This window comes from Campylobacteraceae bacterium, assembly GCA_013215945.1.
Lineage (GTDB): Bacteria > Campylobacterota > Campylobacteria > Campylobacterales > Arcobacteraceae > NORP36.
The window spans coordinates 1-57,671 of the sequence record JABSOM010000014.1 but is presented as its reverse complement, the minus strand read 5'-3'; the positions used below and the strand labels follow the sequence as shown (position 1 = coordinate 57,671).

General features: G+C 28.6%; 59 protein-coding genes (1 of these 59 running past the window's edge). 36 read left to right on the top strand and 23 right to left on the bottom strand.

All coding sequences use genetic code 11. The annotated features are described in order from the left end of the window. Together tdh and HRT41_13550 are read right to left on the bottom strand one after the other, a co-directional pair. Positions 1–405 carry the 5' end (the start) of an L-threonine 3-dehydrogenase gene (gene tdh, locus HRT41_13555; protein ID NQY25049.1) on the bottom strand. The gene continues 624 nt to the left of window position 1, outside the view, so 405 of the gene's 1,029 nt are visible here — the first part of the coding sequence; its start codon is at positions 403–405; the stop codon falls past the left edge of the window. Further along, positions 405–1,595 (bottom strand): glycine C-acetyltransferase, encoded by a 1,191-nt coding sequence (locus tag HRT41_13550; protein NQY25048.1) that lies wholly within the window; start codon positions 1,593–1,595, stop codon positions 405–407. Before HRT41_13550 ends, tdh begins: the two co-directional genes overlap by 1 nt. Positions 1,596–1,870: 275 nt before the next feature. Here HRT41_13550 and HRT41_13545 point away from each other — a divergent pair, with 275 nt between their 5' ends. The 8 genes from HRT41_13545 to HRT41_13510 all read left to right on the top strand — a co-directional run bounded on the left by HRT41_13545 (position 1,871) and on the right by HRT41_13510 (position 7,228). Beyond that, a complete protein-coding gene (locus HRT41_13545) occupies positions 1,871–2,308 on the top strand; it encodes a hypothetical protein (protein ID NQY25047.1) in 438 nt (145 codons plus the stop codon). Positions 2,309–2,459: 151 nt separating this feature from the next. Next, a complete protein-coding gene (locus HRT41_13540; GenBank protein ID NQY25046.1) occupies positions 2,460–2,873 on the top strand; it encodes a GNAT family N-acetyltransferase in 414 nt (137 codons plus the stop codon). Between the two features lie 9 nt (positions 2,874–2,882). Beyond that, a complete protein-coding gene (locus tag HRT41_13535; GenBank protein ID NQY25045.1) occupies positions 2,883–3,227 on the top strand; it encodes a 5-carboxymethyl-2-hydroxymuconate Delta-isomerase in 345 nt (114 codons plus the stop codon). 62 nt (positions 3,228–3,289) lie between these two features. Continuing rightward, positions 3,290–4,354 (top strand): ADP-ribosylglycohydrolase family protein, encoded by a 1,065-nt coding sequence (locus HRT41_13530; GenBank protein ID NQY25044.1) that lies wholly within the window; start codon positions 3,290–3,292, stop codon positions 4,352–4,354. Between the two features lie 45 nt (positions 4,355–4,399). Beyond that, positions 4,400–5,014, top strand: coding sequence for a LysE family transporter (locus HRT41_13525; protein ID NQY25043.1), 615 nt, complete (start codon positions 4,400–4,402; stop codon positions 5,012–5,014). Positions 5,015–5,488: 474 nt separating this feature from the next. Further along, positions 5,489–5,941, top strand: a complete 453-nt coding sequence (locus tag HRT41_13520) for a hypothetical protein (protein NQY25042.1) — start codon at positions 5,489–5,491, stop codon at positions 5,939–5,941. Positions 5,942–5,951: 10 nt separating this feature from the next. Beyond that, positions 5,952–6,329 (top strand): DUF1987 domain-containing protein, encoded by a 378-nt coding sequence (locus HRT41_13515; GenBank protein NQY25041.1) that lies wholly within the window; start codon positions 5,952–5,954, stop codon positions 6,327–6,329. A gap of 41 nt (positions 6,330–6,370) precedes the next feature. Further along, positions 6,371–7,228 carry an HD domain-containing protein gene (locus HRT41_13510; GenBank protein ID NQY25040.1) on the top strand — a complete coding sequence of 286 codons (858 nt, stop codon included), beginning with the start codon at positions 6,371–6,373 and terminating at the stop codon, positions 7,226–7,228. Positions 7,229–7,275: 47 nt separating this feature from the next. Here the strand turns inward: HRT41_13510 and HRT41_13505 are convergent, their stop codons facing one another. Next, the gene (locus HRT41_13505) at positions 7,276–8,160 is read right to left on the bottom strand and encodes an AraC family transcriptional regulator (protein ID NQY25039.1); all 885 of its coding nucleotides are present in this window, start codon (positions 8,158–8,160) and stop codon (positions 7,276–7,278) included. A 131-nt stretch (positions 8,161–8,291) separates the two neighbouring features. On the opposite strand from HRT41_13505, the gene HRT41_13500 reads away from it, so the two are divergent. The 7 genes from HRT41_13500 (at position 8,292) to HRT41_13470 (ending at position 13,937) form a co-directional block, all read left to right on the top strand. Beyond that, entirely contained in the window at positions 8,292–8,909 is a 618-nt protein-coding gene (locus tag HRT41_13500) for a LysE family translocator (protein ID NQY25038.1), read from the top strand. 80 nt (positions 8,910–8,989) lie between these two features. After that, a complete protein-coding gene (locus HRT41_13495) occupies positions 8,990–10,009 on the top strand; it encodes a hypothetical protein (GenBank protein ID NQY25037.1) in 1,020 nt (339 codons plus the stop codon). A 105-nt stretch (positions 10,010–10,114) separates the two neighbouring features. Beyond that, positions 10,115–11,053, top strand: coding sequence for a DUF2860 family protein (locus HRT41_13490; protein ID NQY25036.1), 939 nt, complete (start codon positions 10,115–10,117; stop codon positions 11,051–11,053). A gap of 52 nt (positions 11,054–11,105) precedes the next feature. Continuing rightward, positions 11,106–11,411: an NIPSNAP family protein gene (locus HRT41_13485; protein ID NQY25035.1), complete on the top strand. Its 306-nt coding sequence runs from the start codon at positions 11,106–11,108 to the stop codon at positions 11,409–11,411. Positions 11,412–11,514: 103 nt separating this feature from the next. Then, on the top strand, positions 11,515–12,078 hold the full coding sequence (locus HRT41_13480) for a DJ-1/PfpI family protein (GenBank protein ID NQY25034.1): 564 nt from the start codon (positions 11,515–11,517) through the stop codon (positions 12,076–12,078). Between the two features lie 56 nt (positions 12,079–12,134). After that, entirely contained in the window at positions 12,135–12,869 is a 735-nt protein-coding gene (locus tag HRT41_13475; protein NQY25033.1) for a hypothetical protein, read from the top strand. A 54-nt stretch (positions 12,870–12,923) separates the two neighbouring features. Further along, positions 12,924–13,937 carry a chorismate mutase gene (locus HRT41_13470; GenBank protein NQY25032.1) on the top strand — a complete coding sequence of 338 codons (1,014 nt, stop codon included), beginning with the start codon at positions 12,924–12,926 and terminating at the stop codon, positions 13,935–13,937. A gap of 80 nt (positions 13,938–14,017) precedes the next feature. Here the strand turns inward: HRT41_13470 and HRT41_13465 are convergent, their stop codons facing one another. The 13 genes from HRT41_13465 to soxC all read right to left on the bottom strand — a co-directional run bounded on the left by HRT41_13465 (position 14,018) and on the right by soxC (position 23,945). Beyond that, complete coding sequence (locus HRT41_13465) at positions 14,018–14,785, bottom strand: alpha/beta hydrolase (protein ID NQY25031.1); 768 nt, start codon at positions 14,783–14,785, stop codon at positions 14,018–14,020. 21 nt (positions 14,786–14,806) lie between these two features. Continuing rightward, positions 14,807–15,247: a DsrE family protein gene (locus HRT41_13460; GenBank protein ID NQY25030.1), complete on the bottom strand. Its 441-nt coding sequence runs from the start codon at positions 15,245–15,247 to the stop codon at positions 14,807–14,809. Next, positions 15,241–15,693 carry an MOSC domain-containing protein gene (locus HRT41_13455; GenBank protein ID NQY25029.1) on the bottom strand — a complete coding sequence of 151 codons (453 nt, stop codon included), beginning with the start codon at positions 15,691–15,693 and terminating at the stop codon, positions 15,241–15,243. The genes HRT41_13460 and HRT41_13455 overlap by 7 nt, the downstream gene beginning before the upstream one ends. 1 nt (position 15,694) lies before the next feature. After that, positions 15,695–16,366: a thioredoxin family protein gene (locus tag HRT41_13450; protein ID NQY25028.1), complete on the bottom strand. Its 672-nt coding sequence runs from the start codon at positions 16,364–16,366 to the stop codon at positions 15,695–15,697. Positions 16,367–16,485: 119 nt separating this feature from the next. Then, positions 16,486–18,252 (bottom strand): thiosulfohydrolase SoxB, encoded by a 1,767-nt coding sequence (gene soxB / locus HRT41_13445; protein ID NQY25027.1) that lies wholly within the window; start codon positions 18,250–18,252, stop codon positions 16,486–16,488. 35 nt (positions 18,253–18,287) lie between these two features. Beyond that, complete coding sequence (locus tag HRT41_13440; GenBank protein ID NQY25026.1) at positions 18,288–18,926, bottom strand: rhodanese-like domain-containing protein; 639 nt, start codon at positions 18,924–18,926, stop codon at positions 18,288–18,290. Positions 18,927–18,984: 58 nt separating this feature from the next. Then, positions 18,985–19,437, bottom strand: a complete 453-nt coding sequence (locus HRT41_13435) for a hypothetical protein (protein NQY25025.1) — start codon at positions 19,435–19,437, stop codon at positions 18,985–18,987. 9 nt (positions 19,438–19,446) lie between these two features. Next, positions 19,447–20,361: a sulfur oxidation c-type cytochrome SoxA gene (gene soxA, locus HRT41_13430; protein ID NQY25024.1), complete on the bottom strand. Its 915-nt coding sequence runs from the start codon at positions 20,359–20,361 to the stop codon at positions 19,447–19,449. Between the two features lie 27 nt (positions 20,362–20,388). After that, positions 20,389–20,694, bottom strand: a complete 306-nt coding sequence (soxZ, locus tag HRT41_13425) for a thiosulfate oxidation carrier complex protein SoxZ (protein NQY25023.1) — start codon at positions 20,692–20,694, stop codon at positions 20,389–20,391. 44 nt (positions 20,695–20,738) lie between these two features. Next, positions 20,739–21,188 carry a thiosulfate oxidation carrier protein SoxY gene (gene soxY / locus HRT41_13420; GenBank protein ID NQY25022.1) on the bottom strand — a complete coding sequence of 150 codons (450 nt, stop codon included), beginning with the start codon at positions 21,186–21,188 and terminating at the stop codon, positions 20,739–20,741. A gap of 10 nt (positions 21,189–21,198) precedes the next feature. Then, positions 21,199–21,552, bottom strand: a complete 354-nt coding sequence (soxX, locus tag HRT41_13415; protein ID NQY25021.1) for a sulfur oxidation c-type cytochrome SoxX — start codon at positions 21,550–21,552, stop codon at positions 21,199–21,201. Between the two features lie 19 nt (positions 21,553–21,571). Continuing rightward, positions 21,572–22,651 (bottom strand): c-type cytochrome, encoded by a 1,080-nt coding sequence (locus tag HRT41_13410; protein ID NQY25020.1) that lies wholly within the window; start codon positions 22,649–22,651, stop codon positions 21,572–21,574. Then, on the bottom strand, positions 22,632–23,945 hold the full coding sequence (soxC, locus tag HRT41_13405; protein NQY25019.1) for a sulfite dehydrogenase: 1,314 nt from the start codon (positions 23,943–23,945) through the stop codon (positions 22,632–22,634). Before soxC ends, HRT41_13410 begins: the two co-directional genes overlap by 20 nt. Before the next feature lie 540 nt (positions 23,946–24,485). Here soxC and HRT41_13400 point away from each other — a divergent pair. After that, on the top strand, positions 24,486–26,315 hold the full coding sequence (locus HRT41_13400; GenBank protein NQY25018.1) for an ABC-F family ATP-binding cassette domain-containing protein: 1,830 nt from the start codon (positions 24,486–24,488) through the stop codon (positions 26,313–26,315). Between the two features lie 22 nt (positions 26,316–26,337). On the opposite strand, the gene HRT41_13395 is transcribed toward HRT41_13400, so the two are convergent. Next, positions 26,338–27,372, bottom strand: coding sequence for a coproporphyrinogen III oxidase (locus HRT41_13395; GenBank protein NQY25017.1), 1,035 nt, complete (start codon positions 27,370–27,372; stop codon positions 26,338–26,340). A 91-nt stretch (positions 27,373–27,463) separates the two neighbouring features. Beyond that, on the bottom strand, positions 27,464–27,907 hold the full coding sequence (locus HRT41_13390; GenBank protein NQY25016.1) for an MOSC domain-containing protein: 444 nt from the start codon (positions 27,905–27,907) through the stop codon (positions 27,464–27,466). A 133-nt stretch (positions 27,908–28,040) separates the two neighbouring features. Between HRT41_13390 and HRT41_13385 the strand changes: the two genes are divergently transcribed. Next, positions 28,041–29,282, top strand: coding sequence for a DEAD/DEAH box helicase (locus HRT41_13385; GenBank protein NQY25015.1), 1,242 nt, complete (start codon positions 28,041–28,043; stop codon positions 29,280–29,282). On the opposite strand, the gene HRT41_13380 is transcribed toward HRT41_13385, so the two are convergent. Beyond that, entirely contained in the window at positions 29,279–30,115 is an 837-nt protein-coding gene (locus tag HRT41_13380; GenBank protein ID NQY25014.1) for a DUF1853 family protein, read from the bottom strand. The two genes, HRT41_13385 and HRT41_13380, sit on opposite strands and share 4 nt — an antisense overlap. Before the next feature lie 112 nt (positions 30,116–30,227). Between HRT41_13380 and HRT41_13375 the strand changes: the two genes are divergently transcribed. Further along, a complete protein-coding gene (locus tag HRT41_13375; protein NQY25013.1) occupies positions 30,228–31,544 on the top strand; it encodes an MATE family efflux transporter in 1,317 nt (438 codons plus the stop codon). A 97-nt stretch (positions 31,545–31,641) separates the two neighbouring features. Beyond that, positions 31,642–32,802 carry a winged helix-turn-helix domain-containing protein gene (locus HRT41_13370; protein NQY25012.1) on the top strand — a complete coding sequence of 387 codons (1,161 nt, stop codon included), beginning with the start codon at positions 31,642–31,644 and terminating at the stop codon, positions 32,800–32,802. Between the two features lie 141 nt (positions 32,803–32,943). Here HRT41_13370 and HRT41_13365 read toward each other — a convergent pair whose 3' ends face one another. Continuing rightward, positions 32,944–35,505 (bottom strand): cache domain-containing protein, encoded by a 2,562-nt coding sequence (locus HRT41_13365; protein ID NQY25011.1) that lies wholly within the window; start codon positions 35,503–35,505, stop codon positions 32,944–32,946. A 721-nt stretch (positions 35,506–36,226) separates the two neighbouring features. Then, the gene (locus tag HRT41_13360; protein ID NQY25010.1) at positions 36,227–37,858 is read right to left on the bottom strand and encodes a diguanylate cyclase; all 1,632 of its coding nucleotides are present in this window, start codon (positions 37,856–37,858) and stop codon (positions 36,227–36,229) included. A gap of 393 nt (positions 37,859–38,251) precedes the next feature. Between HRT41_13360 and HRT41_13355 the strand changes: the two genes are divergently transcribed. The 8 genes from HRT41_13355 to HRT41_13320 all read left to right on the top strand — a co-directional run bounded on the left by HRT41_13355 (position 38,252) and on the right by HRT41_13320 (position 44,156). After that, on the top strand, positions 38,252–38,854 hold the full coding sequence (locus HRT41_13355; protein ID NQY25009.1) for a transglutaminase family protein: 603 nt from the start codon (positions 38,252–38,254) through the stop codon (positions 38,852–38,854). Between the two features lie 67 nt (positions 38,855–38,921). Beyond that, positions 38,922–39,713, top strand: coding sequence for a phytanoyl-CoA dioxygenase family protein (locus HRT41_13350; protein NQY25008.1), 792 nt, complete (start codon positions 38,922–38,924; stop codon positions 39,711–39,713). Then, positions 39,710–40,708, top strand: a complete 999-nt coding sequence (locus tag HRT41_13345; protein ID NQY25007.1) for an alpha/beta hydrolase — start codon at positions 39,710–39,712, stop codon at positions 40,706–40,708. Before HRT41_13350 ends, HRT41_13345 begins: the two co-directional genes overlap by 4 nt. Before the next feature lie 23 nt (positions 40,709–40,731). Further along, positions 40,732–41,220 carry an ATP-binding protein gene (locus HRT41_13340; GenBank protein NQY25006.1) on the top strand — a complete coding sequence of 163 codons (489 nt, stop codon included), beginning with the start codon at positions 40,732–40,734 and terminating at the stop codon, positions 41,218–41,220. 19 nt (positions 41,221–41,239) lie between these two features. Further along, positions 41,240–42,025 (top strand): RNA polymerase sigma factor, encoded by a 786-nt coding sequence (locus HRT41_13335; GenBank protein ID NQY25005.1) that lies wholly within the window; start codon positions 41,240–41,242, stop codon positions 42,023–42,025. Between the two features lie 72 nt (positions 42,026–42,097). Further along, positions 42,098–42,418 carry a hypothetical protein gene (locus HRT41_13330; GenBank protein ID NQY25004.1) on the top strand — a complete coding sequence of 107 codons (321 nt, stop codon included), beginning with the start codon at positions 42,098–42,100 and terminating at the stop codon, positions 42,416–42,418. Positions 42,419–42,647: 229 nt separating this feature from the next. Continuing rightward, positions 42,648–43,406, top strand: a complete 759-nt coding sequence (locus HRT41_13325; protein ID NQY25003.1) for an SDR family oxidoreductase — start codon at positions 42,648–42,650, stop codon at positions 43,404–43,406. A 12-nt stretch (positions 43,407–43,418) separates the two neighbouring features. Further along, the gene (locus tag HRT41_13320; protein NQY25002.1) at positions 43,419–44,156 is read left to right on the top strand and encodes a helix-turn-helix domain-containing protein; all 738 of its coding nucleotides are present in this window, start codon (positions 43,419–43,421) and stop codon (positions 44,154–44,156) included. Positions 44,157–44,472: 316 nt separating this feature from the next. On the opposite strand, the gene HRT41_13315 is transcribed toward HRT41_13320, so the two are convergent. Continuing rightward, positions 44,473–45,531: a hypothetical protein gene (locus tag HRT41_13315; protein ID NQY25001.1), complete on the bottom strand. Its 1,059-nt coding sequence runs from the start codon at positions 45,529–45,531 to the stop codon at positions 44,473–44,475. Between the two features lie 133 nt (positions 45,532–45,664). Here HRT41_13315 and HRT41_13310 point away from each other — a divergent pair, with 133 nt between their 5' ends. Continuing rightward, a complete protein-coding gene (locus tag HRT41_13310) occupies positions 45,665–46,618 on the top strand; it encodes a hypothetical protein (protein NQY25000.1) in 954 nt (317 codons plus the stop codon). Positions 46,619–46,630: 12 nt separating this feature from the next. Here HRT41_13310 and HRT41_13305 read toward each other — a convergent pair whose 3' ends face one another. After that, positions 46,631–47,347 carry an SDR family NAD(P)-dependent oxidoreductase gene (locus HRT41_13305; GenBank protein NQY24999.1) on the bottom strand — a complete coding sequence of 239 codons (717 nt, stop codon included), beginning with the start codon at positions 47,345–47,347 and terminating at the stop codon, positions 46,631–46,633. A 309-nt stretch (positions 47,348–47,656) separates the two neighbouring features. Here HRT41_13305 and HRT41_13300 point away from each other — a divergent pair, with 309 nt between their 5' ends. From HRT41_13300 to HRT41_13265, 8 genes are all read left to right on the top strand, one after another. Continuing rightward, positions 47,657–48,766, top strand: a complete 1,110-nt coding sequence (locus HRT41_13300) for a homoserine O-acetyltransferase (protein ID NQY24998.1) — start codon at positions 47,657–47,659, stop codon at positions 48,764–48,766. Beyond that, positions 48,763–48,954, top strand: a complete 192-nt coding sequence (gene xseB / locus HRT41_13295; GenBank protein ID NQY24997.1) for an exodeoxyribonuclease VII small subunit — start codon at positions 48,763–48,765, stop codon at positions 48,952–48,954. The genes HRT41_13300 and xseB overlap by 4 nt, the downstream gene beginning before the upstream one ends. A 9-nt stretch (positions 48,955–48,963) precedes the next feature. Then, on the top strand, positions 48,964–49,644 hold the full coding sequence (locus HRT41_13290) for a ThiF family adenylyltransferase (GenBank protein ID NQY24996.1): 681 nt from the start codon (positions 48,964–48,966) through the stop codon (positions 49,642–49,644). Between the two features lie 120 nt (positions 49,645–49,764). After that, the gene (gene carB, locus HRT41_13285; GenBank protein NQY24995.1) at positions 49,765–53,004 is read left to right on the top strand and encodes a carbamoyl-phosphate synthase large subunit; all 3,240 of its coding nucleotides are present in this window, start codon (positions 49,765–49,767) and stop codon (positions 53,002–53,004) included. A gap of 1 nt (position 53,005) precedes the next feature. Then, complete coding sequence (locus HRT41_13280) at positions 53,006–53,449, top strand: Sua5 YciO YrdC YwlC family protein (GenBank protein NQY24994.1); 444 nt, start codon at positions 53,006–53,008, stop codon at positions 53,447–53,449. A gap of 82 nt (positions 53,450–53,531) precedes the next feature. Then, the gene (locus HRT41_13275) at positions 53,532–54,815 is read left to right on the top strand and encodes an ATP-binding protein (protein NQY24993.1); all 1,284 of its coding nucleotides are present in this window, start codon (positions 53,532–53,534) and stop codon (positions 54,813–54,815) included. A 120-nt stretch (positions 54,816–54,935) separates the two neighbouring features. After that, positions 54,936–55,310: a hypothetical protein gene (locus tag HRT41_13270; GenBank protein ID NQY24992.1), complete on the top strand. Its 375-nt coding sequence runs from the start codon at positions 54,936–54,938 to the stop codon at positions 55,308–55,310. A gap of 205 nt (positions 55,311–55,515) precedes the next feature. After that, a partial coding sequence (locus tag HRT41_13265; protein ID NQY24991.1) for an Ig-like domain-containing protein occupies positions 55,516–57,671 on the top strand: 2,156 nt, incomplete at its 3' end.

The window sequence follows — 57,671 nt, the reverse complement described above, 5'->3', positions numbered from 1 at the left end:
TAGTTTAAATGCATTAAAAGCAGGTAAACATAAATATTGTGCAAAACATCCTTGAATATTAACCCCTACACCTTTTGTATTTCTACATAAATGCAAGCGTCCGGCTCTACAGTTTCTACAATGTCCACAGGTTAAATGGCCTTCGCCAGAAACTCTGTCTCCAATTTTAAAACCACGTACTTCTTCTCCAATAGCTTCTACGACACCTACAAATTCATGACCTACAATCATAGGAGTAGGTATAGTTCTTTGTGCCCATTCATCCCAATTGTAAATATGCATATCTGTACCACAAATGGCTGTTTTTTTTATTTTAATTAATAAATCATTGTGCCCAGGTGTAGGAATTGGCGCTTCAACTTGCCAAATTCCTTTTTTATTGTGTAATTTTGATAATGCTTTCATCATGAAATTACTCCTAATTCTTTACCAATGCTAGTAAAAGCTGAAATAGCTTTATTCAACTGATCCTTAGTGTGCGTTGCACTAAGTTGTATTCTTATACGCGCTTGTCCTTTTGCAACAACGGGAAAAGAAAATGCAATCACATAAATGCCTTTTTCTAAAAGTTTTGAAGCCATTAAACTTGCTAGTTTTGCTTCTTTTAATAACACAGGCACAATAGCATGATCGGCACCTTTTAAAATAAAACCAGCTTTACTCATTTCATCTCTGAAATATTTGCTGTTATTTTTTAATGTAAGCAATAATTCTTTTGAATCTTGCAAAATACTAAGGGCTTCAATCGAAGCAGCTGCTACCATAGGTGCAATAGAATTTGAAAATAAGTAAGGACGTGAACGTTGTCTTAAATATTCAATGATGTTAGCACGTCCTGAAGTATAACCTCCACTAGCACCTCCCAGCGCTTTTCCAAGCGTTCCTGTATAAATATCAATTTGATCTTCAATACCATAATGAGAAGGTGTTCCTCTGCCTTGTTCTCCTAATACTCCAATACTATGAGAATCATCTACCATCAAAATAGCATCGTATTTTTTTGCTAAAATGCAAATTTCTGGTAAATTAGCCAAGGAACCATCCATAGAAAACACACCATCTGTTACAATGAGTTTAAATTTTGAATCTTTTGCAAGAATCAATTGTTCTTCCAAAGATTGCATATTGGAATTTTTATATCGGTATCTGCTTGCTTTACATAAACGAACACCATCAATAATACTTGCATGATTTAATTCATCGCTTATTATTGCATCGTTTGCATCTAAAAGTGTTTCAAATAAACCCGTATTTGCATCAAAACAAGAAGAATATAAAATAGTATCTTCTGTACGTAAAAAAGAAGAAATATTTTTTTCTAATTTTTTATGAATGCTTTGTGTTCCACAAATAAATCGTACCGATGCAACTCCATATCCAAATTCTTCTAGCGCGTTTGCTGCAGCTGTTTTCATTTTTGCATTACTTGCTAGTCCTAAATAATTGTTGGCACAAAAGTTGATTACTTCTGAACCGTCACTTAACGTAATATTCGACGCTTGAGGAGAATTTATTATTCTCTCTTTTTTGTATAAACCTTGCTCATGTATTGAGTCAAGTTTAGTTTTCAAGCTATCTAAAAATATTTTACTCATATTTTTATCCTTAAATTTACGCATTTTGCGCATTGATAGTCTTGAGTCATAAACATATTATTTAATGTTCATGAAAAAAATATATCATAACATATAATCCTATATTATTTTTATAAAATACTATGTATTTTAAATTAATAAATTTTATTTTAAACAGATTAAATTATAGAGCTGTTTTATTTTTTAAATTTTGTTTTAATTCCCCCATAAATCCACATAATATTCTTTTATACTAAAGCATCCTAAACAATAAGAAATGTAAAAAAAGGAAAAATATGAGAAAAACAATATATTCAAAAGTGTTATTTCTACTGATGAGCGCCGCATTAGTATTAATAATGAGTGCATGTTCAATTAAACAAGAAATGAACCAGCCCAAACAAAAGGATTTGTCTGTGTTGGAACTTGGGTCTAAAAGAGCAGATGTCATTAAAGAAATAGGAAAAGCAATTAGCAGTAAGTTTGAAAAAGACAATAGCTTAAGTGAAACCTATTCTTTTGTTCAAAGTTACAGTACAAATATAAAAACAAGCAGAATATTTGGGCATGCTTTTATGAATTTGGCTACTTTTGGTTTATACGAAATTTTAGCTACTCAAGATGAAAATCAAAGTCTTGGACAAAAAGTAGTTCTAATTATAAATTATGATAAAAACAATAAAATTAAAGAAATAAACACTCTTGTAGGAAAAGGTATTTTAGTGAATAAATAAGTGATTTTTCTCAAACACTCTGTATTTTAATACGTATGTCTGTTCATTGTAGATATATTTAAATATTAAGTATAAATTCAAGACTCTTTTATACTCTTCTAGATATGGTATGTTACAAGGAGATATTATCAACCTCATTTTAAGAAGCTTAATGCACAAAGATATTCCTATATTAAAAGAATTAAGTCCAAAAATATTAAAAAAAGACGAAATTTCTCTTATACATTATATTATAAACGATAAAAACATTGCAAATAACTATCAAGTAATTGTATTAAATACTACTATTATAGGCTTTTTTAATCTTTTTAATCTTGATGAAAAAAAACTTTCTTTAAGAGGTTTTTTTATTGATAGAAAATATCAAAATAATGGTTATGCCAGCGAAACACTTAAGTATTTAAAAACATATGTTAATAATTTTTTTCCCACTTTTATAGAAATAGAACTGAATGTTGATTTCAATAATAAAAAAGCCTATCACTCTTATATAAAAGTGGGATTTAAAGAAGAATATAAAAAAGACAAAAACAATGAAATTAAAATGCAATTAGCATTATTTTAAAGGATTCTTATGCCACACTGTATTATTGAATACTCAAAAGACTTAAGTCAAAACTTAGATAAAAAAATATTAATGAAAAATGTTTTTGATGCTTGTATGCAAATAAATTTATTTAATAAAAAAGACATAAAAGTAAGAATGAAAAGTTATGAATATTTTTTAAGCGGTGGTTTAGAAAAAAACTTTATTCATATTAATATTAAAATATTATCAGGACGTAGTATTGATGAGAAAAAACTTTTGGCACAAAATGTTTTAAAAGAAGTAAACAATGATAGTTTTTCTGATATCTCAATTTCGGTAGAAGTAAACGATATGAATAAAGAAATTTATTCAAAAATTGTAAAAAGCTAAAAATAAATTCTAGTTATTAGACTAGTAAAAACTTATTAAGAATAAGATATCAAGGATAATAGATGAATAATATCACAAAAGAAGAAGCCATAAAGGGATGTTTTTTTGCAAGTATTGCAGGAGATGCTTTATGTTTGTCTACTCATTATGAGTATGATGCCCCAAAAATATATGAAATATATGGAAAAGATAATATTACAAAATTTATGTCTCCTGGTGAGTTAACTGGTGGACAAACACATGGTATTGGCTGGGGGGCTCAAAATTATCATCCAGGTAAAAGTGCTGGTGGCACAACTGATTATGGAGATTATAATATTCTTATTTTGGAACATCTTTCTAGTACTGCAAAAGATAAAAAGATGTTTAAGGTAGAAGATTTATTACCTCATTGGATGAATCGTTTGGAAAATTCTTGGGGCTCATGGATATGTACTATGACCAAAGAAACCTATGCACAAGTAAAACGTGGGGTAGAGGTTCAATATTTAGGTGGACATTCTAATGCTATGGCTATACGACATGTAGCTGCTCATGCCTATTTTGATGAAGAAGAGACTTTAGTAGAAGTGGCCAGAAAAACAATGTTCACACATAGAGATGAACATGCATTAGGCGGAGGTGAATTTTTTGCAAGAGTAACACACCGCGTCATTAATGGAGCTCATCCTAAAAAAGCAATTTTAGATGTGGCTACTTTAATGGGTGGTTTTTTTGAAGATAAAGTGAATCAAGCCTATAATAAATATCAAGAAGCAAACGATCCATCCTCTTCTTTGTTTAAAGAACAATATTGTGATGATTTAGCGCTTACTTCAATGGCAAAACTTTGGGATGTAGGAAGAAGTGAACCTATTAAAGTAGGAAAAGCAAGTCCAACAGAAGGTACTTTACCAGGGGCTATTTATTTTATTTTAAAATATTGTGATGAAAAAGAAGGTCTTAAAGATGCTTTAATTGCCAATGCTATGGTTGGAGGGGATAATGCTTCTCGTTCAATTGCAATTGGAATGGTATTAGGAGCTTTTAAAGGAATCAATGCAATTCCCAGTGAATGGAAAAATAAAATACAGCAGTGGAAGTATTGTGAAGATTTATTAAATACTTTGCCTTTATTAAAAGCTTAAGTAAAACAGATTTTATTAAATAAAATATAAAGAAGAAGGTTTTTTATGATCGAATACGCTTTTTTATTGCCCATACTACTTTTTTTAGGTTTGGGTGTTATGAGTCCTGGCGCTAGTTTTGTTTTAGTAGCCAAAACAGCACTTTCTTCATCAAAAAAAGAAGCAATTAGTGTAAGCCTTGGGTTGGGACTAGGCGCTTGTATCTTTGCTCTTATTGCCGGGTTGGGCTTATTTGTTGTTTTGCAAAAAATTCCTGTTCTTTACTTTGTTTTAAAAGTACTAGGCGGTTTGTATTTATGTTTTATTGCTTATAAAATGTGGATATCTTCTTCTTCTTTGTTTATAACAGAAGAAAAAATTGTTTCAAAACAGCTTCGTAAAATGTTTTTATTGGGTTTATTCACTCAGCTTTCTAATCCAAAAACTGCCATTGTTTTTGCAAGCGCATTTGCTGCTTTTTTACCACTTAATCCACCTTCAAATACTTTATATATTTTATGTTTTTTAGCATTGATTATTGATAGTGCTTGGTATATATTTGTAGCCCTTGTTTTATCAAGTAAAAAAGCCCAAAACTCTTATTCTAAATTTAAGAAACTTATTTCAAGGATTTTTGCGGGTATGATGGGACTTATGGGATTAAAACTTATTATTGATTAAGTTAATATTGAAAAATAAATAAAACTTTTTTTCTCTCTTTATAGATTTTAACATTTCAAATACTTTTCTTTTTTTATACATTTTTTTTAAATAAATAATAACTTATAAAAATGAATAAGATTATTTAATAAAATATTCTTTAATTTAAATAAGATAATATTGTATGAGTACCATTTTTTTAAGAATAAACATATTTAAATAATAATTATATTATTATTTAAAATACTATTAATAAGCTATTAAAAACATATTTATTATAAAATAATAATAAATATTTTTTAAATTAACTATGATATACTAATATAAATAAAAATTCATTAAGTTATTTTTACTTATATTGTTGGCTTGTTTACGTGTAGATTTTTATTAAAAGGGAAAATAATGAATATTAGCAAAATCAGAGATATGGTTGAAGATGATGATATCGTTTTTTTAACCTATGGGGGTTTTTTATCTCAAACCTTAATTTCAGGAATGACAGAAGCTTTAGAAAAAGAAGCAGAAGATAATGATCTTAAAATGGGTATTGCTAATAATATTTTCACTATATTCATAGAATTGTCGCAAAACATGATGAATTATTCCAAATCTAAGAATATTCAAAATAAAGCATCTGCTAAAAGTGGTTTGATTATTGTGGGGAAGGACGCCTTTAATAACTATTATATTCACAGTCAAAATATTATTTCTTTAGAAGATAAAGTGAAATTAGAGAAAAAATTAGAAACAATAATGACGCTTGATAAAGAAGGAATTAAAAAAAAATACAGAGAACTAAGAAGAGAAGGTCGTGAAAAACATTCTTTAGGTGCAGGTATAGGCTTTTATGAGATTGCTAAACGTTGTGATAAATTCAATTATGAGTTTGAACTTATTAATAAAAAAAGATTTTATTTTACATTTAAGACATTTATAAATACCAATTAAGGATAAAATAATGGAAAACATTTTCATAGAAGAAACAAAATATACTCCTGAAATACGATTAGATGCGCAAAAAGGAGAAATTTATTTTAAAGGGAAATCTTACCCAGAAAATACTTTTGAGTTTTACACACCCATATTGACTTGGATTGAAGAATATTTTACAAAAGATGTACAGAATAAAACAGTGATTAATATGGAAATTATTTATTTTAACTCAAGTTCTTCAAAATTATTTTTTGATTTTTTTGATATTATTGATGAAGCCAGCAAAAACAATGATATTATTATTAATTGGATTTATGATGAAGAAAATGATTCTGCTTTAGAAGCAGGGGAAGATTTTATAGAAGATTTTAACGATTTAAATTTTAATTTACTGAAAAAATAAAGAAAAAACAAAAGTACTTTTGTTTTTTGTAAGGAAGATGGATGACTGAAATTATGAACAATAATGAACGTAGAAAAAACGATGACAGAAGAAACCAAGAACCAGTAATTTACGATAATAAATTAATAGCAGAAATCGAAAGTTTACAAATTGCTTTTGCAAAAACAACTGAGAAACTTATAAAAGATGTAAAACGGCAAGATAAGATTATGGCAAGAAGTGATAAACGCCAGCAAAAAGAATACGACGAATTGCAAAAAAAATTAAAAGAAGTAAATGAGTTAAGCAAAGAAATTGAAGATACTCAAAAAGAAGTTATTTTTACCATGGGAGCAATTGGTGAAAGTCGTTCAAGAGAAACTGGAAATCATGTTAAGCGAGTAGCTGAATACTCTAAATTATTTGCTGTATATTATGGTCTAAGTGAAGAAGATGCTGAGCTTCTAAAACAAGTTTCACCCATGCATGATATTGGAAAAGTAGCTATTCCTGATTCTGTTTTAAATAAACCAGGGCGTTTAAATTTTGATGAAAGACTTATTATGAACAGTCATGCTCAAATTGGTTATGAAATGCTTAAACACTCAAGCAGGAAACTTCTTAAAATGGCTGCTACAGTAGCTTATGAACATCATGAGAACTGGGATGGAAAAGGATATCCTAGAGGTCTAAAAGGTGAAGAAATACATATTTATGGAAGAATTACGGCTTTAGCAGATGTATTTGATGCTTTGGGTTCTGAGCGAGTATATAAAAAAGCATGGCCTAATGAAAAAATATTTGAATTGTTTAGAGAAGAAAGAGGAAAACAGTTTGATCCAAAACTTATTGATATATTTTTTGAGCATGTAGATGAATTTCTTGAAATCAGAGTAAGACTTAATGACTTTTTAGAATAAAACTCTCTTTGTCCTCTTTTTACTACAAACTTCTATTTGATATATTCTTAGATATATTGAATGGGAAGATAAAAAGTTGCTTCAAACTTACCATCTTTTTGTAAAAACTGATTTTTTCTAAAAATTGCAAAAGAGGGATTGGTTGTTGTTGAAAAACCAGAAGAAGGCAACCATTCTTGATATGCCCATTGCACAAATCTTACAACATCACCTTGTACTCCTTGTATTTCAAAACTTGCATACATTGCTTCTTCCATCTCAAAAGATGGCATATTATTGTGTTTTAATTTTGTCTTATTTTTAAGAACTACTCCCGCCATATAAAAACAGTCTTTATGTGGGGTAATTACGGGATTATCATGAAAGATTCCAAGTTCTTCATACTCTTTTATATCATTAGTATAAATCCATGCTTGCATATGTTGCCAAATTCTTGAAGCTTCTTTTATAGAATATCCCTTGTTTTTTAAATAATAAACCTTTTTTATTTTTGATTTTATTATTATGGCCTCACATTTTGAAAAGTCGGGTTTTTTGAGTAAATTTACTCCATAATTATTAATTATCTCATTTGCATATATTTTGTATCCTCCTTTTCTCCACTCATTGGGTGTTTGAGAAAAACGCATTTTAAAAGCCCTAATAAAAGACGTTTGTGAGCTATATCCACACATTGAAGAGATTTTTGTGATGGTTGAATGTTGATTGCTTAATAATAAAGAAGAAGCTTTTTGAAGTCTTATTGATTTAATAGTTTCATAAATATTGGCTTGCATTTGTTCTTTAAATACTTTGTGTAAATGAAACTTACTTATTTTAAATTCTTTTGCTAAATCATTAATATTAATATCAGTATCAATATATTTATAAATGTAATATAACGTATCGTTAGCAATCTTTGAATGAATATTTAAGGTTTGAGTTTTTTGCATATTATTCCTTATTGAGAACTATTATAACAAAAATTATCTATATTATGAACAATAATAGATAATATAATAAACACTTATAGTGTAGATAATAAAAATATTTATAGATAGAATTAGAAAACTAAAGGAAAGAAATGGACGATTTTTTTACACTAGCAATTATTCTATCATTGTTTACTTTTACTATGACAACTACCTTATCCCCTGGACCTAATAATATTTTAGTATTGTCTTCTGGTTTGACTTATGGATATAAAAAAACGCTACCACATATGTTAGGGGTAATTATTGGTTTTCCTTTAATGGTAATACTTATTGGATTAGGGGCAGGTATTGTATTTGAGAAATTTCCCTTTGTGCTGGACATACTTAAATACTTAGGTATACTTTATTTACTTTGGATGGCATATAAGATTGTAAGTGCTACAAATAATTATGAAATAAATGAAGAAACAAGTTCTAAACCTTTTACTTTTATTCAAAGTGCTTTATTTCAGTGGGTGAATCCTAAAGCTTGGATTATGGGCATGACTGTAATTTCTATTTATGTAAATACCAAAGAAGATAGTTTTTATCAAATTCTTACAATTGCTTGTATGTATTTTTTTACTACTCTTATTGGAATGAATATTTGGGTAGCAGGGGGCGTTTTTCTTAAGCGTTTTATTTCTAATGCTCGTTTTGTTAAAAATTTAAACAGAGGACTTGCTTTTACATTGATTTTATCTATTTTACCTGTGCTGTTTAATTAAACAGCACTTTAATAGCAGATGTTTTTTTAGACTTATCTAAATTAATTGTATCTTTTATGAATATTTAAATAAAATATAAAATGAAAAGAAAATATGCTTTGAGTTTTTTATTTATCATCATTATTTATTTATTGTACGTTTTAGTATTTAAGCATGAACGTATACAATTAGAACCGAATATAGATGTTTTGTTAAAAGAAAAAGCTAATAAAGTTTATCTAGAAAATAAAATTATCTTGGCTTTAAAAGAAGAGAATATTGATGATGTAAACATGTATCAAGAACTGGCAGTAAAACTCAACATTGATTTTGATAATACTTTGCTTTTAGCTATAAATGAAGAAAATTCTCTTTTAAATACAAGTATTAGAAATATGAAAGAGTTTTCAAAAGGTTTTATTAAAGGAGATGTTGAATCTTTTGTAAGTTTTACAGGAAGTGTAAGCTCTGATTTTCTTTTAGTAGGAGATATAAGAGATTTATATATAGAAGGAAAAGCCTATAAAAATGATGAAGAGTATGATGAATTTATTTTAAGTATTTCTGCTTTAGGTTTGTTTTTCTCGTTTACTGATATATTTAGTGCAGGAGCTAGTATTCCCCTTAAAGTCTCCACTTCAGTATTAAAAATAGCAAAAAAAACAGGTAGTTTAACAAAACCTTTTACTAAAGAAATAAGTAAAATACTAAAAAAAAGTATGAATATTAAACTTCTGAAAAAAGCTGATTTTTCCTCTTTAACTACTATGAAAACAAGTTATAAGAGTTTTTCAAAAAGTATTAATCTTAACAGCAGTAAAGCACTTCTTAATCAATTAACTACTCTTAAAAAAAACACCTCTTATGCGGATAGTATTTTTTTATTAAAATATGTAAACAAAACAAAAGACCTAAGCAGTGTTATTAAAGTATCAAATAAGTATAAAAACAATACAAAGGCTGTTTTTAAAGTTTTAGGGAAAGGTGCAATTAAATCAACAAAAAGCATAATAAAAATTACGACTATTTTTATACTAGAACTTATCTCTCTTCTTTTTTCAGCTATAAGCTTTTTTTCTTTGCTATTTTTTAAATCACTATTTAAAAAATTAATTTTTTAATAATATTTTGTAAAAGCACATTATTCCCACACAATTTTCCTTTATACTCTTTTTATAAATTAATAACTTGCTAATTATTTAAATAGCAATCAAAAAGGAATTTTAATGATAAAAAAAATATTGATAACAATAAGTTTAAGTGCGTCATTGTTAATAGCTCAAAGTGAGCTAACGGGAAGTATTGGATTAGGGCTAGGGAATTCTAACATAGAAAATAATTTTTTCGTACATGATGATAATGATAAAATAAATTCTATCAATACAGAAGGTAATAGTATTGATAAAAATTTTGTTTCCCCCTTATTGAATCTTAATTATGGGAATTTTTCCTTATATGCTAGCGCAGAAAAGCAACGTTTGTCCTATTCTTGGAAAAAAAACAATGCTGTTTATATAAAGTTAAATGGATTAGGAATTGAACAAGAATTTGATAATAAAATCTTTTATGCTTTAGATTATTCTGTTGAAGATATGTATATTAATCCTTATGCTATAAATGTTGATAGAAAAACCGATAGCGCAAAAATTATAAATTTTAATCTTGGTGTTAACGAACTTTATGATTTTTTAACTATTGAATATATGCATGAGAAGCTTAATATTGATGATAAAGTGAATAAAACTGAAGAACAAAGTTATTATAAAAATGAAATTAATGTTATGGCAAAAGTAATGGATTTTAGTGAGAATTCGAATGCCCATCTTGGTGTTATTGTAGGTAATGGGGTATATGATGGAGAAAGTAATGATTATAATAAAATAGGCTTAAAATATGAAATGGAAGTTAATTTTTTGAATACACATCAAGTTAAGATTGAGAACTCTTATGAAATATATAATTTTGATGAAAAAAACTCTTATTTTAATAAAGAACGAGATGAAAAAGTATTCGCTTTTAAACTTATATATAATAAAACAAACTTCTTAAACTATAAAAATGTATTTTTAAATACTGTATTGATTAAAAATACAAGAAACACTAATATTGATTTTTTTAAGAGTAATCAAGAACTATTTCTTGTAAGTATTGGTTACCGTTTTTAATTTTATTTATATAAAATATTAGCTATTCTTTTAAAAGTTTAAAGGAATAAAAATGATTACATGTTATTTAAATTATATTATAGATCCCAGTAAAATGAAAGAATTTGAACATTATGCAAAACTATGGATTCCTCTTGTCAATAGTTTTGGAGGCGTTCATCATGGTTATTTTTTACCCAGCGAAGGCAAAAATAATGTGGCTTTGGCTTTATTTACTTTTGAATCTTTTGCTTTGTATGAAACATATAGAAATGCTTCCTTCAAGCATAAAGAATGCCTTGAAGCCTTTGATTATGCCCAAAAAACAAAGTGTATTCTTTCTTATGAGAGAAGTTTTTTTAAGCCCATTTTTCAATAGAAGAAGTTTCACTATGTGAAACTGTAAAAACTACTTTTTGTATAAATTTTTTTTTAATTAGAGATACTTTATTATTAGGATATCGAAAATTAAAGGAAAAAATATGAGTAAAAAGATTTTGATTATTGCAGGAGATTTTGTTGAAGATTATGAAATTATGGTTCCTTACCAATGTTTATTAATGTTGGGACATACAGTAGATGTTGTTTGTCCAAATAAAGTTGCAGGTGATACTATAAAAACAGCTATTCATGATTTTGAAGGGGATCAAACCTATACAGAAAAACCTGGACATAACTTTGCTTTGAATGCTACATTTGATGATGTAAATACAAAAAATTATGATGCTTTATTAATCCCTGGTGGTCGTGCTCCTGAGTATATTCGTTTAGAGCAAAGAGTACTTGATATTACCAATGAATTTAATGATGCAAACAAACCCATTGCTTCTGTTTGCCATGGTATTCAAGTTCTAGTAGCAGCACAAATTGTAAAAGATAAAAAATGTTCAGCTTATCCTGCTTGTGCTCCTGATCTTAATTTAGCTGGTGGTGAGTGGATTGATATTGGTTTCGAAGATGCACATGTTGATGGTAATTTAGTAACAGCAGCTGCTTGGCCTGCACACCCTAAATGGTTGGCTAAATTTCACGAACTTCTTAAATAGACCTAAGTTAAGTGTGTTTAATCACACTTTGCTTATAATAATCAAAAAGGCTATACATGCCAAAAGAAATTAAATCCTTAAGTAAAGGATTAATACTTTATAAAGAGATTCTTTCTTATTCTAAACCCATACTTGCAAAAACCTTATGTGAACGTTTGAGTATTGACAAAAGTACTATGTCTAGACTACTTCAGACACTTAAAAATGAGAATTTTATTGAGTATTTAGAAAACAGCAATGAAATTATTGCTTGTGATTTGGAAAACAATGCCATTAAAAATACGAAAATTGAGCTCTTGGTTAAAAATACACAAAATTTATTGGAAGATATTTTTTCTCTTACCAATGAATGTGCTTATTTAGGCATTATTCACAATAATAAAGTATTGTATTTAAATCAAATTGATCGCTCAGATCGCGATTTAAAAACAAGAAATAATATTGGTTTATATTTTCCTGTTCATTCAAGTGCGCTTGGCAAATCTATTTTAGCTTTTGGAAATTATGATTTAAATAAGATGCGTTTAAAACAATGGACAAATAATACAATCACCAATTTAGCAGCTTTAAAAAAGGACTTAAACAATATTAGAGAAAAAGGTTATTCAATAGATAACAGTGAATTTCAAGATTCTATGTGTTGTATTGGGGTTCCTTTATTTAATAAAGACAATATTTTAATAGCTGCTGTTGGGATATCTGGCACAAGTGTTCGTATTAAAAAACAAAATATTGAAGAAACAGCGCAAAATATAATTGGAATTGTTGAAAAATATTCTATTTTGTCATAAGTATTACTGTGCTAAAATCATTATAAGATAATTTTTTATTATTAAGGAAACTTAATGTTTGAAGTAAAAAATTGCAAGAACCTGAAAGATATAAGAAAAAGTATAGACGTACTGGATGATAAAATCGTTCAACTTCTTGCAAAACGTTCTTTATATGTACAAGAAGCAGCAAAGTTTAAAAAAAGTTTGCAAGAAATAAAAGATGCTAATCGATTAAAAGAAATACTTGAATCAAAAAACGAATTGGCAGTAAAATATGGAGTTGCAAGTACTTTAATCCATGACTTGTACAAAATAATACTTGCACATTTTGTAAAAGAAGAACAAGAAGAATTTGAAAATCAAAAGAACAATCCAAAAACAGTAAAAATAGCAATCATTGGTGATTATAATGAAAAAGTTACGGCTCATATTAGTATTGAACAAGCTTTTTCTTTATCCTACAGTAAAACACAGATTGATGTTGATTTTTCATGGATTGATACCAGACGTGTAAATATTAAACATTTAAAAAAATTTGATGCTATTTGGTGTGCACCTTCTAGTCCTTATCAAAGTATGCAAGGTGTTTTAAACGCTATCAATTTTGCACGTACAAATAATGTCCCTTTTTTAGGTACGTGTGCAGGATACCAATATACGGCTATTGAATTTGCACGAAATGAATTGGACTATGAAAATGCAGAACATCAAGAAGTGAACAAAGACGCAAGTATGCCACTGTTTACTATACTTCCTTCTATTACAGAAGAAAAAGAAGCTGATGTTTTTTTATCTAATAATTCTTTTTTAAAAAAAATATACAACAAGCAGCATATTAAAGAAGAATTTGAAGGAAATTATGTTTTGAATTCTAAGTATGCGCACATATTTAATAATTCTGCAATGACACTTGTAGCTATGAATAAAAATAAAGAAGTAAAAGCCTTAGAAATAAAAGAAAACAGATTTTTTATTGCCACAGCTTTTCAACCTGAACGCTCTGCATTAAAAGATAAAAGTCATTGTTTAATTGAACATTTTATTAGCTGTGCTTATGAATACAAACTTCTAAATAAACAGTCATAAAAGTCAAATAATTATGTTGAAAAAAAACAATGCTATTTTTGAAATCATTTAGAAAGACTTATCAATAGTACGTTTTATTTTTATTCTAATAATTCCAAAATTTCATCCATAACTTCTTCTCGTAATTCAAGATTTAAATGTACTGCATTTTTTACTTCAATGAGTTTTACATTGACTTGTTCTTTTTTTACTAAAGCATAAAAATCTTTGCTTTTTTTAGGAGGTGATATTTTGTCTTTATCTCCATAAATTAATATAAGTTTGGATTTTTTATTAATATTTTTATAGGTTTTGTTTGCAGATAAAAGATTTGAATTCTTTGTGTCTGTAGTATATGAACCAGCAATTGAAATCATGTTTTGAATAAGTGTATTGTCATAACCATAAAGAGTAGTGCCTAAAGAAGCTCCTGCTGAATGAGCTACTAGAGTTAGTGTTTTCTTTTTGTATTTCTCTTTTAATTGTAAAATTACATCTTTTATTAAGTCCAAATATTCTTTTGTATAAATTAAAGAAGAAAAACCTTTTTTGCCAATAGCTTGAAAAACATTAGTAGAGGATTTTGAATAACCAGGTAAAGCAATGACTATAGTACTTACATCTGTATTTAAAACAAGGTCTTCCATCAAAGGAGTATACTTTTTAAGAATATTTGTACCTTCATTCCAAGAACCATGTAGAAATATAATTAAGTTGTTTTCATCATCTGCTTCTTCATATACATAATTAATGCATTCTGATTTAGAAAAAATGAATTGATCATTATTTGTATCACAAGCACTTTCATAAGTTTTGTTTGCATAAGAACACGTAATTAAAAATACCAGTATAAATAGTTGTTTTAACATCTTTTTTCCTTTTTTTAGGCATTAAAAAGGTACAACGCCTATATATCCAGCCACCTTTTTTTCAATGACTTCAACAATTCCAGCTTGTACAAAAGAAACACCATCAATAAAATCTTTATCCACCCAATGAAGTGTTTCCATAGTATTTCTACACCCAATAAATTCAACCTCATATTCCATGAGGGAAGTGATTCTTAAAAGCGTTTGTTCATCATAATCTTTTTTAATAGCTCTCATTCCATCACCATAAGCAACAACAGTAATTTGTAAACTTTCACTTGGGTACTCTTTTTGAATATTGTAAATAACATTTAATGTTTGATTAACTGTTTTTAGATCTGATTTATACAGCTGCATTACTACTTTTCTTGGCTGATCAAAAGTAGGATAGGGCTGTTCAAAATTTGATTTTGAAAAAAGTAGACAAGAAAATACTAAAAGTAATAAAATTTTTTTCATGATTCATCCTTTATAAAAACATTGGCATTTTTTTCTATGAAACCATTGTTTAAAATCTTGCAATAGATGCCTCTATTATATGCTAATAATTTTGGTAGGTTTTCATTATATACGCTTAAATGTTTACATATTGTGCAAGCTTGAGTTAGTAACAATTGTACTTCATCTATGATTAAAATGCTTCCTACTTTTAACTCTTGTGGGTTAAAATCAAGTAAAATATTTTCGCCTAAAGATCCCATTTTAAGAATAATACTGTGTTTTTTAGCTATTGAATAAGCTTCTTTTGAGATTAACATAACTTCTTTATTGGTATTTTTTTGTGCGAATTTGTCGTTTTTAATTCCATGATTTTTGATCATAATCAGTTTTTTGACAATAGGACGTATTTTTGAATTATTTTCTTTAGTACTTGAGAAGATTTCTTCTATTTTTCCAAGTTTTCTCATTTTATAAACTCTCTTTCAAAATATCTAAAAAATCTTTTTTGCTCCATGAACCTGGGTATTTATGCAGTAGTTCTTTTTTATTATTTAGAATAAAAAAAGTGGGAGTAATTCCTTTGTATTTTTCTTGTAAAGAAAAAGGAAGAATATTTTTATCCACATTGATTTTTATAAAAACATAATCGTCTTTAATTGCATTCTTAATACTACTTAGCGTAAAAACATTCTTTTCCATTTTTTTACAAAAATAACAAGTAGGGCTGTGGGCATAAACTAAAAGGTGTTTATTGTGTTTTTTAGCTAATTTTAATTCTTTTGTATACGAAACTAATGATTTTTTATCTTTTTTGATTTTTCCTTTGAAAAACGTATCAAAATTCATAAAATAAAGTGCCAATGCACTTAATTCTTCTTCCTTTAAAGCTTTTTTGATTTTCATTTTTTTATCATAGTGCTTAGAAATATACGGGTCACAAATACTATTTTCAGGGCTGGGATTGGATAAATAATCTGATAAAAATTCTTCAATTTCTATCTGTTGCATTTCTTTATCATCTGTTGAACCTAAGTGTTTAGGACCTCTTAATAGTGCATACGTTAACATATTTACAGTAGGCGCTCTAAGATTTAACAAGGTATTGTTTTTTTCATAGAAGTTAATTTTTAAGGTTTTCATCGGAATATATTCTAAGTGACAAGAAGCACAATTTTTCTTAAAAATCTTTTTGCCATCTTCATAAGAGGCAAAAAGAGAAATGCAAAAAAGACTAAAAAAGAAAAGTACTTTGAAAAACATTATAATCTGATTCCAGGATTTCCTTTTACTCCAACTAAATCAGGAGTGTCAATTTTAAGATTACTAATATGTTTCATGTTTTTTAAATATACTTCTACTGTCTCCCAAATAGGCTCACCTTCTGATACTGAACCTACCGTTGACCAACCAGCAACTTTATACATTTTCTTAGCTTCTAGGGGTTTATTGTTTTTTGTTAGATGAATATTAGTAACTCTTTTTCCCATTTGTGCTGTAGGATTAAAACGATAAGAAATTCCACCTGTTCTTACCATGTCTCCCCCTTGTTGATAAAAAGGATCGGCATTAAATAAATTATCAGCTACATCTTCTAAGATGGCTTTTATTCTCTCCCCACTCATTTCTCTTAAATAGGTCTCTGGATAAGTTATTGCTGTTTGTGTCATTAGATCATCAAAGTTTATGCTTTGGCCTTTCATGATGGTAGTACCCCATCTAAAACCAGGAGAGAGAGATATATCTGCACCTTTCACATCAATAAGTGCATCACAAATGATTTGATCCCAAGAACCATTAAAATTACCTCTTCTGTACAGCGTTTCATCTGTTGTTGCAATTACTCTTGTTAAGTCTTTAATAAAAGGTGCTCGAACTTTTTTAATGTATTCTTTCATTTCTTTATTCTCTTCAATAATATTTGAGAAAATAGGAAGTAGGGTAAATTTGAAATCTTTTATTTTTCCATTTTGAATGTCTAAATCAAGAACATTTATGAATTTTCCATTTGACCCTGCATTACATACATAGGTAATGCCACTGTCATTTTTAACACCAACTTCTTGGGGAACACCATCATGGGTATGTCCTCCCATAATAAAATCAATACCAGAAACAACTTTAGCCATTTTTTGATCCACATCAAAACCATTGTGAGATAAACAAATGATAGCATCTGGTTTTTCTTCTTCTTTTATAAGGTTTACTAATTCTTGCATTTCATCTGTTTTAATTCCAAAGCTCCAATCTGGAATATTTCTTTGAGGATTTGCTATGGTGGTATAAGGAAAAGCCTGTCCTATAATAGCTACTCTTGATTTTCCCATCATTTTTATAGTATAAGGTTTAAATGCTAAACCAGAATCTTCATCATAAGCAGCAGCTCCATCCATTAAAGCATCTTCTTTTACAAAAATATTTTGCGCTAAAAACTCTGCATCTAAGTCTTTTATATTGGACAATATTTCTTCTGCTTTATACGTAAATTCCCAATGACCAACAGCAATATCCACGCCTAAAAGATTCATAGCCCCTACCATGTCTTTTCCTCTTGTGTATAATGCAGTAGCACTACCTTGCCATGTATCTCCACCATCTAATAAAAGTGTTTTTTCTTCTCCAAAACTTGAGCGTAAATAATCTACAACCGTTTTAATTTGTGCAAAACCACCCACTCTTCCCATAACTTCCGCATGTTTTTCGAAATTAACACATGAATAGGCATATTCTAAACGTTTATTGCCGTTTATTCCATAATAATCAAGCAAAGCCTCTCCTACAATATGAGGAGGTTTTCCATAATTATCATAAAAACCAAGATTAACACTGGGTTCTCTAAAAAATACAGGCAATAATTGTGCATGAGAATCTGTCATATGTAATATTCGAGCATTTCCAAAACTCTCCAACTTGTAATAATCTTCAAGTTTATTATTCTTCATTACTTTAGAATGTGAATTTGCAAAAATAGGACTTGCTCCTAAAATTGCCATCATATATATAAATTCTCTTCTGCTTAATTTACTCATGTCAAACCTTTTTATTTTCGTTTATTTAAAATATATTATTTCTCATCTCCATGTACGGTAAATCCCATTGATGTCCATGCTTGCATTCCACCTCTGTAATATTTTATTTTTTCTTTTGGATACTTTAAATTTAATAAAGAATATTTTGCATTTTTGATCATTGCTGGTGTTTGTCCACACCAGTATCCGTTGCAGTAAATAATAAGTGTGGCTGCATTCTTAAAATCTAAACTTTTGTCTTCATTTAGAAGAACATTAAAATCATCTTCTAATACTTCAATAGCATCTTCTTTATTGTAAAAGTTTTCAAAAGGAATATTAAGTGATCCTGGAATCCTTAATCTCTCATACCAACCAGGGGTTCTTGAATCAATAATTAAAATATTCTCATTGTTTTGTGCTTCTTTCATATATTGTATAAACTCTAATTCCCCGATGGTTTCAATACCTTTTTCTATAATCATAGCTTGAGGAATTCCTCTGTACGTAGTATTGTAAAGTTTAGTAATAATATTGTTTGTATTTTGATTACGTGTAATAATAAATGTTTCTTCATTTAGCGTTATTTCTACTTCTTTTACGCCCTTAGATATGGCTATAAAATCTGCCATAAGATTGAGTGATAGGAAAAACACTGCAAAAAAGACCAGGTAAAATTTGTTTAATATTTTCATTGAAGTATCCTTCTTATCCATGGGCATGAAAATCATGCCCATAAATTTTTATAATAATCTAATACGTAAAACCATCACCTGGAACTGCTAGTCTCCATGTTGTTTTTGCATCTTGTGCCTGTTGTAAAGCAGCTATTGAAAAAGAACAAGCTCTCCATGTTGCATACTCAACACTTACACTTCCTGTTTTTTTCTTCTTTTTGTTTAGAATATCTATATTTTTACTTCCTGTTTTTAAAGCCATATTAATGGCACTTATATATTGTGAATTTCGCATACCTAAACGCATAAATTCTAAATCATTTTTGATTGCTACTGCATTATATTTCACAGCAGTATCAAGAACATTTTGTATACCATTGTTTTTTACACTACAAACATTTTTTGTATTAAGATTAGCAACTCCATCATAAGAAGGTGAACTTGCCATATTTCCATAATTACTTGAACACGCAGTAAAAAAGAAAACAGTACTTAGAAGAATTAAACTTTGTTTTAATTGTTTTTTCATAATCTTTCCTTATTTTCTAATATCTGGGCCGTCAATTTTCATGCCATTTGACATGTAAGACATAAAATACAGAAGTTCTTTCATGTATTTACTCTCAGCACTAGGTGGCACTTGCCCCTCATCTTTAATACATCCACCCATTCGTCGCTCAAGCGTACCTAAACCACTCCATTTAAGTCTGTAAACAGGAAAATGTGTAGTCTGCCCTAACAATTGAGACAGTTTTTCATTTCTTACTCTTTGACCTGCACCTTGAATATGACATGATGCACAAGAAAGTTTTAAATAACCTCTTTGTGTATAATAATATTCTTTACCTCGCTCATATGCCAACGCTGCTTCTTTAGAGTTAATTTGAATAGCTACATCTTTATTTGCTTCCATAGACTCAAAAGAAAAATAAGCTTGTAGTTTCGCCATGTTTCCTTTAGACATTTTCCATTTTTTTTCATTGTTTTTTACTAAACAATTATTAATGTCAATACCTAAAGTAAGAACTTCTTGTTTTTCTTCTATAAACTTAGGATAATCTCCTGCAATTTGTGTATTTGGAAAACAAGAAGCAAAGGTTTTTCCATTTGAGAATTTTTTATTGTAAAGTTCTTCTCCTGCTTCAATATCATCTTCATAAGGAGGCATTTCTTTAATTTCTTCGTATTGTGCTTTTCCATCTTTATTAAAAGCATAATTTCCTTTTGCAAAATCTTGATGTTTTAAACCAGTAACATAAGAATTATTTAATTCATAATCCGTAGAATAAGGGAAAAAAGTATTTCTGTTTTTTAAAGGATCGTCAAATTTTGCTTCAAAATAATCAATCAGTGCAATTCTGTCTTTTTCTGCTTGTGCATTAAAGTTTTCCGCATTTAAAATACAAGTAGTTAGTATGAGTAAAGTTGTTGTTTTTACAATGTTTAATAACATATAATCTCCTTCTAGTTTTAATGTTAATTATTTAATTTTTCCAGTACTTACTTGTGTAGTACCTTTTAAATCAACCCAGGAAATAATTACTTTATCGCCTTTATTTGCCCCTTTAAATTTGAATTTAATATAAGGGTTTTTAGATAAAAATTGACTTGTTGATACTTCATACACCAATTTATCATTTACAGTAGCTGTCATATATGTAATAAAATTGAGCTCTTTTTTGGCTTTTTTAGCCTCTCTATGTCCTAACATTTCATGTTTTGCCATAGCTTTTACTGTGATGATTCCCTTTTTTAATTTTGCTTTTATTCTGGTTTTTTTAGCCATTTTAATTCCTTTTTTTATTATTCATTTTTTCTCTTAAGGAGGAATCAACCACCACAACCACCAATAGTTACTTTTACAAGTTTTGAAGCTTTATAAAGTTTTCCATCTGCTAATGCAACTACTGTTACCGTACCTGTTTGTCCTAATTTTATTCGTACTGAATAATCAATAATTCCATCTTTAGGAACGGTAAAAACAGCCACCGTACTTTCTGGATTTGCATCTTGAAAAATAGCTACTTTAGTAGCATTTAATTTAGTAGATACAGTTACTGGAATAACTGCCCCATTTTCCGCAATATCAGGAGCTTTTATTTTCATATTACTTTCAATAGCAGTACTAGTTCCAAAGAGTTCTATCATTGCTTGATCTACTTTTGTAGCAGTCCAAACTTTAGGTTTACTTTCTCTAAAATTCATTGCTTTTAAATTAACAGGCATGAGTGAAACCGCAAAAGCACTCATTCCAAGTGTTAAAAAAATTCTTCTGTTCATTGTATATCCTTTATTTAATTGTTTGTAAATATGCTACAAGTGCATTGATCTCATTATCACTTAACCAACCATTTTTCCCAAATGCTGGCATGGCAGAAATAGGATTAGTGGTATAAGGATCATAAATTTTATTGAATATTTCTTCTTTTGGCCAAGAAGATAAATATTGTAGTTTAGGTCCCATACTTCCAGGTCCATTAACTTCTTTGCCTTGTATATCATGACAGGCAAGACAGTTTCCTAAACCTTTGGTCATAAATATTTTTTCACCTTGTTTTACCATATCCATTTCATTTGCAAGTAGCCCAGATGTACTAAAAACTATTAATGAACTTATCATTAATATACTTTTTGTTAATTTCATTTTTTCTCCTTTGATTGCTTTATTTACTTACTTTAATCATATAATCAATAAGATTTTCTAAATCTTTATCGCTTAAATCCATATTGCCGCCACGTGGTGGCATGGCATTAATTCCATCAATAGCATTTTGATATACCTGTTTTACTCCTTTTTGAATTACTTCACTCCATTGTGTAATATTACCTACAACAGGTGCTCCCAGCGCATCATTTGAATGACAAGCAGCACAACTTTGTGAATATATTTCTTTTATTTCTTCATCTTTGTCTTGATTTTTAATTTTTGGTAAATCTTTTTTTGTGGAAATTTTTGGGTCAAAACCAGTAATTTCATTTTTAATAAAAACAATTTTTTGTGTTTTACAGTTTGTCATACACCTAATACCTTGCGCTAATGGTGGTCTTTGTTCTTTTAAATCAGAACGTTCTGGTGATACGGGATAAAAACCATCCACATTTGGCATTTTAATTTTAAGAAATTTTTCTTTTGTAAGTACGTATTCATCTTCTAATTCTATACCCTCAATTTCTATTTCATTTACCGATAATAAATATGCTACGAGTGCATAGGTTTCATCATTGCTTAGACTTTTTGGATTATTAAAAGGCATTGAAGATTGGATATACCAAAATAAGGTACTCGCATAAGGCCAATAGGAACCAATGGTTCTCATAGGAGGTTGATCACCTGCTTCTAAGAGTTGGTTTTTTAAAGTACCTTGTCCGCCTGTTAAAGTAGGATAACCATTTCCTCCAGCACCAAAATCACCATGACAAGATAAACACTGAGCAGAATATAATTCATCTCCTTGTTCAACACTTCCTTGACCTTGCGGCAATCCTTCACCATCTGGCATAACATCTTTATTCCATGCTTTAATTTCATTAGGGGTGGGAGCTCTACCATGATTAAATTCACTTATATTTTGTTTGTTTAATAAATAAAGCGAATAATGCGTATTTGTTCGTGGATAAATAACTGAACCATCTATGTTTTTTTTAAGAACAACATTTGTGCTGGCAGATGTATAAGAAGCCAGCAACATACAGGAGCCAAGAATTAAAGCAAAACTTTTTTGTTTAAGAGCGAACATGTGCATTTTTAACCTCTCCTTTATTCGACACAAACCAACCTACAATTGGATTTCTGTGATAAATACCTTCTACTCCTACATTTTCTATAAGTTTGTTTATACTTGGTTGTATATGACCTGAGTCATCAATAGCTCTGCTTAAAAGCATTTTTTCTTTTGCATCCCATTTAATGATATAAGAAAATCGTGTCCAAGACTTAGGTAGAATGAGGCCTTTTAAAGAAGCCTCAATCCAATTTTTCCCCCCATCTAGTGAAATATCAACTGTTTTAATTGTACCTCTTCCACTCCAAGCAAGACCAGTTATTTCAATAATATCTCCTTTTTTTAAAGAGCTCCAAGGAACTTCTGGACAAGGGGAGGTAATAATTGAATTTACTTCCATGGGCCAAAAATAATTGATTGCTTTTCCATTTTTTTGAAGCATGGTATATTTTGAGGTTTCTTCTTTTGAATGCCAAGGTTTAGAAGAAAACTCTAAACGTTTTAACCATTTGACATTTAAATTTCCTTCCCAACCAGGAAGTAATAAGCGTACAGGATAACCTTGTTCAGCTCTTAAAGGTTCACCATTTTGGCCCCATACAAGCATGGCATCATCTAAAACTTTTTCAATAGGAATACTTCTTGCCATTTCAGAATTATCGCTTCCTTCTGCTAACATCCATTTGGCATTTTTGTGAAGCCCTAGTTCTTTTAAAACTACTTTTAAAGGTACGCCTGTCCATTCAGCTGAACTCATCATTCCTTTAACAAATTGTAAATTATCAAATTGTGGCCCTCTCCAGCCTGTAGATCCATTAGCAGGACATTCAATAAAATGAATTCTGCTTTCACTTGGATAACGTTTTAATTCTTCTAGAGTAAGTACCAGTGGTTTATCCAATAAACCATGAATCATGAGTCTAAATTTATGTGGATCTACTTGTGTTGTTCCACTGTGACTTCTATTAAAAAATAAACCATTAGGAGTAATAATACCTTCTTGTTGGTGCAAAGGGCTCATAGAAACTGTTGCGTATCTGTCCCCTGAGCTTAATAAATCATGTACACGTCTTACATTATTATGTTCATAAGGGGAGGGCAAACCATAATGGTTTTTATCTACTAAATCTCCGAGTTTTGTTCCCCATGAGGCTTGATCTATGATTGCAGGATCGTCCAAAGAACTTGCAGTAATTTTTATGGGAGCTAAAATGCTAGAACTTGCTATTAATGAAGCGGATAAAAAAGCAGTTTTTTTAAAAAAATCTCTTCTGTTTGTTGGTTTAATTTCGAGGTCTTTGCGTTTTTTTGTCATATATTTTCCTTCTCATGGAACATAAAATATTCAGAATAAAATCATATTGTAAAAAATAATTGTCCTAAATAAATTGGTGATTATTTATATCTCTTAAAGTATGTCACTATTATTTTAAGATGTCAATTAATTTTATAAAAAAATATTTTTTCATTAAGAACTGGAACTTGTGGCTAGAAATTTCTTTTAAAGTAGCCTATAAAAGGGACTTCAAGTAAGAAAATGATTATTTTCTTACTTGAGTAATTTGTTTTATTTTAATAATATAGCAAAATAGTCAAGATTTGATAGGTCAAAACTTATTTACCAAAACTAGTATGAAAATATCAATTGTTTTTAAGATTTTTAATAGATTGGCTTACATTGGTAAAGAGAAAGGTTTTTATTAAAATAATTTAAAAAAGCAAAATAGTCTTTTTTTTTGCTAAAAAATTGCAAAAGAAAATAAAAGTGGGTTTTGCTCTAATAATAATATAACTATGTATGTCGTATAATGCCAAACTTATTTAGATATAAAATATTATTACATAAAAGAGTTATATGATTGAACTAACAAATATATCAAAAAATTATGGGGAACAAGAACTGTTCTCTTCTTTAAATTTTCGTTTAAGTGCAGGTAATAGAATTGGACTTGTTGGACGAAATGGAAGTGGAAAATCTACTTTATTTAAATTAATTTTAGGGGAAGAGCATAGTGATGATGGAGCTGTCCATATTCCTAGAAATTATAAAATAGGAACCTTGCGTCAGCATCTATCCTTTTCAGAGAAAACACTTTTAGATGAAACAGCCCTTTCTTTAGCAGAAGATGATAAATTCTCTTTATATAAGGTTGAAAAAATACTCTTTGGTTTGGGATTTGAAGAAGAAGATTTACAAAAAGACCCCTTGTCTTTTTCAGGGGGATTTCAAATTAGAATTAATTTGGCAAAACTTTTATTAACAGAACCCAATCTTTTATTATTAGATGAGCCTACGAATTACCTTGATATTGTTTCATTAAGATGGTTAAAAATGTTTTTACGAAGTTTTGATGGAGAAGTAATACTAATTACCCATGATAGAAATTTTATGGACAGTATAACCACACATACCATGGGAATTGTAAGGAAGACTTTATCCCTTACAAAAGGAGATACACATAAGTTTTACAAACAATTGGCTTTGAATGATGAATTGTATGAAAAACAAAAAATTACTCAAGATAAAAAGATAAAAGAACTTGAAGAATTCATTGCGAAAAATAGAACCAGAGCATCTACTGCTGCTTTGGCTCAATCTAAGGTTAAAATCTTAGAAAAAATGGAAAAAATGGATGATTTAAATTCAGAATCAAGTTTGAGTTTTGAATTTAAATTAAAAACTACTCCTGCAAAAGTTTTATTAGATGTAAAAGATTTGAGTTTTTATTATAAAGAAAATGAAGTATTGTTTAAAAATATTTCATTTACTTTACAAAAAGGTGAAACACTAGGAATCATTGGAAAAAATGGTAAGGGTAAATCTACTTTATTAAATACTATTGCAGGTGAACTACAACAGCAAATAGGAAGTGTTGATTTCCATGTTAGCTCTTCTTTTGCACACTTTGGACAAACCAATATAGCTCATCTAAACCCAAAAAATACAGTAATGGATGAAATATATGTAGGAAATCCACGCCTTCCAGAATCAAGTGTAAGAAGTATTTGTGGGGCAATGATGTTCTCAAATGACAATGCTAAGAAAAAAGTCTCACTCTTATCTGGGGGTGAGAAATCCAGAGTAATGTTAGGACAAATTATTGCAAGAGAAGTAAATGTTTTATTTCTTGATGAGCCTACGAATCATCTTGATATGCAAAGTATTGATGCTTTAAGCAAAGCCATTAAAAACTTTGATGGTTCTTGTATTATTGTAACTCACAGTGAAGATTTATTACGAAAAGTATGTGACAGATTGATTGTTTTCTCTAATGGCGAAGCTGAACTCTTTGATGGAAATTATGATGAATTTTTAGAAAAAATTGGTTGGCAAGACGATATCGTAGAAGAAAAAGTAAAAACTGCACCAAAGATAAATAAAAAAGAGAATAAAAAACAACGTACGTTATTGATTAATGAAAGAAATAAACTCACCTCTCCATTAAAAAAGAAAGTGGAGAAACTTGAAAATGAAATAATGAGCATAGAAGAGAATCTTGAATTAGAACATGATGCTTTGGTACTTGCTTCAAATGCTGGCGATAATGCTAAGATTATGGATATATCAAGATTAGTAAGTGATTATGAAAAAGAAGTAGAAGCTAAGTTTGAACTTCTAGAGCAGAGTCAAAATTCATTTGATGAAATCAATGAAGAGTATGACAAAAAATTAGAAGAACTTTAGAGAAATAAAAAGCTTTAGCTTTTTATTTCTTGTGATTATCTACTGTTGTTGGAATAGTATTACCACTTGCTTGCAAACTTAAGGCTTGTGGGTATTTAATATAATGTTCTCTTACAACAAAAGCCAAAGCTTCTTTTGTTTTATTATCAATTAAACCCTCCTCATTTATAACCTCAATAATATTTTCTAATAACTCATCTTGCGGACTTCTTTGAATCTTAATCCATGAAGCTAACAATTTTTTATTAACATGAGTAGGTAAAGAAGCCATTATCCCAAGATTGTTTTGAGAATGTATTAATAATCCTGAGGTGGTACCACGATCAAGCGTTAAGACTTGAAATAAGTATAAAGTATGGTAGTTAAGCTGTTTTTGTTTTTCTTCTTTTGAAGGTGAGAGTTTTTTTTCTAAAGAAGTATTAAGAATATCAATATAGGTATCAATAATACCAAGCCCAAAGGTTTGTGCAAAATCATAATCTTTTACTTCATCATCGCTGTAATGGTTTTCTAAATAAAAATGACTTACGCCTCTGTGTTTTTTTAAGCTTGGAATATAAAAATATTTATCCCCTTGTTTAACCCCTTCATCAAAAAAATCTTTTGATAAATCTTTTAAAGATAATTTAAACGTCATATAATCTTTCTCATTAGTAAGAGATGGATTTAAATCCGCCATTATTCTCCAATACGATTTTTGATTCTTAATTTGTGTATAAGAAATATGTATATGAACGGAAGGAAGCAGAGGATTTTTTGGATGAATAATAGTAGAAATAGCCGTAGCACTTAAAAGGTTTTTATTGTCTTCTTTATCGTAATGTACTTGTGAGACATTAACAGAAGCAGTATTAAACAAATCAAAGTCTTTTGCTTGAAATCTGTTTCCTCCACCCTTGGTTCCTTCGTCTCTTAACCATGTGCTTTCTTCAAAAGCAAGATTGCTGCTGTGTTTTAAAGACAGTGCATTTAATTTTGAAACAAAATGTTTTTGAATATTAGTTACGAGTGTATAAGCATCGATCGCTTCTTTTGAAGTAGATAGTTGAATACTCATTAAGTACCTTTTGTATTAAATTTTTTACTTTTTTATTTTAGTATATTTTTACAAAAAGTACAATGATATAGGCAAAGACGCCTATAAAATTTTAGGAAACTTCTAATTGAGAAGATAAAGAAATATTTCCATCTTTTAAAATACAAGCTCTTAATCCTGCTTTATTTTCTAATCCTGTTAGTATATCTTTACTTGTTTTATCTGCTAGGCTTTCGCAAGGTTCACATAACTCTAAACCTTTTAATAATACATTTCCAATATAAAATTCTTTGTTTACTAAAGTATTTAGGTCACAATTTGAAATAACAATATTTCTTCTAAAATCACTGTACTGTAAAGTAAGATTAAATTCATTATTAAATGAATCAACTTTTTCTTTTTCTATTAAAGTGATTTCATTTTGAGGTTCTTCATCTTTGTCATAATATCTGTCTCCAAAGATACCTTTTCCTGCTTCTAAAACTGCTTCATTTACGTTCTGCATAACAGACTTTTTGTCTTTTGCAATTAAAATTTCAACGATTTTTCCTGACATAATAATACCTTTAAATTTTTTTGTACTTCATCATAACCTAAATAATATAAAATGTATTTAAAAGAAACAATATCTGTCTTAAAGGCAAATTGCTCTAAAATACGTGATACTGATACTATAACAAGGACCAACTTTGCCATTTACGCAATTTAATTTTAATAAAAACATCCTAGATGCTTTGGAAAAAAATAACTATTTAAAACCAACATTAATTCAAGAAAAAGTAATTCCTCTTATTTTACAAAAAAAAGACGTAAAAGCCAAAGCTCAAACAGGCTCAGGTAAAAGTGCTGCTTTTGTACTGCCTATTTTAAAAACCTTAAGTGACGATTATCAAAAAGGAAAACCAAAAATAAAAGTTTTGGTTTTAGTTCCTACGCGTGAGCTTGCTTTACAAGTAAGCCAAAGTTTCAAAACTTTTAGTGAATTTTATAGCAAAAAACCAGAACTGGTTACGTTTATTGGAGGCCTTAGTTTAGGCGATCAATTGCATGAAGTGCAAAAAGGTTGTGAAATCTTGGTTTCAACTGCGGGTCGTTTATTAGACATACTTTCTAAAAAACAAATCAATCTTTCTTTTGTAGAATTTTTTGTGCTTGATGAAGCGGATAAAATGCTTGATATGGGTTTTGAAAAAGAACTGGATTTAATTTTAAATGAATTACCAAAAGAGAGACAAAACCTAATGTTCTCTGCCAGTTATTCAAATAAAATGCTTGCTTTAATTCCAAAAATCACTGAAGAATATATTTCTATTGATGTTACTGATGAAATTTTGATTCCTTCCTCAATCACGCAAAGAGTAATAGAAGTAAATGAAAACAAACGTTCAGCTTTATTAAAACACTTATTAAAAACAAATAAATGGGACTTAGTACTTGTATTTATTAAAAGCAGAAGAGCTGCTGATAATATAGCTTTTAAGTTCAGAGAACTTGGTTTTGAAGCAGAGAGTTTTCATGGAGACTTAGAACAAGAAGAGAGAATCTTTACCCTAGAAGAATTTAAAGCAAAAAAAATACGTATCTTATTTGCAACAGATATTGCAGCAAGAGGACTTCATATTGATGATATAGAATGTATTGTTAATTATGATTTACCACGTGCTAGTGCTGATTATATACACAGAGTTGGACGAACGGCAAGGGCTTCAAAAAAAGGAGAAGCTATTTCTTTTATTGATTATGAAAGCATGGAACATTTTGAACTCATTAAAAAGCGTTGCAAATTAGAAATTACTCATGAAAGTATTGAAGGTTTTGAATTAACTGGGGTGATTAAAGAAAAAGTTAAAGGGCAAGAAGCAATAAAAGGCAAGAGAAAAAGTAAAAAAGACAAACTAAGAGAAGCCGCTTTAAAAGCCAAAAAAGACTAAGAAAAAACGACAAATAAAGACTCCCTTAGCGTGCCTTTTTGTACCCATAATAAAAAGGCACGTTTCTTTTGTGTATAAGCAGATGTTTCTTCTAATATTCTTTCATAAGAATACCATTGTTTGCACTTTTCTATATCGATTAACCAATCTTGTTTTTCAGGGAAAAAATAAAGACTGTCTTTATAGGAAGATTCACTTAAAAATGTATGAATATTGGTATAAAACCCTTTGATACAAAGAGCATTACATATACCTAAGTCTTTTTCTTCTTTATTTTTTTCTAAAAATATATTGCCTTTAAAACAAAGTTTTTGTTTGATTCTTTTTATATCTATGTTTTCTAAATAGGCTTTACTTTCTTTTTTATATAAAAGAGGAAGTTGTTTATTTTTTAGTTTAACTAAGCGCTTTTGCAAAGAATCATCGAAGTTTGGTCCCATACAAGCTAAAACTTCATTCTTTTCTTTTTCTAAAAAAACATAATATTTATAAATAAGTTCAATATGTAAATACTCTTTGTTTGTTTTATCTTCAAGAATATAATCAAGTTCACCTAGGGTATTTTTATTATGTATAATTTGAATGTTTTTTTTAATCATGGTATATCTGTCGTTTGTATTGATTAAATATTCAAAAAAATACTCAACTCGTTTTCCAAGAGGTAAATGCATTGTGGGCATGATGAGATTAAAATCTTCATAAGCTACAATATTTAAGTTCTTTGTTTGAAATATTTCCATGTCATTGATATCTTTGGTAAATAAAGAAAAAGTATTTACAAAACCGCAATATTGGTAATAAAGTCTTTTTTTATCTTCAAAATCCAATAACATTTATATCTCCTTTTTTGCAATTATAGCTATAATTAGCCAAGAATAAGAAATCCAGAATTAATACTGTAAATTCCAGATAAAAAGTATTCATTTTCTTAGGGAGCTAAAAATAATGTTAGAAGATAAAGTATATAAAGTATTCTTAAAATATGTAATTCCATCTTTATTTGGACTTTTGGCAATATCTTCTGCAAGTATCATTGATGGTTATTTTGTGGGAAATTATGTAGGAAGTATTGGACTTGCTTCTATTAATATCTCTTATCCTATTTTTGCTATTCTTTTTGGTTTTGGGCTTATGTTTGCTGTAGGGAACAGTGTTCTTGTTTCAAAATTAATAGGAGAAAAAAAGACACAAGATGCATCTAATTTATTTAGCAAAGCTATTATATCTGTTTCAGTTTCTTCTGTAGTTCTTTGTTTTTTACTGTATTTAAATATTGACAATATTTTTTACTTTTTGCAAATTGAAAATGAATTAAGGTTATCCTCCAAGTCGTATTTATCTGTCATACTTATATTCTTACCTTTTTTAATGAGTGGAATTGTTTTGGATTATTTTGTAAGGGTGGATGAAAATCCAAATTTATCTTTTATCGCACTTTTATTAAGTGCTGTAATAAATATTCTTTTGGATTATATCTTTATTGTAAAACTTGATTATGCAATCGAGGGAGCTGCATATGCTACTGGTATATCGCAAGCTTTCATAATTATTATTCTTCTTCCCCACTTTTTTTCTAAAAAAGCTAAGTTAAGGTTTATTAAACCAGAAGGCAGTTTTATGGATACTTTTAAAGCTCTTAAAAATGGGTTTTCTGAATTTATTAATGAATCTTCTGCCGGAATAACTGTTCTTATATTTAATTTTATGATGTTAAAATATTTAGGGAGTAATGGGGTAGCTGCTTACACAATCGTAGGCTATTTTTTAATGATAAATATTATGATTAGTTTTGCAATAAGTGATGGTTTGCAACCCATAATATCAAAACACTTTGGCGCCAAAGAGTTTCTTAGAATTAAGAAATTTCTTAAACTCGCATTTATGAGCGTTTTAGGAATTTCTTCTATTTTAGTACTTTTTGTTCTAAGTTATCCGGAATTGTTAGTCAATGTATTTTTAAAAGATGAAAACAGCGCAGAAACAACAAAAATCACTATTGAATTTTTACATTACACATGGCTTGCTTTTATCTTTATTGGTTTAAATATTCTTATTACCTCTTATTTAACAGCCATACATCAAGCGTTTGCATCTACTTGTATTTCTTTGTTTAGATCTTTGATTTTTCCTATTTTATTTGTAAGTGTTTTATCGTATTATTTTGGATTAAAAGGGGTGTATATTGCTTTGCCTTTAAGTGAAATATGTACTTTTGTACTTGCTTTTTATTTTTTTAAAAAACATTACAATCTTTCAATATGACATACTTCATAAGCCCAGTTAATTTTCTACTATAATAAAAAAATAAATTGATTTTGCTTTATTTATTTGATAAGCACTAAAGATTAAAGGAAAAAGAATGATACAAATTTCAAATAAAGAATTAAGACTTTTATGGTTAGATACAAATGCTTTGTTAAATACAAAAAAACAAAAATTAGATCTTCTTCAAATCATTAAAGACTTAGGTTTTGTACAAATTGATAGCATTCAAAACGTAACAAGAGCACAACACCATGTTTTATGGTCAAGAAACAATAACTACAAAGAACACATGTTGGATGATTTATTAGAAAAAAAAGGAAGTATTTTTGAGCACTTCACCCATGATGCCTCATTAATTCCACTAGAATATTTTCCTATGTGGAAAGGCCATTTTAAACGCACCAAAGAAAGATTGGATAAATCTAAATATTACAAAGACCTTTTGGATGAAAAGGGTAAAAATAACATAATAAGTAGGATTAATAATGAAGGTGCTTTACATTCAAAAGATTTTGATTCTACAATTATAGGTGAGAAAAAAATGTGGTCAAGATCTCTACATAAAACAACACTTGACTATATGTGGTATTGCGGAGAACTTACAACAGCGTATAGAAAAAGTTTTAGAAAATATTATGAACTCATTCATAATATAATTCCATCACATATTTTAAATAAAAAAATAAAAGAGGAAGAACAAATTTCTTGGCTTTGTTCGTCTGCTTTACAGAGATTAAGTATTGCAAGTGCGAAAGAGATAAAGAACTTTTGGGGATCATTAAGTATAAAAGAAGTGAATGAGTGGCTTAAAAATAATATGGATAATTTACTTGAGATTGAATGGGAAAATCATGAAGGAAAATATATAAAAAGTTTTGCATCTTTAGATATAAAAGAGCGTCTGGAAAATTTAAAAAGTACTAAAACCAGAGTACAAATAATCAATCCTTTTGATCCCTCAATTAGAGATAGAATAAGGCTTAAAAATATATTTGGTTTTGATTATAAAATAGAGATTTTTGTTCCCAAAGAAAAAAGAGTTTGGGGATATTATGTATACCCTATTTTGCAAGGAGATTCTTTTGTTGCTAGAATTGAAATACAAGCGAACCGAAAAATAAATGAGATGAGTGTATTGAATTTTTGGATAGAAGAGGGTGTTCTTTGGAATGACAAAGAAAAAGAAAAGTTAGATGTAGAACTAAAAAGTTTCGCTTCTTTGGTTGGTATTGATAATGTAAGGTGGCTTGCTTAGTTATACGAAGTGTAGTATATTAAAAAAGACTGGGAATATTAAAATAACTTAGTAGTTTTTTAGCATGAAAAGAGAACTATCCAAAATCTGAATTTTTTATTTACGCAGATTTTGAACAATGAATTCTTTTAAATTATGGAATTAAAAACTTTCCCATTCTTGGTTATTTTGACTTGTGTTTATTGATAAAGGATTTTTTAGTGATTGTTCGAGAGCTCTTTTTTCTTTTTTAGTATAACTTAGATCTACGTCTTTTTGACGTATGTTTCTATTTTCTGCAAGATTTAGGTCTTTTTCTGTTTTTCGTTTTTCATTGCCTTTAAATGCTAAATCGAGATTATTTTCTCTTCTATTTACAATGTCATTTTTTCCTCTAAATTCTTTTTCATTTGTTATTTGAACAATTTTTTTAGAAATATTTGAGGTGTTAGTAGCTATATCAAAAGTTTGATTTGCTGCATGTGCAATATCTTGTGTTTGTTGTTCTTGTTGCGCTACTGCTATGTTAATTTGTTCAATACCCAGTTGTTGTTCTTTAGAGGAGTTTGCAATATCATCAATGTGTGTTAGTGTTTTTTTAATAGTATCATTAAGTTCTTTGTATCCAATAATCATACTTTTTGATATTTCTTTTCCTTTGGATGCTTTAATGTTTGCATTATTAACTAAGTCTTTTATTTCTTTTGCTGCTTGGGCTGATCTGTTTGCTAAGTTTCTTACTTCTTGAGCTACTACTGCAAAACCTTTTCCTGCTTCCCCCGCTGTTGCTGCTTCTACTGCCGCGTTCAGAGATAAAATATTTGTTTGAAATGCAATTTGATCTATAACTGTAATTGCTACACTAATAGAGCTTACTTCTTCATTTATTTCATCCATTGAAAGCATGGTTTTATTTGCTAATTCTTGACCCTCTTTAGTAGCTTTAGTTAAAGAACCAGCATAGCTTGACATTAATGAAATTGAATTATTGTTATTTACGATAGTACTTGTAATTTCTTCTAAAGAAGCAGCCGTTTCTTCTAGTGAACAAGCAGCTTCATTTGAACGTTGATTTAAGATATGAACATTGTTTAAGAGATCTGTTGAGGATGTTTCCAGTGTTATTCCTACTCTTTTATTATCAACTAACATTTGCGTAATAGAATCTCCCAAAGAATTAAGATTTTCTCCCAGTTTCAATAAATGATCTTTGCTGTTTTTTGTATCAACTTTATTAAGATAATTGTAATGTGTATATTCATTTAATACCACTAATACATTGTTGATATTGATTTCAAAATTATTTGCCATTTTATTCAATAACAATGTAAGTTCATTTAATGCAGGATTTGATATTGTTATATTAATTCTTTGAGATAAGTTTCCAAGCTCTAATTCTTTAAGTAATAGTATTGTTTTTGATACTAACTCAATCTCTTCATCAATTAATTTTTTACTTTTGATTATATTGAAATTAACTTTTTCTGCCATAACTCCTATTTCATCTTTTGAATCAATATTAATAACTTTTATATCATTTGTTTCTTTATTTAAATAAGAAAAAAAGTTTAATAAACCTTTTTGAAACTCTTCAATAGGTTTGATTATTGTAATATTCGAAATATAAATAATTAGCAAAGAGATAACTATACTGCTTAGAATGGTAAGTACTAATATTTGCCATATAATTTTATTAATTTCAACTTCCGTGTTTTTTTTCAAAAGCGAAACTCTTTTTTCTATATTATCAACATAAGCACCCGTCCCAATAACCCAGTTCCAAGCTTTAAAGTTTTTAACATAAGAAAACTTTTCTCTGTTTTTCGTTTTATCTTGATTTTGCCATGAATATTTAACAATCGCTCCCTTTTCATGCTTTAGACTTTTTTCAATCATTTCTTTGAAATAATACTTTGAATTTGCGTCTTTTTTATTAAGTAGGTTTTGACCAATTAACTCTGTTTTGTAAGGATGCATTAACATTATTCCACTTGTGTTATTAATCCAAAAATAACCGTCTTTCCCATATTTTAGTAAGGATATTTTTTTCAGTACATCCTCTTTTAATTTGTTACTTACATTATCAATATAAGCACCTGTTCCTATAATCCAATTGTAAGGTTTAAAAACCCTCACCAAAGATGATTTTAAAGCCTCTTTTTGGCTTGTAGGATTGTAAAAAGAATATTGAATAAATTCTTTTTTTGTAGAGGATTTATGTAATGCATTAATAGCCAAATCCAAGAAAATAAAATTTTTATTGTTTTTAAAATTTTTATTATTTAATTCTTTTTTAATGGGATGCATTAATATCGTATGATCAAAATCATTAATCCAAAAATAACCTGCTTTTCCATATACAGAAGATTCAACTATTTTTGTAATTCTTTTTTGTAATACGTCTTTACTTTCTTTATCTTTATTTTCTTCATAAAGTTTTGTAATAATAGAGAATAAAAAATCTGATTGTAAACTTAGTTGCTCTTGTACATCTTTTTCACTTTTTGAATAAGAAGAATCAATCATTTTATAAGCCAAAGAGATATAATTCTTTAATTCTTTTTCTTTTTCCTCAAAAGCAGATTTTTTGTAGTTTTCGATATTCATCTGACTTAATACATTTATTGCATAAACAGATTTAGCTGCAATAATACTTGAAATTATAATAATAGTTGATATAACGATTATTAATAGTTTGTTTCTAATTCTTAAATTTTTAAACACTTTATTCCTTTATCTTGATAACGATTATTAATATTGTATATTACATTAATTTTCTTAATTTAAATTTAATAATATGCTAAATATCAAGTAATTTAAGATATTAATAATCAAATAATGACATAGTTTCAGGTAAGTAACTTAAAATATAATTTTGTAATTAGCTAAAAAACTAACTGTAATAACAAGCATATAATTTTTATTTTTAATGTGTCTCTGCAGTCAAATCTTATGTTAAAAGCTAAATATTCAATAAATGTCGTAGTTTTTTAATAAGTAAATACTCAAAGTGAGAAAGAAATTAGATTAGTGTTTTTAATTTCTGGATTGAAGAGGGCGTTCTTTGGAATGACAAAGAACAAAAAAAGATGAATTTTGAGTTGAGAAGTTTTGCTTCTTAGCTTGTGATTGATAATGTAAAGTTGTTTTCTACTGAAATATATTAAAGCTTTAAAAGGTTTAATATAATTATGTTTAAGAGCTCGTGAAAGCTAACGCATTCGTTTTTTTCTTTCTTAATAGTAAGAAAGAAACAAAGAAGTAACTGACACATTGATAAAGCCCTTCGGGTACCTAAATATTTCATTTCTTAGCTAGGTTCAAAAACTTATATAATGAGATTATGTGAATATGTTAGTATATTTGCATAGAGAGTGCAAGCACAAGAACGAGTTTTACAGAGCAGAAAGAAGAAAACAATAAACGAAGGTAGCTTTAAAATATTTTATTGAAAGATTGAAACTCTATTTCTTCCACTGTTTTTAGCAGCATATAAAGCTTTGTCAGCTTTATGTAAGACACTATTAATATTCTTGTCTTCTTTTTTGTTAAATTCATATACCCCAAGGCTAATGGTAAAATTAATCTTTGTAGTACTTTCTTCAAAAATTGTTTTTTCAACTTCTTCTCTGATTTTTCTAGCAAGAATATTAGCCTGAGTAGCACTTGTATTTGGAAGTAAAATCGCAAATTCTTCTCCCTCAACTCTTGCAATAGTATCACTTTTTCTTACTAAACTCATTAGTTTATTTGCTAATAAAATTAGTATTTTATCACCTATAATATGTCCGTGAGTATCATTGATATTTTTAAATTTGTCAATATCAATCATTATTACACTTAATGACTCTTTTGACCTATTCGTTAATTCAAGAATTGAGTCTGAAATAATTGCAAAGTGTCTTTTATTATACATATTTGTTAGAGGGTCACGATTGGCTTGCTCTTTTAGTTTTTCAAGTAAAAGATTCTTCTCTTTTGCTAATTCACTTAGTTCAAAATTTGACTTATTCAAAAGTACTTGAGTTTTTTTAAGTTTACGGTTAAATGCAATTAATTTAATTGTAAATACGGTAATAAGTATAAGCATTACAAGACCAGAAAAAAAAGCATAAAGAAGCCAAGTAGGGATATTAATTGGTTTGTTTTCATACAAAAAATTCTTTGATATTTTATAGTCTTTTTTTAGTAAGTCCAAAGAAATATAGGTATTGGCAATATTTTTCCAGCGAACAGGATTCATATAACCTATTTCTACTAAATCAGGTTTAACTAAAGCTGTCATTTGTTTGGCTTGAAAGACAATATTTTCTTTAGAAAAACTTGGACTATATTTTCTCATAATAAGATTTATAATTTCACTTTGGTGCGTAAGCGCATAGTCCCATCCACGCATACTTGCTTTAAGAAAAGCACTCGTTCTTTTTGGATGGTTTTTGATTTCTAATTCTGAGGTAAAAAGATTATCTCCATAAAAATCGATTCCCACACTTCTTGGGCTAAAACGTTGATAAGTGAAATTTCCAGCATTTAAAAAATAAGGGTCATTTGTAAGATAACCCGACATGGCTTTTATTTTACCTGCTATTAAATCTTTGCCATTAAAACTATGAGGAATTAAATTGATTTTATCTAAGGGAACATTTTCTTTTTTTAAATATGCAAATAATTCATCTGCATCAGACTCAATCATCACTGTTTTTCCAATTAAGTCTTTAAGTGAGTGAATCTCTGAGGATGCAAAAATTTGGTAGGGTGAGTGTTGAAAAATAACAGCCAAAGCTACTACAGGTAAACCTTTTGCTCTTGAAAGTAGTAAACTGCTTGTTCCTACACCATATTGTACTTTTTGCGCTAATACTTTTTTAACAACATTTGTAGAAGAATCTGCTTCTATAAATTCTACTTTTAAACCTGCTTCTTTATAATAACCTTTTTCTTTTGCTGCATAATATCCGGCAAATTGAAAAGAGTGGGTCCATTTTAGTTGAAGGCTTACATTCTCAAGAGAATCATTGTTTGCAATAAGTTGTGAGGATAAATAAAGAAAAGAAAAGAACAAGCATTTAAATTGCAAAATATTAGGCCTTATTTAAAATATATTTAAACTAGAAATTTGATTTAAGTATATCCATATTATTGAAAATATAGTTTAATTCAAAAGATCAAAAGTTTAGAAATAATAAATATTTAGTCTTTTCTATTCTTTACTTTTAAAAGAAATAAGAACCAAGATATATTTAGAAACTTTAGCTTAAATGATAGTATTTACGGTATTAAAGATGTGATTTATTTTAGAATTTATAATAATAATAAAAATTGTTAATTTTCTAATTCAAAGCGTATCACTATTTTAGTATACTAATAATAATTTATTAAAGTGTACTCAGAGCTAAAAAAACATGATGATATTAGAACAGAAAGTCTAGCTAGTAAAAGTTAAATATTAAGTAAAAAAGGTCTAAATAAAATGACACAATTCTTAGAAGAAACAAGTATTATTGATTATTCAAATAAAGAAATACAAAAAATATCAAAAAATTTATCACATGATTGTAAAACAGATGTTGAAATAGCAAAAAAGTGTTTTGAATATGTGAGAGATAATATAAACCATAGTGGGGATTATAAAGACAATATCACTACTTGTAAAGCAAGTGATGTATTAAAATATAAAACGGGTTGGTGTTATTCTAAAAGTCATTTATTAGCTTCACTATTACGAGCGAACAACATTCCTACGGGTTTTTGTTACCAAAGATTAAGTTATAAAAAAGATAAAAAAGATATTTATTTTCTTCATGGACTCAATGCTATATATTTAAAAGATTTTGGTTGGTATAAAGTAGATGCAAGAGGAAATAAAAAAGGTATAGATGCACAATTTAATCCGCCCCTTGAGAAACTAGCATTTGAATTAAAAGAAAATGAATTTGATTTACCCAAAATATATGATGAGCCACTAAATATAATTATTCAAGCATTAGAAAAACATACAACATATAAAGAGATGATAGATAACATGCCTGATATTGAACCCAATGATGAAATAATTCTTAAAAAAGAAGTTTAAAACATAATAGGTTCTAATAAGAAGAAAATAGCTCTTAACTCGAAGCTTGGGAAGGAAAATACTAAATATGTCTGCGAAAAAAGAATATGATGACAAGGGATATGTTATTTTACGTAACTTCCTTAATGCTGATGAACTATTATCTATTACTAAATGTGTGAATCGTATTTATGAGTCTTGGATGAATAAAAATAGGGCAGAAATCTTTGAAAATCAATTAGTGAATATGCATTCTTTAAGTAAAAAAGAATATTTTAAAAATAACTCTCAAGATAGACTGGCTTTTTTTAACGCTATTTCTATAGAAAAAATAGTTAATTTACTTGAAAGTATGTTTGGCTCCGAAATTTATTTTCATAATACACAAGTGTTTTTTAATCCCTTAAATGAGAAACGTCTTCCTTATTGGCATAGAGATATGCAATACAGTTCCATAGCTGATGATATACAAAAAGAACAGCAAAATAAGATGCTAAGTTTACATATTCGAATTCCTTTAGAGAAAGAAAAAGGCTTAGAATTAATTCCTGGAAGTCATAAACGTTGGGATAACGAATTAGAAAAAAATGTAAGATTAGAGTTAAATGGGCATCATAATAATGAAGAACTTCCAAATGCTAAACTCATCGAAGTAAATACAGGAGATATGGTAATCTTTTCTTCTCAAATGATTCATCGTGGCAATTATAATCTTAATACTTCACGAAAAGCATTTGATCTTTGTCTTGGCAACTATCATAAATTGAGTTTTGATTTTTTTGATGAAAAAGTATTGCCAAACAAAGAAGAAATTAAATTAATTAAAAATAAACAATGGTTTGTTTGTGCTAATGAGAATTTTATTAAAGGAATTGCATGAAAAAAATCTTAGTATTTTTATTTTTTACCATCTTTACTCTTTTTTATTCTCAGGCAGAAGAAATGATTTTTAAACATGGTTCAAGTAATTTATCTGGACATTATTTCAAAGCTACGAATGGTAAAAAAGCAAAAGCTGTTTTGCTTTTTGTTCATGGGGATGGTGCTATATCCTATGATGCTGAAGGTTATTACCGTTTTATCTGGAATGCATTAAGAAAAAACGGTTATGCTATTTTTTCTTGGGATAAACCAAATGTAGGCGACTCAACAGGTAACTGGCTTAATCAAAGCATGCTTGATAGGCAAAGTGAAGTACTTGCAGCCATTGATTTTGTGCAAAATAAATATCACTTTAATTCCTCAAATACAGGTCTGCTTGGCTTTAGTCAAGCAGGTTGGGTCGTACCAGCCCTTGCAAAACAAAATTCAAAAATTGCTTTCCTTATTGGGATTGGCTTTGCAAGTAATTGGATTGAGCAAGGACGCTACTATACAAAAATCAAACACCAATTAGCAGGTGAGAATAAAAGTCAAATTAGCAAAGCTTTAGTTTCATATACTAAGGATATTTCATTTTTCAAGCAGGCTTTATCCTATAAAGAATACTTAGCGTTCTCAAACGAAGAATCAATGACAAAAGAACGTTACTTATTTGTATTAAATAATTTAAACTCTGATGCAAAGGAGGATTATTTAAACATAAGTGTTCCAAGTTTATTTTTGTGGGGAGAGAAAGATTTAAATGTAAATGCAAAAGAAGAGTTTGATTCATGGAAAGTTAAAAACAATGCTTTTATAAGTACAAAATTAATAGCTAATGCTACTCATGGAATGCTTAAAGCAGACTCTTTTTCTAAACAAAATTTTGGATTCTTTGAATGGGTAAAACTTATGTGGTTAGAAGAAGATGCATTTGTAAGTGAATTTATGCCAAGTATTTTAACTTGGTTAAATGATCTTAAGGGTTTAGATCTATCTCCTGCTAAAAATTAGCTTAATAAAATAAAAGGAATTATATGAATGAAGTAGGAACATTGACATTTTTTTGTGGAAAAATGGGTGCTGGAAAATCTACTAAAGCAAAAGAACTTGCACAAGAGAAGAATACAATATTAATATCAGAAGATGAATGGTTAGCTACTCTTTATCCTAGTGAAATTTCATCTTTTGATGATTATATTAAATACGCTGCTATTTTAAGACCCTTAATAAAAACTCATGTACAGAAAATTCTTTTAACAGGAACAAATGTAGTTTTGGATTTTCCTGGTAATACTGTTAAACAAAGAATATGGTTTAAAAAACTTAGTGAAGAAATAAAAGTTAATCATAGTTTAATTTTTTTAGATATTAGTAATGAAAGATGTTTAGAACAAATATCTAAAAGACGAAAAGAACAGCCAAAACGTGCGACTTTTGATACAGAAGAAATGTTTCATCATGTCACTAAGTATTTTGAAACTCCTACAGAAAAAGAAGGCTTAGAACTTACAATAATTAATTAAGTATAAGGAATAAACAAAGGTGAATACAAAAGATTTAGTAGAAAAATATCAACCTTATTTGTATAACTTGGCTTTACGATTGGTTTATTATCCACAAGATGCACAAGACTTAAGTCAAGACGTGTGGATTAAAATTCTTAAATCAATTGATAGTTTTGAAGAAAAATCTGATTTTAAAACCTGGTCTTATAGAATCATGATAAATCATTTTTTGAATCAAAAAAGAAAATACTCTGAATTAACGTTTGATGATTTTGAAAATACTATGGATAATATGAGTGACGAACTTTTATCAGTAGAATACGATGAAGGCTTTAAAAAAGTATTAATCAATGAAGCAAAGGTTGGTTGCATGATGGGTATGCTTTTATGTTTAAATACTGAACAACGAGCCATCTTTGTACTTGGAGATATTTTTGAAATCAAAAGCCATATAGCTTCTGAAATATTTGATATCACAAAAGATAACTTTAGAAAAAAATTATCAAGAGCAAGAAATGATTTGTACCATTTTATGAATAATCAATGCAGTTTAATCAACAAAAAGAATCCCTGTAAATGTGAATTAAAAACGAAAGCACTTATTAAAGAAGGTTATGTAAATAAAGACAATATTCTCTTTGATTTAAAAATACAAAAGAGTATGAAAGATAAATTGCAAATATTATCAGATAACTTGGATAATACAATAGAAAATTCCTATAAAAATTTGTATCAAAATCATCCCTTTATCGATATAAATGAAAAAGAATTTGGAGAAAGTATCTTAAAAAATAAAGAAATTAAAGAAATTTTTTCTTTTTAGTGTCACAGATGAGTTTTTGATGTGTCTAAGTAGATAGAGATATAAAAATCTCAATTAATATTAAGGCTCAAGATGACAAATTTAACAAATATAGGTAATTTTGCAGGAATGGAATTTGCAAGATTTAAGTTAAAAGAAGGTGTTTCAGAAGAAACAATGTTAGAAATTATAAAAGAAGTGGATGCAAATTTTTTGCAAAAAGAAGAAGGTTTTTTAGGGCACGTAACATTAAAAGGAAGTGATGGAATATATGCCGATGTTGTATTTGCAAGCAGTCAAGAAAAAGCTCAAAAAATTTGCGGAAAGTGGATGGACAATGAGTTTGCTTTAAAATATATCGAACTTATAGATGAAGAAAGTGTTGATATGACATTTTGGGATAGAATTAAATAACACAGTAAAAAATATGTAGAATATAGCTCTAGAAATTTTGAAGGACTAAGCTCAATATTAGTTTGAGGTGAAACTTCATTATATTTTGAGTTTAATGAAATTAATACTCCTCTTTTCTTCTTTAGTCCAAAATTATTAGGTCAAAATAGTTTAAATTTTTATCAATCACAAGAAACGGCTTGCTTTAAAACAGTGCAAAAACTATAATTCACAAAATTAAAGGATTATAATGAACACACTAAATAATAAAGTAGCAATAATAACGGGAGCGAGTTCAGGAATAGGTAGAAGTACTGCACTACTTTTTGCTAAAGAAGGAGCAAAACTTGTTTTGGGAGCTAGAAGAGGAGATAAATTAGAGGCTCTTGTTTCTGAAATAATTAATAATGGTGGAGAAGCTGTTTCTTTAGCTGGTAATGTACAAGATGAATCGTATGCAAAAGATTTAGTTGCTTTAGCAATAAATAAATATAAGCGTTTAGATATTGCTTTTAATAATGCTGGAACTATTGGAATCGTTGATGATATTCAAAATATTTCTTTAAAAGATTGGAATGATACTCTTGCTACAAATTTAACAAGCGGGTTTTTAGCAGCTAAATATCAAGTACCTGTTATGAGTAAGGGTGCTTCTCTTATTTTTACTTCTTCTTTTGTCGGAAATTCTGTTGGCTTACCACAATTAAGTGCTTATGCAGCTAGTAAAGCTGGTATAATAGGACTTACTAAAGCACTTGCAAGTGAATGTGCTCCCTTGAAAATTAGAGTGAATTCAATCTTACCAGGTGGTGTCGATACTCCAATGAGAGAAAAAGCAGCACCAGAAGAAGAGCAAATAGAATTTTTAAAAAGTTTACATGCACAAAAAAGACTTTCAAGTCCTAGTGAGATTGCACAAGCGGCACTGTTTTTAGCTTCTGATGCTTCGAGTTTTTCAACAGGTACTTCTATGTTGGTTGATGGTGGTTTATCAATTTCAAAAGTTTAATAAAGGCTAAAAATGAATGAGGATTATAAATTTAATTATGAAAGAATATCAAAAACAATTAATTTTATTAAAAATAATTTTAAAGATCAACCCTCTCTAAATGAGATGGCAGAAAATTTAAATTTAAATGCACATCATTTTCAAAAATTCTTTAAACAATGGATAGGAATAAGTCCTAAAAAATATTTACAGTACATTACTTTAGAACGTGCAAAAGAGATTTTAAGTAATAATGAAATATCACTCTTAGATACTTCTTATGAAGTGGGTTTATCCAGCTCTAGTAGATTGTATGATTTATTTATGAATACAGATGGAATTACTCCTGGTAATTTTAAAACACAAGGTGATAATTTGCGTATTTATTATAATTTAATGCCTACACCTTTGGGTAAATTATTAGTAGCTTCTACGAAAAAAGGAATTTGTTCTATTGCTTTTTATGAAAATGAAAAAGAAGCTTTAACTTCTTTGCAAATGAGCTTTAAAAATGCTTCTTTTATAAAAATTGAAGATGATATCCAAGCAAAAGTTTTTAGTATTTTTAATAATGTTAAAAATATAAATTATGTAAAATTTCAGTTGAATAATTCTCCATTTCAAATAAAAATTTGGGAAAGTTTATTAAAGATTGAAATTAAAGATTTGATTGCATATTGTGAGATTGGTAAAAAAGTGAATAACCCAAATTTGTCAATTGCAACATCTTCTTATATTCATAAAGAAACAATAAGATTTAATGTCTCTTAAAATAAGAAAAAATGCAGCAAGACAAGGTGAAACTAGAAGTTTTAATTAGATGAATAATTACAAATAATAGTTTCTTCCTTTTTAGTTAATAAAACGTTTTTTTGTTTTATAATATCCACCGAATCTGTTCTTCTCTATGATTTTTTTAATCTCAGAAGGTTTTTTTAATTCTTTTTTTTCTTCTTTAACAGTATCATCTGTTTTATTTTCACTTGTTTTGATTTTGTAGCCTTTTTATATTATATTTTTGTATTATATCAAAAAATAAAATGTTAAGTGCAAAGATTGAATTTTTCGATTCTCTGCTCAACAGTAATTATTCTCTTTTATCATTTTGAAAATAAGAAAGAATTTTTATTAAATCTATATCCATGTTTGTTTTGATGTCTTTTTTAAATTCATTGAACAGTGTCGGATGATTTTGACTAAAGTTTTTAATAAACAAGGTGAAGTCTTTTTTTGGAAAATTATTTTGAATTTGCGCTGCTTTTATTCCTTCTTTTAAAAATTCAATAATTATTTCATAGTCTTGTTTTTCATTGATGATATTGTTTAGAATAAAAGATATATTTCTAAGAATCTCTTTATCGTATTTGTTTATACTGCTTAATGAAAATAAACATGTTCTAAACCATAGTTTTTCTACATCTTTGCATTTATTTAATAAGAGAATTTTAGAAAGAGAATATTTGATTTCTAAGCGTTCATCTTTGGCATATAATTCAAGAATATTCTCAAAATTACCGTCTTTTTCTTTTATTTTATTAGAAGAAAAAAGTATTGTTTTGTCAACGTTAATATTCTTTATTTCCATTAGTTTTAAAAATATTTCATATACTTCTTCTGTTTCTCTTGGGAGCAATTTTATCAGAGCACTTATTTCAATAGCACTTTGAAGAATAAAAATATTCTTATTTTGGAATAATTCTTGCATTCTTTCATAGGCTTTATTGTTTTCATAAAGAGATATAAATAATATATTTAAAGGTGAAATCATAAATTCTTCGCAATTTTTCTTCATTAAAACATATAATTCTAAGCTAAATGTTGGTGATTCTTTAGCTATTTTTTCTGTTATATTAAGACTTATATAATCATAGTGCAAATGTGAAAGTGTTTTGTATAATTCTAGTATTGTTTCTGTCTTTAAGATAGAAACAAAGACAAGTTTATCAAGTATTAACTGTAGTTTGAATACTTCATAATCATTTTTAATGGCTTGCGTGGCTAAAAGAAAAAAATCGAGTTCTTTTTCTTTTTTTAGTAGAAGTAATATTTTCTCTAAATAAATATCTTTTGGAATTGAAAGTAAAATATCAAAAAAAATGTTTGGATTTTGAATGTTTTTTAAAAGTAAATTTTTTGTTTTAATCATAAATGATTTTATCTAAAATACACACTATTATTTAATCATATGTATGAAATTCTCAAAGTAAATATTTTTAAGTGTGATAATTATCACTGTTCTAATTTTTGCTTATTTTGATATCATTTAGAAAGGACTAAATATGAAATTATTATTGGCTATTTTTATGATTATTACTTTTACAGGATGTATTAGTAAAACAATAGCACTTGAAGATAAACCTTTTAAAAGCGTGAGTTTTCAAGATATTTGGAAAGAAGTTAAGGCTTATCCTTATCCTAAACTGCCCCAAACCAAAATAGCTTATTCTAAATTAACATCATCAAAAGTAAACATCATTTTAAGCAATGCAAGAAGAACACTTCATGATCGTAGTGATTTATTAGAACCTTTTGAAAAACTGGCTCATCCCAATGGTATTTGTTTAAGTGGATTATGGAAAATAAACAAGGCTAATATTTACAGCGGATATTTTAAAAATAATAGCCAAGCCCTTATTATTGCCAGAGCTTCGACGGCTATGAGCAATACTACTAATGATTCAACACGTGCTTTTGGTTTTGCTGGTAAACTTTTTCCTACAATAAAAGAAGATGAAAAGATTAAAGAATACTCTGCTAATTTCTTTTTGATAGATGATTTAGGAGGTACAGACGCTAAGTATTATAGAGATGTTTCTTTAACTAATGAACCAAGTATTAGTGTCACTTATGAGGTAATTAAAAATATATTTTATGCACTTAAGGTATCGTCTTCTTTTTCTGATGCAGATAAACATCCTGGTATCAGACAATTGTACGAGATTTCTTCTTTAGGTGAGAGTAAAAGTATTGTAACTCCTAAATGGATGAAAATAAAAATAGCTGACAAAAAAACACTTAATGAAAAAGATTTTAGAAATGAGTTAAAAATACAAAAAGACAAAATACTTATATTTGATATTTTTGTAGCTAATAAAAAGACAGAAAATAAAAAAGAGTGGAAGAAAATAGGGAATATTACTTTTAAGGCTTCAGTGGTTTCAAAATCTTGTGATCAACGCTTGCATTTTCATCATGCAAAATACAAAGATGATTTAAATCATGGGCTTAAGTAATACTTTATAGTTTTATGTGTTTTTTAAGATTTCTTGGAATTGTTTTTCAAGAGCTTTTGGATCTTTATCTAAGTTATTTTTTATCATTTTAGAAAAAGTATCAGGATATACTTCTTCTTCATTATTTTTTATAGCAAGATAAATTTCATTTGCTACATCTTTTGGATTGGCTTTTTCCATCTCTCTTCCTTTTGTCATATTGGTATCAAGAGGTCCTGGTAATACTTCTAGTACATGGATTTCTTGCAAAGACATTTCTGCTCTTATTGCTTGTGTTAACGAATGTAACGCACTTTTTGAAGCAGAATATAAAGCAATAAGTGGATTATTAATTAATGCTGTAATGGAGGTGATATTTATGATGAGGCCATTTTTGTTAATTTTGTTTGATAAAATTCTAGTAAGATTTAATGTTCCTAGTACATTAACATCAAAATCCAAAGAAGAGTCTTCAAAAACTCTGTTTTTACTATTTGCACCTGCATTGTTTACAAGTACATCAATATTTTTTATTTCACAAGCAATCTTTTTAATATTTTCTAGCTTAGAAATGTCAAGTATTATAATTTCAACTTTTGAAGATAAAGCTTTTAAAGAACTGGCATCTTTACTACTTCTTATGGCGCAATAAATTTTTTTAACATTTTGTTCTAAGAACATTTTAACCAATTGGCTTCCTAAGCCGCCATTTGATCCTGTAATTAATACTACTTTATTTTTTAAAATCAAAATTGTCCTTTGTTTCTTGTTGAAAGGCGTATCTTAACACATTATCTGCTTTTAATTGTAGGAAATTAATAAAAAGAAGTTATCCTTTTTACCTTTCTAGAGTTTTACTAACATTTAGAGAAGGAAGCTTTTAAAGTTTTTGTACATTTGCTTGAACTTATAAGAATAAATACCTCTTTTATTGAAATGAAATAAAAATATCTTAGTACGTAATTTACTGCTTTTTTTGAAGAATGACGCCCGTAGGAAAGCTTATCTACTTTATGATAAAATAATTTAAAATTAAATAGTTTATTATTTGGATGTATATTGAAAATCGAAACAAAAACAGCACAATTTAAAGAACCTTTAAAACTAGAAAGTGGACGGCTTCTTGATCATTATGAAATAATTTACGAAACCTATGGCGAATTAAACGAAGACAAGTCCAATGTAATCGTGATTTGTCATGCACTTTCAGGTTCACATCATGCAGCAGGAAGATATAACAATGAAGCAAAAGCAGGGTGGTGGGATAACTTTATAGGGGATGGGAAAACCATTGATACCTTAAAATACTATGTGATCTGTACCAATAATCTTGGTTCCTGTTTTGGTTCTACTTCTCCTATGAGTATTGATCCGGCTACAAATAAAGCCTATAGAATGAAGTTTCCTGTATTAACTATTTCAGATATTGTAAAAGCACAAATACGTTTATTTGAAGCTCTTAATATTTATCACGTACGAGCAGTTATTGGTGGTTCTATGGGTGGAATGCAAGCTATTTGTTATTCTATTGATCACAGTAGTTTTGCTGATATTGTTATTCCTTTGGCAACCACTGCTTATACAAGACCTTGGGCTATTGCTTCTAATAAAATAGCTTTTGAAGCAATACGACATGACCCTGGTTTTAAAAATGGAAATTATGACAAAGATGATTTAAAAGCTAACTCTCTTCCAGGATTAGCTATTGGAAGAATGGCTGGTTTAATTTCATATTTAGGCCCTAATTCTCTTGATGAAAAATTTGGTCGTAAATATACTGATACCGATGGTTTATATGAATTGTTTGGACGTTTTGAAGTAGAGAGATATTTAGAATACAATGCTTATAACTTTCCAAAAGTATTTGATCCTTTGTCGTATTTATATATTTGTAAAACAATGAATATTTTTAATGCAGCACGTGGAAGTGATAAATTAGAGGATTCTTTCTCTAAGGTTGAAGCTAAACTTCATTTGATATCTTTTTCTGATGATATATTGTTTTTTCCTAAAGAAATGAAAGAAATATACGATATTATGAAAAAGATTGGTAAAGAAGACCTTGTTACTTATAAAATGATTGAATCGTCTCATGGGCATGATTCATTTTTGGTAGAACTTGATAAATTTAAAGATTATATAAAAGATATATTAGAGGATAGAATATGAGCACAGAAGAAAACATACATTTTGAAGACAAAATAAAAGAAGCAAAAGAGTTATTAGAAAAATTAAGCAATCCAGAAATAACACTGGAAAACAGTGTAAAACTGTATAAAGATGGACTAAAACAATTAGATGACGCGCAAAAACTCTTAGATGAAGCAAAGCTTGTATTTACACAACTAAACAAATAAAGGATTTTTATGGAAGCACATGACGAATTTTTTAACAGGCAAATTAAACTTTGGGGAAATGATGTTCAAAACACCTTACAAGGCAAAAAAGTTGCAATTATTGGTTCTGGTGGTTTGGGATGTACGTTAGCTATTGCTTTAGGAGCCAGTGGTATTGGCGAGTTTGCTTTTGTAGATTTTGATACGGTTGGAATTCATAATATTCACAGACAAATAGGTTTTAGCGTTGCTGATGATGGTAAGTTTAAATCAGAAGTTTTAAAAGACTTAGTACATTCACGATGTCCTTATACAAAAGCTACATCTTATGTGGAGAGTTTTGATGACTTTGCTAAAAGAGGTCTTGAATTTGATTTAATTATTGATGCTACTGATAATTTACCTGTTCGTGCTGCTATTAATGAGTACTGCATTAAGAAAGAACAAGCATGGATTTACGGTTCTGTTGAAGAATTCCATGGCCAAGTATGTTTCTTTGAAAAAGCATCGTATGAAGCAGTATTCCAAATCAATGATAGAAAACCAAATGGTATTGCTTGTCCTATTGTTATGCATATTGGATCTCTTCAAGCAAATCTTGCACTTAGATATTTAGCTGGTTTAAGTGTAAAAAAAGATATTCTTTATTATTTGTCTTTTAATGAAGAGGGTATTCTTGATACAAAAAGATTTAATTTACCAGTAAATTAGTAATATTATAAAGATGTTTTTTAAAAAAACATCTTTACTTTCCCTTTCTCCTATAACTATATTTTAAGCACTTCTTAGCTATACTTCCCAAATTTTAACTAAATACACAGGGAATTATTTATGCCAAAAAGAGAAGATATAAAAAACATTTTACTTATCGGTTCTGGTCCAATTATTATTGGTCAAGCTTGCGAATTTGATTATTCAGGAACACAAGCTACAAAAACTCTTAAAGAGTTAGGATACAGAGTTGTTTTGGTTAATTCTAACCCCGCTACTATTATGACAGACCCAGAGTTTGCTGATAAAACTTATATAGAACCTATTACTGAAGAAGTTGTTGCTAAAATTATCGAAAAAGAAAATATTGATGCTATTTTACCTACTATGGGAGGTCAGACTGCACTTAATGTTGCTACTTCTATGTACGACAAAGGCATGCTTGATGGTATTAAATTCTTAGGTGCTCATCCTGATGCTATTAAAAAAGGTGAAGACAGACATCTTTTTAATGAAGCTATGAAAAAAATAGGTATGGATTTACCTAGAAGTGCGAATGCATATACTGTTGATGAAGCTATGATTCGTGCTAAAGAAATTGGTTTTCCTGTAATTTCTAGAGCTTCATTTACACTAGCAGGTGGTGGTTCTGGTGTTGCTTATAATATGGATGAATTTAAACTTTTAGCAGAAGCTGGACTTGATGCTTCACCTATCAATGAAATAGAAATTATGGAATCCATGCTTGGTTGGAAAGAATACGAGATGGAAGTTATTAGAGATAATAAAGATAACTGTATTATTGTATGTTCTATTGAAAATCTTGACCCTATGGGTGTTCATACAGGTGATTCTATTACTGTTGCACCTGCTTTAACCTTGACTGATAAAGAGTACCAAGATATGAGAAATGCTTCTTTTGCGATTTTACGTGAAATAGGTGTTGATACTGGTGGTTCAAATGTACAATTTTCAATTTGTCCTAAAACAGGAAGAATGATTGTAATTGAAATGAATCCAAGAGTTTCAAGATCTTCTGCACTTGCTTCTAAAGCTACGGGTTATCCTATTGCAAAAATTGCTACACTTTTAGCTGTTGGTTTTACGCTTGATGAAATTGAAAATGATATTACAGGAACTACTGCGTCTTTTGAGCCCGTTATTGATTATATTGTTACAAAAGTACCACGGTTTACTTTTGAAAAATTCCCTAAAGCTGACTCTACTCTTACAACATCAATGAAATCTGTTGGGGAAGTTATGGCAATGGGAAGAACATTTAATGAATCTTTACAAAAAGCTTTAATTTCTTTGGAAACAGGACTTAGTGGTTTTGATAAAATTGAAGCTGATTTTGACTTTATTAAAAAAGAAATCAGACGTCCTAATGAATCACGATTATTATATTTAATGCAAGGAATGAGAGAAGGATTAAGCAATGAAGAGTTATTTGATCTTTCTGCTATTGATCCTTGGTTCTTAAGTAAATTTAGAGAAATTTTCAATATTGAAAAATCAATTGATTCTTCTATTTTAAGTGATGAAAATAAAATGAGAGAAGCAAAAACAAACGGTTTCTCTGACAAAATGATTGCTTCATTATTAAATGAAAAAGAAGATACCGTTTATGATGCAAGAATATCTTTAGGAATTGAATTTGAATACAATGAAGTAGATACGTGTGCGGCTGAATTTGAAGCATTAACTCCGTATTTATATTCAACTACAAATATTACAAAACTTCCAAAAGTTGAAAAAGTAAAATCAGATGATAAAAAAGTATTAATCATAGGTGGCGGACCAAATAGAATTGGTCAAGGTATTGAGTTTGATTATTGTTGTGTACATGCTTCTTTTGCGTTAAAGGAAATGGGTGTTAAGACTATAATGTATAACTGTAACCCTGAAACTGTATCTACTGATTATGATACTTCTGATGTTTTATATTTTGAACCTATTGATTTTGAACATGTTCGTGCTGTAATTAAAGAGGAAAATCCAGATGGTGTTATTGTGCATTTTGGTGGACAAACTCCTTTAAAACTTGCTAATGCATTAACAGAAATTGGGGCTAAAATCATTGGAACTACTGCTGCTGTAATTGATTTAGCAGAAGATCGAAAAAAATTCTCTTCTTTTGTAGAAAAAGTAGGTTTGTTACAACCTGAAAATGGTACAGCAGTTGAAATAACGGGAGCTATTGAGATTGCAGAACGTATTGGATATCCTGTTCTTGTAAGACCATCTTTTGTACTTGGTGGAAGAGGAATGAGAATTGTTTATTCTACTGAAGAATTATCTAAGTATATGGATGCGGCTGTTGAAGTATCAAATGATGCTCCTGTTTTAATTGACAGATTCTTAGACCGTGCAATTGAGCTTGATGTTGATTGTATTTGTGATGGTAAAGAAGTATATATTGGTGGAATTATGCAACATACAGAAGAAGCTGGGGTTCACTCAGGAGATTCGTCTTGTACTCTTCCTCCTCATTCTATTTCTGATGAGTTAATTAAAGAGCTTGAAAGCAAAACAAAAGATATGGCGCTGCAATTAGGTGTTGTTGGTTTAATGAATGTGCAATATGCAATTCATAAAGGTGAGATTTATTTAATTGAAGTGAATCCAAGAGCATCAAGAACAGTACCTTTTGTATCAAAAGCTACTGGAATGCCTTTAGCAAAAGTTGCTACTCGTGTTATGTGGGGTGAGACTTTAAGAGAAGCCTTGGCTGCTTATAACTTTGATTTAGTATGGGAAGGCAATGGAGTATTAAAACCTATTTTAAGAGACCATGTTGCAGTTAAAGAAGCGGTTTTCCCTTTTGCTAAACTGTCTGGTTCTGATATGATTTTAACGCCTGAAATGAAATCTACAGGTGAAGTTATGGGGATTTCAAATTCTTTTGCTCAGTCCTATGGAAAAGCACAAAGTGCGGCTAAAAATGACCTACCAAGTGAAGGTAAGGTATTTATTTCTTTATGTGATTTAGATAAAGAATTTGCGCCTAAAATTGCTCAAGGTTTAGTAGATATGGGTTGTACTGTGGTTGCTACAGAAGGTACTTACAAAGAGATTATAAACGCTGGAATAGAGTGTGAAAAAGTTCTTAAAATATCTGAAGGACGACCTAATATCACAGATTTAATGACAAATGGGGAAATTGCACTTGCATTTAATACTTCAAATGGAAAAGAATCTGTTAAACAAGATGGTAGAAATATCAGACGATCTGTTTTAAAAATGAATGTGCCTTATGTTACTACGGCTACTGCTGCTCTTGCTTGTGTAGAAGCTATGAAACATGCAAAAGAAAGTGATGGTATTACAATTAAAGCCCTTCAGGACTTTTTAAAATAATATGGACAGCTCTTTAGTTTATTTAGTTCAAACCGATACAACGGTTGGTTTTTCATCCTCAAATGATGAAAAACTCTCTTTTATAAAACAAAGAGCCACTACTCAAAAAATACTTCAAACTCTTGATTCTTTTAAAACCCTAAAACAAAATACACGAATTCCTTCTAAATTTAAAAGAATGGTAAGAAACTCTAAACTTTCTACTTTTATTTATCCCAATGGAAATTCATATCGAGTTGTAGCAAAAAACAATGCTTTCCACTCTTTTATTAAAAAGTTCTCCCAAAGTTATTCAACTTCTGCAAATCTTAGTAAAGAAGTGTACGATGAAAAATTTGCTTATGATAATGCAGATATAATTGTAGTGCAAAAAGATGGCTTTAGTGAATTAAAATCTTCTTCAATATACAGACTAAATACACGAAGAATTAAGAAATTACGATAAATATTATTTATTATAAATATTAATTTAATATTATATTTAGTAACATAGTTTTAATATAATAGATTTTAGGTAAGGAATCATAATGTTTTTAGCTAGGGAAAAAGAAATATCACTTTTAGAAGAAGATTATCTAAAAGCCAGCTCTAGTTATATCTGCCTTTTTGGTAGGAAAAATATTGGTAAAACAATACTTCTTAATGAATACTGCAAAAACAAAAAAAGATTTTACATTTCATTTACTGAAATATCTGAAATGCTCTATTTCAATAATCTTACAAAGTTTGTTTATAATTTTTTTGAAATTACTTCCAGTAAAAAAATAAGTAGTTTTACTGACTTTCTTGTTTTTTTATCTGACGTTGAAGTGAAATATAAAACAATTATTATTTTGGATGATTTTAATATCTTGCTTAAAATAAATAAAAATGCACTTGCCTTATTTTATGAATACTGGAAAAAAAGTTTAAAAAAACAAAACCTGCAAATCATCCTCTCAAGTTCGGTACAAAGCAGTAAAAAAGAATTTACAAGTATTTATGAAAAAAGCAATGTAAAAATTATATTAGATGAACTTGATTATTCTGTTATTACAAAAGTAATTAAAGACTTGCCCAAAAAGGACTTAATGTATGTATACGCATGTTTTGGAAGTAATATTGCTTTATTAGAACAATACGATGTAAAAAAAGATTTTTTACTCAATGTGAAAGAACTTATACTTTTGAATAAAAAACATTTATATACCGATGCAATAACACTGCTAAAATATGAATTAAGTGATATTTCAACCTACAGTTCTATTTTATATGCAATTTCTATGGGAAATAATAAAATAGGGGATATTGCTGCATTGATAGAAGTTAAGTCTTCATTCTTAACGCGGTATATACAAAAACTAGTGGAGTTAATGATTATTGAAAAAGAAATTCCTCTGAACGATGATCCTATCAAAAGTAAGTTTGGTCGTTATGATATTAAAGATAATTTTACAAAATTTTGGTTTTGTTATATTTTCCCTTATAGTTTTTTACTTGAACAAAACAATTTTTACCCAATTACTGCCTACATACGAAATGATTTTTCTAAAAGACTGGTACATAAAGCCTATAAAAAGTATGTTATTTCTATTATTAAAAAAGATTCTTTTAAATTCCTAGGTTATGAAGCAATTAAAATATCCAGTTGGTGGAATAATAAAACAAGTGAAATCGATATCATTGCTTATAATAAAAAAGACATTACTTTTCTTGATTGTCAGTGGCGAAAGAATGAACCTTTGGAACTCTCATATTCAAGGCTTAAAACCAAATCTAAGTTATTTGAAAGTCCTTTAACAAAAAACTATATTATTTTTGCAAAAAAATAAATAACAATTAAAACTATATTAATTAATATGTAATTAAAGTGTAATATTTTAGCACAAATGTTGAATATTTAAGTTTTACATAAGCACTCTAAGTGTAAAGTATGATAAGAAGGCTATATAATGAAAAAAGATAAAATCATAGATTTAATGTTTCAAAATAATGAACATACTACAAATAATAAGGAATTAAATATTAGAGAAGAAGCTTGTTCCTCTAAAATTGATATGTTGAAAATTATAAAAAAAACTTCAAAAATGGAAATATCTTCTCACCTCAGTTTTGAAGATTTATTGAAAAATGATTTAGCTCCTGATCTAAAAATACTGAAGAATCTTTCTTTAGAAAAAACTGTAATCACTTATTCCCAGAGTACAAAAAATCAAGATCAAAATGCAAATAGTTTTAACACTTATACCAATAGAGATATTGCTTTATATGTTGAAGATACTATTAAAATTGCGGATCTACAAAAAATGCAAGAAAAACTAGTTTAATTATTCATACGTCTTTAATTTATAATTCTATAAAATTACTCCCTAAACCCTTACTCCAAAATATGTAATAAAACAGTAAATTTATTTATATGTTTTATTACATAATAATCTAAAATAATATGAACTTTAATGAGAGTTTAAAACTAATATTAAGATTTAAATAAGTAATAAATTATATTATATAGTATATGAAAAAGGACTGCTAATGAGTGATTTTATCAAAATTGTAGATACACAAGGTAATGAAAGATTTTATGACCCTAAAAATATTGTAAATATTCAGATTAATAGTGGTGATACTGTTTATTTATTACATGTTTCGAACAGTCTTCCAAATGATGACAGTCTTTTTGTTACTTTTGACAATGGTGAAAATGTATTACTAACTGATTTGATTTTATTTTTAAATGAAAGTGATGCAACTATAATCATTGTGGATCCAGATAACAATCATAGTGAATTAAATACTTACGCTCAATTATTAGAATTTCTTGAAACAGCTGCTTCAAGTGCAATACTAGAAAGTGATGTTGCTTCAACTACTCAAAGTATCACCACTTCTATTACCTCTTATGAATTAAGCACAAGAGGTCAAAAGATTCAAAATGATGAAGATATTTCACTCTCTATTGTAAATAGCAGTACTAATTCTTCTTTAGTAGACTCAAGTGAGCCTGTTTCTAAAGAAGCTATAGCAGGAACTGTTTTCATAAATACTATCACCGATGATAATATTATTAACATTACTGAATCCTCTTCTTTAATCACAATAAGTGGAACAGCTATTGGGGGAGATATTTCTGTTAATGATACAGTTCTTTTATTAATTAATGGAACTACATATACTACGAATGTTCTTGCAGATGGCAGTTGGCACGTTAGTGTTAATGGAAGTGATTTAATTAATGAGCTTGATTTTAAAGTAGATGTTTCATCTACAAATTCTAGTGCTAACTCAATTTCTTCTTCAGTTTCTGCAAGTTTTTCAAAAGATTTAATAGAAGATATTATTTCTCTTTCTTTAAATACAGATACTGGAAGTTCAAGCAGTGATTTACTTACAAGTGATACTTTAATTAATGTAACAGGATTAGAAAGTGATTCTACTTGGGAATACTCAACGGATGGTGGAAGTACATGGATTAATGGAAATGGAACAAGCTTTAATTTAGCGCAAAACACTTCTTACTTACAAGATGATGTACAAGTAAGAACAACAGATGTAGCTGGTAATACTAGTATTTCTAAAATGGCTGCTATTACTACTGATAATCTTGCAAATGATGTGAGTTTAACTTTAAATAATGATACGGGGAGAGATGATGATTTCATTACTTCAGATAGCAAAATTAATGTAACAGGACTAGAAACAGGTTCTACTTGGGAATACTCAACGGACGGTGGTAGTACTTGGATTAGTGGAAGTGGAACAAGCTTTAACTTAATGACTAATACTGTCTATACTGAAGATTCTGTACAGGTAAAAACAACAGATGTAGCAGGAAACATTCATATAAGTAAAATGGCTGAAATTATTACTGATTCAAGAGCCGATGATATTTTAGTCCTTAATACAGACACCGGATTAAATAGATTTGATAATATTACGTCAAATAATCAAATTAATGTACAAGTCTTAGAATCTACGTCAACATGGGAATACTCTCTTGATAGTGGTAACACTTGGATTGAGGGTGTTGGAACATCTTTTCTTTTAGCTTCAAATAAAGTTTACAATGATGAAGAGATTCAAATTAAGAGTATTGATATTGCAGGAAATATTTCAATTGAAAAAATGGCTTCAATTACTACAGATGATACGAGTGATACCGTAAGTCTGTCTTTGAGCAATGATACTCAAATAACCGTAAGCGGACTTGAAAATACAAGTATATGGGAATATTCTTTAGATGGTGGTAATATATGGTTAAGTGGAAGTGGAATTTCCTTTAATATTGATCAAAATACAAGTTATTTAGATGATGATATTCAAGTAAGAACAACGGATATTGCTGGTAATACAAGTATCGCAAATATTTCAGTGCTTAAAAATCATGAAGATGCTGCCATGGTAAATGGAAATATTACTTCTAGTGATATTGATGATAACTCAACAGCCGCTTATACTACAACATCCACCGTTGCAGGCTTTACATTAAATGCGGATGGTTCATACAGCTTTGATCCAAGCAATGCCAGTTACCAAAACTTAGAAGAAGGCGTCAATCAAGTTATTACTATTCCAGTTACAGTTACAGATGATAAAGGCGCTACTCATACGCAAGATTTATCCATTACAATAACAGGAACAAACGATGCTCCTGTATTAAATACTATTACTGCTGTTACAACTTCTGAAGA

Bases quoted from the DNA above. Each gene is read 5' to 3' on its own strand.
- HRT41_13355 (NQY25009.1), top strand. From the start codon at position 38,252: ATGACACAATTCTTAGAAGAAACAAGTATTATTGATTATTCAAATAAA.
- HRT41_13350 (NQY25008.1), top strand. From the start codon at position 38,922: ATGTCTGCGAAAAAAGAATATGATGACAAGGGATATGTTATTTTACGT.
- HRT41_13380 (NQY25014.1), bottom strand. From the start codon at position 30,115: ATGTTATTGGATTTTGAAGATAAAAAAAGACTTTATTACCAATATTGC.
- HRT41_13375 (NQY25013.1), top strand. From the start codon at position 30,228: ATGTTAGAAGATAAAGTATATAAAGTATTCTTAAAATATGTAATTCCA.
- HRT41_13325 (NQY25003.1), top strand. From the start codon at position 42,648: ATGAACACACTAAATAATAAAGTAGCAATAATAACGGGAGCGAGTTCA.
- HRT41_13370 (NQY25012.1), top strand. From the start codon at position 31,642: ATGATACAAATTTCAAATAAAGAATTAAGACTTTTATGGTTAGATACA.
- HRT41_13455 (NQY25029.1), bottom strand. From the start codon at position 15,693: ATGAGAAAACTTGGAAAAATAGAAGAAATCTTCTCAAGTACTAAAGAA.
- HRT41_13495 (NQY25037.1), top strand. From the start codon at position 8,990: ATGAAAAGAAAATATGCTTTGAGTTTTTTATTTATCATCATTATTTAT.
- HRT41_13525 (NQY25043.1), top strand. From the start codon at position 4,400: ATGATCGAATACGCTTTTTTATTGCCCATACTACTTTTTTTAGGTTTG.
- soxA (NQY25024.1), bottom strand. From the start codon at position 20,361: ATGTTATTAAACATTGTAAAAACAACAACTTTACTCATACTAACTACT.
- HRT41_13400 (NQY25018.1), top strand. From the start codon at position 24,486: ATGATTGAACTAACAAATATATCAAAAAATTATGGGGAACAAGAACTG.
- HRT41_13520 (NQY25042.1), top strand. From the start codon at position 5,489: ATGACAGAAGCTTTAGAAAAAGAAGCAGAAGATAATGATCTTAAAATG.
- HRT41_13510 (NQY25040.1), top strand. From the start codon at position 6,371: ATGACTGAAATTATGAACAATAATGAACGTAGAAAAAACGATGACAGA.
- soxB (NQY25027.1), bottom strand. From the start codon at position 18,252: ATGAGTAAATTAAGCAGAAGAGAATTTATATATATGATGGCAATTTTA.
- HRT41_13340 (NQY25006.1), top strand. From the start codon at position 40,732: ATGAATGAAGTAGGAACATTGACATTTTTTTGTGGAAAAATGGGTGCT.
- HRT41_13390 (NQY25016.1), bottom strand. From the start codon at position 27,907: ATGTCAGGAAAAATCGTTGAAATTTTAATTGCAAAAGACAAAAAGTCT.
- HRT41_13470 (NQY25032.1), top strand. From the start codon at position 12,924: ATGTTTGAAGTAAAAAATTGCAAGAACCTGAAAGATATAAGAAAAAGT.
- HRT41_13540 (NQY25046.1), top strand. From the start codon at position 2,460: ATGCACAAAGATATTCCTATATTAAAAGAATTAAGTCCAAAAATATTA.
- soxZ (NQY25023.1), bottom strand. From the start codon at position 20,694: ATGGCTAAAAAAACCAGAATAAAAGCAAAATTAAAAAAGGGAATCATC.
- HRT41_13500 (NQY25038.1), top strand. From the start codon at position 8,292: ATGGACGATTTTTTTACACTAGCAATTATTCTATCATTGTTTACTTTT.
- HRT41_13450 (NQY25028.1), bottom strand. From the start codon at position 16,366: ATGAAAACCTTAAAAATTAACTTCTATGAAAAAAACAATACCTTGTTA.
- HRT41_13490 (NQY25036.1), top strand. From the start codon at position 10,115: ATGATAAAAAAAATATTGATAACAATAAGTTTAAGTGCGTCATTGTTA.
- xseB (NQY24997.1), top strand. From the start codon at position 48,763: ATGAGCACAGAAGAAAACATACATTTTGAAGACAAAATAAAAGAAGCA.
- carB (NQY24995.1), top strand. From the start codon at position 49,765: ATGCCAAAAAGAGAAGATATAAAAAACATTTTACTTATCGGTTCTGGT.
- HRT41_13545 (NQY25047.1), top strand. From the start codon at position 1,871: ATGAGAAAAACAATATATTCAAAAGTGTTATTTCTACTGATGAGCGCC.
- HRT41_13440 (NQY25026.1), bottom strand. From the start codon at position 18,926: ATGAAAATATTAAACAAATTTTACCTGGTCTTTTTTGCAGTGTTTTTC.
- soxX (NQY25021.1), bottom strand. From the start codon at position 21,552: ATGAAATTAACAAAAAGTATATTAATGATAAGTTCATTAATAGTTTTT.
- HRT41_13275 (NQY24993.1), top strand. From the start codon at position 53,532: ATGTTTTTAGCTAGGGAAAAAGAAATATCACTTTTAGAAGAAGATTAT.
- HRT41_13395 (NQY25017.1), bottom strand. From the start codon at position 27,372: ATGAGTATTCAACTATCTACTTCAAAAGAAGCGATCGATGCTTATACA.
- soxY (NQY25022.1), bottom strand. From the start codon at position 21,188: ATGAACAGAAGAATTTTTTTAACACTTGGAATGAGTGCTTTTGCGGTT.
- HRT41_13320 (NQY25002.1), top strand. From the start codon at position 43,419: ATGAATGAGGATTATAAATTTAATTATGAAAGAATATCAAAAACAATT.
- HRT41_13550 (NQY25048.1), bottom strand. From the start codon at position 1,595: ATGAGTAAAATATTTTTAGATAGCTTGAAAACTAAACTTGACTCAATA.
- HRT41_13475 (NQY25033.1), top strand. From the start codon at position 12,135: ATGCCAAAAGAAATTAAATCCTTAAGTAAAGGATTAATACTTTATAAA.
- HRT41_13310 (NQY25000.1), top strand. From the start codon at position 45,665: ATGAAATTATTATTGGCTATTTTTATGATTATTACTTTTACAGGATGT.
- HRT41_13505 (NQY25039.1), bottom strand. From the start codon at position 8,160: ATGCAAAAAACTCAAACCTTAAATATTCATTCAAAGATTGCTAACGAT.
- HRT41_13330 (NQY25004.1), top strand. From the start codon at position 42,098: ATGACAAATTTAACAAATATAGGTAATTTTGCAGGAATGGAATTTGCA.
- HRT41_13410 (NQY25020.1), bottom strand. From the start codon at position 22,651: ATGCACATGTTCGCTCTTAAACAAAAAAGTTTTGCTTTAATTCTTGGC.
- HRT41_13435 (NQY25025.1), bottom strand. From the start codon at position 19,437: ATGAAAAAACAATTAAAACAAAGTTTAATTCTTCTAAGTACTGTTTTC.
- HRT41_13290 (NQY24996.1), top strand. From the start codon at position 48,964: ATGGAAGCACATGACGAATTTTTTAACAGGCAAATTAAACTTTGGGGA.
- HRT41_13465 (NQY25031.1), bottom strand. From the start codon at position 14,785: ATGTTAAAACAACTATTTATACTGGTATTTTTAATTACGTGTTCTTAT.
- HRT41_13535 (NQY25045.1), top strand. From the start codon at position 2,883: ATGCCACACTGTATTATTGAATACTCAAAAGACTTAAGTCAAAACTTA.
- HRT41_13345 (NQY25007.1), top strand. From the start codon at position 39,710: ATGAAAAAAATCTTAGTATTTTTATTTTTTACCATCTTTACTCTTTTT.
- soxC (NQY25019.1), bottom strand. From the start codon at position 23,945: ATGACAAAAAAACGCAAAGACCTCGAAATTAAACCAACAAACAGAAGA.
- HRT41_13270 (NQY24992.1), top strand. From the start codon at position 54,936: ATGAAAAAAGATAAAATCATAGATTTAATGTTTCAAAATAATGAACAT.
- HRT41_13315 (NQY25001.1), bottom strand. From the start codon at position 45,531: ATGATTAAAACAAAAAATTTACTTTTAAAAAACATTCAAAATCCAAAC.
- HRT41_13515 (NQY25041.1), top strand. From the start codon at position 5,952: ATGGAAAACATTTTCATAGAAGAAACAAAATATACTCCTGAAATACGA.
- HRT41_13480 (NQY25034.1), top strand. From the start codon at position 11,515: ATGAGTAAAAAGATTTTGATTATTGCAGGAGATTTTGTTGAAGATTAT.
- HRT41_13485 (NQY25035.1), top strand. From the start codon at position 11,106: ATGATTACATGTTATTTAAATTATATTATAGATCCCAGTAAAATGAAA.
- HRT41_13280 (NQY24994.1), top strand. From the start codon at position 53,006: ATGGACAGCTCTTTAGTTTATTTAGTTCAAACCGATACAACGGTTGGT.
- HRT41_13530 (NQY25044.1), top strand. From the start codon at position 3,290: ATGAATAATATCACAAAAGAAGAAGCCATAAAGGGATGTTTTTTTGCA.